At 73.0% G+C, this 51,885-nt stretch carries 44 protein-coding genes and 1 pseudogene; 18 read left to right on the plus strand and 27 right to left on the minus strand.

The features are described from left to right. Positions 1-599 precede the first annotated feature (599 nt). Positions 600-1,598, plus strand: a complete 999-nt coding sequence (gene trpS, locus ACTT8P_RS13190; RefSeq protein ID WP_442831799.1) for a tryptophan--tRNA ligase — start codon at positions 600-602, stop codon at positions 1,596-1,598. A gap of 14 nt (positions 1,599-1,612) precedes the next feature. Here the strand turns inward: trpS and proC are convergent, their stop codons facing one another. The 4 genes from proC to ACTT8P_RS13210 all read right to left on the minus strand — a co-directional run bounded on the left by proC (position 1,613) and on the right by ACTT8P_RS13210 (position 4,344). Continuing rightward, a complete protein-coding gene (gene proC, locus ACTT8P_RS13195; protein WP_442831800.1) occupies positions 1,613-2,425 on the minus strand; it encodes a pyrroline-5-carboxylate reductase in 813 nt (270 codons plus the stop codon). A 35-nt stretch (positions 2,426-2,460) separates the two neighbouring features. Continuing rightward, a complete protein-coding gene (locus ACTT8P_RS13200; RefSeq protein ID WP_442831801.1) occupies positions 2,461-3,306 on the minus strand; it encodes a class I SAM-dependent methyltransferase in 846 nt (281 codons plus the stop codon). Between the two features lie 110 nt (positions 3,307-3,416). Further along, complete coding sequence (locus ACTT8P_RS13205; protein WP_442831802.1) at positions 3,417-3,965, minus strand: EamA/RhaT family transporter; 549 nt, start codon at positions 3,963-3,965, stop codon at positions 3,417-3,419. Positions 3,966-4,020: 55 nt separating this feature from the next. Beyond that, a complete protein-coding gene (locus tag ACTT8P_RS13210; protein WP_442831803.1) occupies positions 4,021-4,344 on the minus strand; it encodes an SH3 domain-containing protein in 324 nt (107 codons plus the stop codon). A 152-nt stretch (positions 4,345-4,496) separates the two neighbouring features. Here ACTT8P_RS13210 and ACTT8P_RS13215 point away from each other — a divergent pair, with 152 nt between their 5' ends. Beyond that, positions 4,497-6,650 (plus strand): serine/threonine-protein kinase, encoded by a 2,154-nt coding sequence (locus ACTT8P_RS13215; RefSeq protein ID WP_442831804.1) that lies wholly within the window; start codon positions 4,497-4,499, stop codon positions 6,648-6,650. 97 nt (positions 6,651-6,747) lie between these two features. Here the strand turns inward: ACTT8P_RS13215 and ilvD are convergent, their stop codons facing one another. The 3 genes from ilvD to ACTT8P_RS13230 all read right to left on the minus strand — a co-directional run bounded on the left by ilvD (position 6,748) and on the right by ACTT8P_RS13230 (position 10,944). Continuing rightward, positions 6,748-8,601 (minus strand): dihydroxy-acid dehydratase, encoded by a 1,854-nt coding sequence (ilvD, locus tag ACTT8P_RS13220; RefSeq protein WP_442831805.1) that lies wholly within the window; start codon positions 8,599-8,601, stop codon positions 6,748-6,750. A gap of 430 nt (positions 8,602-9,031) precedes the next feature. After that, the gene (locus ACTT8P_RS13225; RefSeq protein ID WP_442831806.1) at positions 9,032-9,853 is read right to left on the minus strand and encodes a sugar phosphate isomerase/epimerase family protein; all 822 of its coding nucleotides are present in this window, start codon (positions 9,851-9,853) and stop codon (positions 9,032-9,034) included. Between the two features lie 158 nt (positions 9,854-10,011). Next, a complete protein-coding gene (locus ACTT8P_RS13230) occupies positions 10,012-10,944 on the minus strand; it encodes a Ppx/GppA phosphatase family protein (protein ID WP_442831807.1) in 933 nt (310 codons plus the stop codon). A gap of 71 nt (positions 10,945-11,015) precedes the next feature. Between ACTT8P_RS13230 and ACTT8P_RS13235 the strand changes: the two genes are divergently transcribed. Beyond that, positions 11,016-11,918: a hypothetical protein gene (locus tag ACTT8P_RS13235; RefSeq protein ID WP_442831808.1), complete on the plus strand. Its 903-nt coding sequence runs from the start codon at positions 11,016-11,018 to the stop codon at positions 11,916-11,918. Positions 11,919-11,962: 44 nt separating this feature from the next. On the opposite strand, the gene ACTT8P_RS13240 is transcribed toward ACTT8P_RS13235, so the two are convergent. Next, positions 11,963-13,687 (minus strand): hypothetical protein, encoded by a 1,725-nt coding sequence (locus ACTT8P_RS13240; RefSeq protein ID WP_442831809.1) that lies wholly within the window; start codon positions 13,685-13,687, stop codon positions 11,963-11,965. A gap of 218 nt (positions 13,688-13,905) precedes the next feature. On the opposite strand from ACTT8P_RS13240, the gene radA reads away from it, so the two are divergent. After that, positions 13,906-15,315 (plus strand): DNA repair protein RadA, encoded by a 1,410-nt coding sequence (gene radA, locus ACTT8P_RS13245; RefSeq protein ID WP_442831810.1) that lies wholly within the window; start codon positions 13,906-13,908, stop codon positions 15,313-15,315. A gap of 81 nt (positions 15,316-15,396) precedes the next feature. Then, positions 15,397-16,521: a DNA integrity scanning diadenylate cyclase DisA gene (gene disA / locus ACTT8P_RS13250; protein ID WP_442831811.1), complete on the plus strand. Its 1,125-nt coding sequence runs from the start codon at positions 15,397-15,399 to the stop codon at positions 16,519-16,521. Between the two features lie 222 nt (positions 16,522-16,743). On the opposite strand, the gene ACTT8P_RS13255 is transcribed toward disA, so the two are convergent. Beyond that, on the minus strand, positions 16,744-17,628 hold the full coding sequence (locus ACTT8P_RS13255) for a hypothetical protein (RefSeq protein WP_442831812.1): 885 nt from the start codon (positions 17,626-17,628) through the stop codon (positions 16,744-16,746). Positions 17,629-17,888: 260 nt separating this feature from the next. Here ACTT8P_RS13255 and ACTT8P_RS13260 point away from each other — a divergent pair, with 260 nt between their 5' ends. From ACTT8P_RS13260 to cseC, 5 genes are all read left to right on the plus strand, one after another. After that, positions 17,889-18,992 carry an A/G-specific adenine glycosylase gene (locus ACTT8P_RS13260; RefSeq protein WP_442831813.1) on the plus strand — a complete coding sequence of 368 codons (1,104 nt, stop codon included), beginning with the start codon at positions 17,889-17,891 and terminating at the stop codon, positions 18,990-18,992. A 224-nt stretch (positions 18,993-19,216) separates the two neighbouring features. Beyond that, positions 19,217-19,768 carry a SigE family RNA polymerase sigma factor gene (locus ACTT8P_RS13265; RefSeq protein ID WP_442831814.1) on the plus strand — a complete coding sequence of 184 codons (552 nt, stop codon included), beginning with the start codon at positions 19,217-19,219 and terminating at the stop codon, positions 19,766-19,768. Beyond that, on the plus strand, positions 19,756-20,415 hold the full coding sequence (locus ACTT8P_RS13270) for a hypothetical protein (RefSeq protein ID WP_442831815.1): 660 nt from the start codon (positions 19,756-19,758) through the stop codon (positions 20,413-20,415). The genes ACTT8P_RS13265 and ACTT8P_RS13270 overlap by 13 nt, the downstream gene beginning before the upstream one ends. Before the next feature lie 27 nt (positions 20,416-20,442). Further along, positions 20,443-21,141 (plus strand): two-component system response regulator CseB, encoded by a 699-nt coding sequence (gene cseB / locus ACTT8P_RS13275; protein ID WP_442831816.1) that lies wholly within the window; start codon positions 20,443-20,445, stop codon positions 21,139-21,141. A gap of 122 nt (positions 21,142-21,263) precedes the next feature. Then, a complete protein-coding gene (gene cseC, locus ACTT8P_RS13280; protein WP_442831817.1) occupies positions 21,264-22,955 on the plus strand; it encodes a two-component system sensor histidine kinase CseC in 1,692 nt (563 codons plus the stop codon). Between the two features lie 135 nt (positions 22,956-23,090). Here the strand turns inward: cseC and ACTT8P_RS13285 are convergent, their stop codons facing one another. Next, positions 23,091-24,683 (minus strand): MDR family MFS transporter, encoded by a 1,593-nt coding sequence (locus ACTT8P_RS13285; RefSeq protein ID WP_442831818.1) that lies wholly within the window; start codon positions 24,681-24,683, stop codon positions 23,091-23,093. 145 nt (positions 24,684-24,828) lie between these two features. Here ACTT8P_RS13285 and ACTT8P_RS13290 point away from each other — a divergent pair, with 145 nt between their 5' ends. Beyond that, positions 24,829-25,419 carry a TetR/AcrR family transcriptional regulator gene (locus ACTT8P_RS13290; protein ID WP_442831819.1) on the plus strand — a complete coding sequence of 197 codons (591 nt, stop codon included), beginning with the start codon at positions 24,829-24,831 and terminating at the stop codon, positions 25,417-25,419. 25 nt (positions 25,420-25,444) lie between these two features. Here the strand turns inward: ACTT8P_RS13290 and ACTT8P_RS13295 are convergent, their stop codons facing one another. Then, on the minus strand, positions 25,445-26,095 hold the full coding sequence (locus ACTT8P_RS13295) for a M23 family metallopeptidase (protein WP_442831820.1): 651 nt from the start codon (positions 26,093-26,095) through the stop codon (positions 25,445-25,447). A 400-nt stretch (positions 26,096-26,495) separates the two neighbouring features. Here ACTT8P_RS13295 and ACTT8P_RS13300 point away from each other — a divergent pair, with 400 nt between their 5' ends. Together ACTT8P_RS13300 and ACTT8P_RS13305 are read left to right on the plus strand one after the other, a co-directional pair. Further along, positions 26,496-26,909: a trypco2 family protein gene (locus ACTT8P_RS13300; protein WP_442831821.1), complete on the plus strand. Its 414-nt coding sequence runs from the start codon at positions 26,496-26,498 to the stop codon at positions 26,907-26,909. After that, on the plus strand, positions 26,906-30,136 hold the full coding sequence (locus ACTT8P_RS13305; protein ID WP_442831822.1) for an NACHT domain-containing protein: 3,231 nt from the start codon (positions 26,906-26,908) through the stop codon (positions 30,134-30,136). Before ACTT8P_RS13300 ends, ACTT8P_RS13305 begins: the two co-directional genes overlap by 4 nt. A 56-nt stretch (positions 30,137-30,192) precedes the next feature. Here the strand turns inward: ACTT8P_RS13305 and ACTT8P_RS13310 are convergent, their stop codons facing one another. After that, positions 30,193-32,718: an ATP-dependent Clp protease ATP-binding subunit gene (locus tag ACTT8P_RS13310; RefSeq protein ID WP_442831823.1), complete on the minus strand. Its 2,526-nt coding sequence runs from the start codon at positions 32,716-32,718 to the stop codon at positions 30,193-30,195. Positions 32,719-33,147: 429 nt separating this feature from the next. Between ACTT8P_RS13310 and ACTT8P_RS13315 the strand changes: the two genes are divergently transcribed. After that, positions 33,148-33,831 carry an SCO3374 family protein gene (locus tag ACTT8P_RS13315; RefSeq protein WP_442831824.1) on the plus strand — a complete coding sequence of 228 codons (684 nt, stop codon included), beginning with the start codon at positions 33,148-33,150 and terminating at the stop codon, positions 33,829-33,831. A gap of 59 nt (positions 33,832-33,890) precedes the next feature. On the opposite strand, the gene ACTT8P_RS13320 is transcribed toward ACTT8P_RS13315, so the two are convergent. The 10 genes from ACTT8P_RS13320 to ACTT8P_RS13365 form a co-directional block, all read right to left on the minus strand. Next, complete coding sequence (locus tag ACTT8P_RS13320) at positions 33,891-34,226, minus strand: histone-like nucleoid-structuring protein Lsr2 (protein WP_442831825.1); 336 nt, start codon at positions 34,224-34,226, stop codon at positions 33,891-33,893. A gap of 248 nt (positions 34,227-34,474) precedes the next feature. Continuing rightward, positions 34,475-35,008 carry an amino-acid N-acetyltransferase gene (locus ACTT8P_RS13325; protein ID WP_442831826.1) on the minus strand — a complete coding sequence of 178 codons (534 nt, stop codon included), beginning with the start codon at positions 35,006-35,008 and terminating at the stop codon, positions 34,475-34,477. Between the two features lie 9 nt (positions 35,009-35,017). Beyond that, a complete protein-coding gene (locus ACTT8P_RS13330) occupies positions 35,018-35,428 on the minus strand; it encodes a BlaI/MecI/CopY family transcriptional regulator (RefSeq protein WP_442831827.1) in 411 nt (136 codons plus the stop codon). A gap of 110 nt (positions 35,429-35,538) precedes the next feature. Then, positions 35,539-35,721: a hypothetical protein gene (locus ACTT8P_RS13335; RefSeq protein WP_442831828.1), complete on the minus strand. Its 183-nt coding sequence runs from the start codon at positions 35,719-35,721 to the stop codon at positions 35,539-35,541. Positions 35,722-35,747: 26 nt separating this feature from the next. After that, complete coding sequence (locus tag ACTT8P_RS13340; RefSeq protein ID WP_442831829.1) at positions 35,748-36,443, minus strand: hypothetical protein; 696 nt, start codon at positions 36,441-36,443, stop codon at positions 35,748-35,750. A 425-nt stretch (positions 36,444-36,868) separates the two neighbouring features. Continuing rightward, a complete protein-coding gene (locus ACTT8P_RS13345) occupies positions 36,869-37,666 on the minus strand; it encodes a type III pantothenate kinase (RefSeq protein ID WP_403541618.1) in 798 nt (265 codons plus the stop codon). Between the two features lie 7 nt (positions 37,667-37,673). After that, complete coding sequence (gene nadC, locus ACTT8P_RS13350; protein WP_442831830.1) at positions 37,674-38,657, minus strand: carboxylating nicotinate-nucleotide diphosphorylase; 984 nt, start codon at positions 38,655-38,657, stop codon at positions 37,674-37,676. 4 nt (positions 38,658-38,661) lie between these two features. Beyond that, positions 38,662-40,455, minus strand: coding sequence for an L-aspartate oxidase (locus ACTT8P_RS13355; RefSeq protein WP_442831831.1), 1,794 nt, complete (start codon positions 40,453-40,455; stop codon positions 38,662-38,664). After that, the gene (panC, locus tag ACTT8P_RS13360) at positions 40,452-41,474 is read right to left on the minus strand and encodes a pantoate--beta-alanine ligase (RefSeq protein WP_442831832.1); all 1,023 of its coding nucleotides are present in this window, start codon (positions 41,472-41,474) and stop codon (positions 40,452-40,454) included. The genes ACTT8P_RS13355 and panC overlap by 4 nt, the downstream gene beginning before the upstream one ends. After that, positions 41,471-42,670 (minus strand): DUF2520 domain-containing protein, encoded by a 1,200-nt coding sequence (locus tag ACTT8P_RS13365; protein ID WP_442831833.1) that lies wholly within the window; start codon positions 42,668-42,670, stop codon positions 41,471-41,473. The genes panC and ACTT8P_RS13365 overlap by 4 nt, the downstream gene beginning before the upstream one ends. Before the next feature lie 187 nt (positions 42,671-42,857). Here ACTT8P_RS13365 and ACTT8P_RS13370 point away from each other — a divergent pair, with 187 nt between their 5' ends. Then, the gene (locus ACTT8P_RS13370; protein WP_442831834.1) at positions 42,858-44,048 is read left to right on the plus strand and encodes a threonine aldolase family protein; all 1,191 of its coding nucleotides are present in this window, start codon (positions 42,858-42,860) and stop codon (positions 44,046-44,048) included. 10 nt (positions 44,049-44,058) lie between these two features. Here ACTT8P_RS13370 and ACTT8P_RS13375 read toward each other — a convergent pair whose 3' ends face one another. From ACTT8P_RS13375 to ACTT8P_RS13385, 3 genes are read right to left on the minus strand one after another with little or no spacing between them, the layout of a single operon-like run. Beyond that, positions 44,059-44,679 (minus strand): AAA family ATPase, encoded by a 621-nt coding sequence (locus ACTT8P_RS13375; RefSeq protein ID WP_442831835.1) that lies wholly within the window; start codon positions 44,677-44,679, stop codon positions 44,059-44,061. A gap of 10 nt (positions 44,680-44,689) precedes the next feature. After that, positions 44,690-45,364: a response regulator gene (locus ACTT8P_RS13380; RefSeq protein ID WP_442831836.1), complete on the minus strand. Its 675-nt coding sequence runs from the start codon at positions 45,362-45,364 to the stop codon at positions 44,690-44,692. Between the two features lie 45 nt (positions 45,365-45,409). Beyond that, positions 45,410-46,612, minus strand: coding sequence for a sensor histidine kinase (locus ACTT8P_RS13385; RefSeq protein ID WP_442831837.1), 1,203 nt, complete (start codon positions 46,610-46,612; stop codon positions 45,410-45,412). A gap of 127 nt (positions 46,613-46,739) precedes the next feature. Between ACTT8P_RS13385 and ACTT8P_RS13390 the strand changes: the two genes are divergently transcribed. Beyond that, positions 46,740-47,756, plus strand: coding sequence for an SAM-dependent methyltransferase (locus tag ACTT8P_RS13390; RefSeq protein ID WP_442831838.1), 1,017 nt, complete (start codon positions 46,740-46,742; stop codon positions 47,754-47,756). On the opposite strand, the gene ACTT8P_RS13395 is transcribed toward ACTT8P_RS13390, so the two are convergent. Continuing rightward, on the minus strand, positions 47,721-48,872 hold the full coding sequence (locus ACTT8P_RS13395) for an NADH-quinone oxidoreductase subunit D (RefSeq protein ID WP_442831839.1): 1,152 nt from the start codon (positions 48,870-48,872) through the stop codon (positions 47,721-47,723). The two genes, ACTT8P_RS13390 and ACTT8P_RS13395, sit on opposite strands and share 36 nt — an antisense overlap. 31 nt (positions 48,873-48,903) lie before the next feature. On the opposite strand from ACTT8P_RS13395, the gene ACTT8P_RS13400 reads away from it, so the two are divergent. Then, a complete protein-coding gene (locus ACTT8P_RS13400) occupies positions 48,904-49,410 on the plus strand; it encodes a PH domain-containing protein (RefSeq protein WP_442831840.1) in 507 nt (168 codons plus the stop codon). Next, positions 49,407-50,741, plus strand: a complete 1,335-nt coding sequence (locus ACTT8P_RS13405; protein WP_442831841.1) for a PH domain-containing protein — start codon at positions 49,407-49,409, stop codon at positions 50,739-50,741. Before ACTT8P_RS13400 ends, ACTT8P_RS13405 begins: the two co-directional genes overlap by 4 nt. Positions 50,742-51,030: 289 nt before the next feature. Here ACTT8P_RS13405 and ACTT8P_RS13410 read toward each other — a convergent pair. Then, positions 51,031-51,885: pseudogene (locus tag ACTT8P_RS13410) on the minus strand (hypothetical protein); the annotation flags it as partial.

Below are 51,885 nucleotides of genomic sequence, written 5' to 3' on the forward strand. Positions count from 1 at the left end.
GACTCTCTCAGGCTTTCCTCCGGGCGCTTCCCTTCGGTCTTGCTGTCTTGCGTTTCCGACTCTATCAGATCGTTTTCCGATCCGATTTCCTCGGTGCTTTCCAGGTTTCCGCTTCCGCGTTTCCCTTTCCGGCGGTTCCGACTCTATCAGATCCTTTCGGGCCTGATTCCCAGTCAGCGGGCTTGTCTTCCCGGCTGTTTGGGCCGTTCCGACGAGTGAGACTTTAGCGGATTCACCGCCTCCGACCTAATCGCAGGTCGCATTCCGTAAATACGCATGCCAGTGGCACCTGAGGTGACTGGAGTACGTACGGAATGGCTGTCCGGGGACCGACCGGAGTCGGCGCTCACGTCGGACAACTCGGAGAACCTTACGGAGGCAGGTGCGGTGTGTCAACTTCGGTGCCCGGGTGGCTGCCGCGGCGTACTGTGGACGGCGTGATGACGCGTACGTGCAACCAGTGCTGGTGGGCCGCCTGACGGCGGCCGCGCTCACGTACGCATACGACGGCCGCCGCCTCGGCGGCCGTTTTTCGTAGCTCCCTCCAGGAGCGGCGGTCGGCCGGTGGCGGTGGTCCTGACCAGGAGGAGAGCGAAGAGATGACGCGGGTCTTCAGTGGGGTCAAGCCGACCGGGCACCTGACCTTGGGGAACTACCTGGGCGCGCTGCGGCAGTGGGTCGCCGTCGATCAGCACCGGGGCGAGGCGTTGTTCTGTGTCGTGGATCTGCACGCGCTGACCGTGGAGCACGATCCGGCGCGGGTGCGCAGGCTGAGCCGGCAGGCGGCGTCGTTGCTGCTGGCGGTGGGGCTGGACCCGGAGCTGTGCACCGTGTTCGTGCAGAGTCATGTGGACGAGCACGCGCGGTTGTCGTACCTGATGGAGTGCGTCGCGACCGACGGGGAGATGCGGCGGATGATCCAGTACAAGGAGAAGGCCGCGCGGGAGCGGGTGCGGGGCGGGAGTGTGCGGCTGTCGCTGCTGACGTATCCGGCGCTGATGGCGGCGGACATCCTGGCGTACCAAGCCGACGAGGTGCCGGTGGGGGACGACCAGACGCAGCATGTGCAGCTGGCGCGGGATCTGGCGGTGCGGTTCAACCAGCGGTACGGGCATACCTTCGTGGTGCCGCGGGCGACCCGGCCGGCCGTGGCGGCCCGGGTGATGAACCTTCAGGATCCGGTGTCGAAGATGGGGAAGAGCGACGACACCGGGCCGGGGATCGTCTATCTGCTCGATGAGCCGGAGGTCGTGCGGAAGAAGGTCATGCGGGCCGTCACCGACAGTGCGGAGGGAGGCGTCGTGTATGACCGGGAGGGGCGGCCCGGGGTGGCCAATCTGCTGGAGATCCTCGCCGCTTGCGCGGGGGGTGAGCCGGAAGGGCTGGCCGGTGGGTACGACTCGTACGGGGCGTTGAAGAAGGACGTCGCCGAGGCGGTCGTGGAGGTGTTGCGGCCGGTGCGGGAGCGGCATCGGGAGCTGTGCGCCGACCCCGGGTATGTGGAGGGGGTGCTGCGGGAGGGGGCCGCGCGGGCGCGGGCGGTGGCGCGGCCCGTCGTGGACGGCGCCTACCGGGCGATCGGGCTGCTGCCCGCGTAGCCCCCGGCCGGGCGTCAGCCGTTGTTGCCGGAGGCCAGTTCGCGGCTGCGGTCGCGGGCGGCCTCCAGGGCGGCGATCAGGGCGGCGCGGACGCCGTGGTTCTCCAGCTCGCGGATCGCGTTGATCGTCGTACCCGCGGGGGAGGTGACGTTCTCGCGGAGCTTGACCGGGTGTTCGCCGCTGTCGCGGAGCATGGTGGCGGCGCCGATCGCGGACTGGACGATCAGGTCGTGCGCCTTGTCGCGGGGCAGGCCGAGCAGGATGCCGGCGTCCGTCATGGCTTCGACCAGGTAGAAGAAGTACGCCGGGCCGGAGCCGGAGAGGGCGGTGCAGGCGTCCTGCTGGGACTCGGGGACGCGCAGCGTCTTGCCGACGGCGCCGAAGATCTCCTCAGTGTGCGCGAGGTGGGCGGCGGTGGCGTGGGTGCCGGCGGAGATGACGGACATGGCCTCGTCGACCAGGGCGGGGGTGTTCGTCATGACGCGGACCACGGGGGTGGCGGCCGCGAGGCGGTCCTCGAAGTAGGCGGTCGGGATGCCTGCCGCGCCGCTGATGATCAGGCGGTCGGCGGGGACGTGGGGGGCCAGTTCGTCGAGGAGGGTGCCCATGTCCTGCGGTTTGACCGTGAGGATCAGGGTGTCGGCGGTCTTGGCGGCCTCGGCGTTGGTGACCGGGGTGACGCCGTGCCGGGCGTGGAGCTCGTCGGCCCGTTCCGGGCGGCGGGTGGTGACCAGCAGGTCGGCGGGGGCCCAGCCGGCCCGGATCATTCCGCTGAGCAGGGCTTCGCCGATCTTGCCGGTGCCGAGGACTGCGACTTTCTGGGTCATGGCTGCGGGTGCCTCCGAGGGTGCGTCGTCCGGCGTCATCCTCGCATCCCGGGGAGCGGGACGGGGGGCGCGTCCGGTGGGCGGGACGGCGTGGTGGCGAACAGCAGGACGACGTCGTAGACCTCTTCGACGATCGCGTCGGGGAAGACGGTCAGGAGGCGCTCGCGCTCCTCGGTGAGGAAGGCGGCGCTGTGTTCCGCGTCGTGGACGAGGAAGACGGAGTGGCTGCCGAGGTTGGCCAGGTGAGTGTCGAGGGGGACCCGGCGGCTCCAGCTGACGGTACGGCGGACGGGGGTGAGGCGGCCGGCGGGGTCGCGCAGGCGGGCGCCGGTGTCGCGTTGCTCGGCGGCGACGTCCAGGTCGAAGTGGCGGCGGAGGCGTTCGGCGGCAGCGGCGATCCAGGGGACGTCGAGGGCGTCGGTGTTCCACCACAGCGCGAGGGCGCCGCCGGGACGCAGCACGCGCAGCGCCTCCGGCACGGCGCGGGCCGGGTCGGTCCAGTGCCAGGACTGGGCGTAGGTGAGCAGGTCGGCGGAGCTGTCGGCGAGCGGGAGGGCGTCGCCGGTGCCGCGGACGAGGGGGACGTCGGGCAGGGTGCGGCGGAATTCGGCGGCCATGCCCGCGCCGGGTTCGACGGCGACCAGGTCGGCGCCGCGGGCGTGCAGCAGGGCGGTGGCTATGCCGGTGCCGGCGCCGATGTCCGCGACGCGGGCGCCGGTGAGCGGGCGGCCGGTGAGTTCCTCGAGGGTGTCGAAGAGGGTGGGCGGGTAGCCGGGGCGGTTGGCGGCGTACTGGGCGGCGGCGCGGTCGAAGGAGCGGGCGCGGGCCTGGGTGGGGGCAGGGTTGGAAGTAGGGGTGGGGGTCGGGCGGGGCTTGGTCATATGGCCATGGTGGCCGGGGGTGGTGGGGGGTGCGGGGTGTTCCGGCGATTCCAGCGGGTCGGAGGGTCCGGGGGCGCGGGGGGGGCGCGGGGGGCGCGGGGCTTCAGGACCTATCGGCGGCGCTTCTTCGGGTTGCCTGAGCGGCGGGTCGTGCGTTTTTCGTGCTGGGTGCGGGCTGCCTCGTATTCGGTGCGGTGGAGTTTTTCGCCGGGGGCCTCGACGAGGCAGCGCAGGGCGTAGGCGAGGAGGGAGCCGAGGAAGCCGATGGCGAGCAGGCCGCGCAGGGACGCCTGGCGGTCGGGGTCGGGGCGGGTGGTGAAGGCGCCCCAGGTGTGGCCGAAGGCCAGGGCGCTGCACACCGCGAACATCACGACGACCAGAACGGTGACGAAGCTGCCGATCTCCGCGATCTGGAGGCCCTGGTAGGCGATCCGCAGGACGAGGCAGGCGGCGGCCGTGAGGACCAGCGCGGCGGCGGCCAGGCCGAGGCGGCGGGCGGTGTAGCCGCCCTCGTGCCGCACCCAGGTCGTGCCGAAGAACCGGATGGGTTCCGGGCGGGGTCCGCTGCCCGGGGCGGGGTCGGCCGGGGTGCCCGCGGTGGTGCCCGGGGTGCCCGCGGTGGTGCCGGTGGTCTCGGGGCTGCCGTTCGCTGCGCTCACGCCTCGATTATGGCCGCCGGTCCCGCCGCGGGCGCCGGGTGGTGCGTCGGGTGGTTCAGGAGCAGCGCGGCCGGATGTAGCCGTCGCTGCCGGTCTTGACGTAGGCGTCCGAGACGAACTGGCCGTTGTCGATGTTGTCCCAGATGGTGGTGGTGCCGTAGGTGCCGGTGACCCGGGTGCCCGGGGACTGGCAGAAGATCGGCACCTTGGCGCCCAGCGGCAGCACCTTCACCAGTGCGTACTGGGTGCCGGGGCCGCTGCGCACGTTGAGGCGCACGCCCGGCGCCACCGAGTAGTACGTGAGGTCCGCCGCCGCCGTGCTGACGGCCGCCGCCCCCTCGTCGCCGCTGGTGGCTTCCGTGGTCTGTTCGACCGACATGAGAACTCCCCCCGCTGATACCTCGCGCCCCACGACTGCCGTGGGGTCACTTCGGTTTCGCACGCGGAGGCTAGCAAGCCCCCTCGGTCTCGCACGAGACTTCGACTAGGCTCCGTGCGTCGCGCGCGTGGACGAACAGCACGGGGGATCCGATGGCGCCGCAGCGAAGCACCGGTACGGATGCGGAAGCGGAACATCCCGAGTACGCCGGTCACTACCGGCTGGAGTCCTGTCTCGGGTCGGGCGGCATGGGCGTCGTCCATCTGGCGCGCAGCACCTCGGGGATGCGGCTCGCGGTGAAGGTGGTGCACGCCGAGTTCGCCCGGGACCCGGAGTTCAGGGGGCGGTTCCGGCAGGAGGTGGCGGCGGCGCGGCGGGTCAGCGGGGCGTTCACCGCGCCGGTCGTCGACGCCGATCCGGAGGCCGGACGGCCGTGGATGGCCACGCTGTTCATCGACGCGCCGACCCTCGCCGAGCAGGTGAAACGGAACGGGCCGCTGGACGCCGACCGGCTGCGCCGGCTGATGGCGGGGCTGGCGGAGGCGCTGCGGGACATCCACCGGGTCGGGGTCGTGCACCGGGATCTCAAGCCGAGCAATGTGCTGCTCGACGAGGACGGGCCGAAGGTCATCGACTTCGGGATCTCGCGGCCGGCCGACAGTGAACTTCGTACCGAGACGGGGAAGTTGATCGGGACGCCGCCGTTCATGGCGCCCGAGCAGTTCCGGCGGCCGCGTCAGGTGGGGCCGGCCGCCGATGTCTTCGCGCTGGGCTCGGTGATCGTGCACGCGGCGACCGGGCGGGGGCCGTTCGACTCGGACAGTCCGTATGTCGTGGCGTATCAGGTGGTGCACGACGAGCCGGATCTGACCGGGGTGCCCGAGTCGCTCGCCGCGCTGGTGCTGCGGTGTCTGGCGAAGGAGCCGGCCGAGCGGCCCACGCCGGACGAGGTGATGCGGCAGTTGCGGTCGGTGGCGGCGTCGTACGACACGCAGGCGTTCATACCGGCGCAGCGGGCGCCCGCGGCGGCCTCGGAGGGGGACGCGGCGGCCCCGGAGGCGGACGCGCCGGCCCCGGAGGGGGACGCGGTGGCCTCCGAGGGGGAGGCGGCGACCCATGTCAAGGTGCCCGTCCGCCGGTCCGCCCGCCGGCTCCGCAACCGGTTGCTGCTGGCGGCGGGCGTGCTCTGTCTCGCGGCGGTCGGCACGCTGGTCCCCGTCCATCTGCTCGGCGGTACGGAGGCGGAGTCGGCCGGGGCCGGGGCGGCGGCGCCGTTCACCGGGTGGGCGACCGCGGTGGCGACTGGGGCGGGGAGTCCGGTGTGCGCGTACGGGGCCGGGCGGCTGCTGTGCGCGCGGGACGGGGCGGTGCTCGCCCTCGATCCCGACGACGGGACGCGGGTGTGGCGGCGTACCGTCGCAGGCGGTTCCCGCAGCGGGCCGCCGGTGGTCGCGGGCGGCCTGGTGCAGCCCGCGCTGAACGAGGGTGCCGCGCTGACGGCGTTCGACCCGGGCACCGGCGCGCCCGCGTGGCGCCGGGACGTGCCCGCGTACCAGGGACTGCGTCCGGCCGGCCGCATGCTGCTGCTCACCGGCGCGGACGGCGAGGTCACCGGGGTGGACGGGGCGACCGGCGAGACCGTGTGGTCACGGCGGATACCGGGGCAGGCGATGCCGTACTTCTCGTCGTTCGCCGGGGATTCGACCGCGTACGCGGCGAGCGGGTCCGGCGACGGGACGAGCACCCGGATCACGGCGGTGGACCCGGCGACGGGCGACGTGCGGTGGGAAGCGGAGCTCGCGGGCGAACTGGAGCCGGTGGGCGCGGCGGACGGTGCCGTCGTCCTGCTCGACACCGACGCGGTCTACGGCGAGACACGCGCCGTCGTGCGCTACGAGCCGGCGACGGAGACCGTGCGCCGGGTGCCGCTGCCGGTGCCGGTGGCCCGTGCGCAGGGCGCGGTACGCGGGGACACCGTGTACCTGATGGGCGCGGGCGGCACCCTGGCGGCCGTCGATCTGGCGGCGCGCGAGCAGCGGTGGAGTTTGGAGACGGGCGTGAGCCGGGGTTCGGCGCCGGTCACCGACGGGCGGCGGGTGTACGTCGCCGCTCCGGACGGGCGTCTGCTGGGGGTGGACGCCGGTACCGGGAAGCTGCTCGGGCAGACGGCGCCGCGGCTGGGGACCGGCTCGGACCGGGTGGCCGCCGCGCTGCCGGCCCCCGTCGTCGCCGGGGGCCGGGTGTACTCCGGGGCCCCCGACGGGACGGTCTTCGCGGTGGCGGGGCGGGATCCGGGCTCGTGGTGAGGGCGGGCGGATCCTTTGGCTTGGTTCCGGGCCTTCGCCTCGGTCCGGGCCTTCGCCTCAGTGAGGACGGCGGGGCCCGGCGCCGAGGCCGGGCCGGTCAGCCCAGCTTGCTGACGTCGCGGACCGCGCCCTTGTCCGCGCTGGTCGCCATCGCGGCGTAGGCGCGCAGCGCGACCGAGACCTTGCGGTCGCGGTTCTTCGGGACGTACGCGCCGTTCAGCGCCTGCTCGCGGCGGGCCAGCTCAGCGTCGTCGACCAGCAGCTCGATGGTGCGGCCCGGGATGTCGATGCGGATGCGGTCGCCGTCCTCGACCAGCGCGATGGTGCCGCCGGAGGCCGCCTCGGGGCTGGCGTGCCCGATGGAGAGGCCGGAGGTGCCGCCGGAGAACCGGCCGTCGGTGACCAGCGCGCAGGTCTTGCCCAGGCCCCGGCCCTTCAGGAAGGAGGTCGGGTGCAGCATCTCCTGCATGCCGGGGCCGCCCTTGGGACCCTCGTAGCGGATGACCACGACGTCGCCGTGGGTGATCCGCTTGTTGAGGATCTTCTCGACGGCCTCCTCCTGCGACTCGCAGACCACCGCCGGACCCTCGAAGGTCCAGATCGACTCGTCCACGCCGGCCGTCTTGACGACCGCGCCGTCGACGGCGAGGTTGCCGCGCAGCACCGCGAGGCCGCCGTCCTTGGAGTAGGCGTGCTCGGCGGAGTGGATGCAGCCGTGCTCGGCGTCCAGGTCGAGGGTGTCCCAGCGCTCGGACTGGGAGAACGCCTCGGCGGAGCGGACGCAGCCGGGGGCCGCGTGCCACAGTTCGACGGCCTCGGGGGACGGGGAGCCGCCGCGCACGTCCCAGGTCTTCAGCCAGTCGGCCAGCGACGGGCTGTGCACGCTGTGCACGTCCTCGTTGAGCAGGCCGGCCCGGTGCAGCTCGCCGAGCAGGGCGGGGATGCCGCCCGCGCGGTGCACGTCCTCCATGTAGTACGTGCCGTTCTTGGTGACGTTCGGCGCGACCTTGGCGAGGCACGGCACCCGGCGGGAGACCGCGTCGATCTCCTCCAGGCCGAACTCGACGCCCGCCTCCTGGGCGGCGGCCAGCAGATGCAGAATCGTGTTGGTGGAGCCGCCCATGGCGATGTCCAGCGCCATCGCGTTCTCGAACGCGGCGATCGAGGCGACGTTGCGCGGCAGGACCGTGTCGTCGTCCTCGTAGTAGTAGCGGCGGGTGATGTCCATGACCGTGGTCGCCGCGTTCTCGTACAGCGCGCGGCGGGCGGTGTGGGTGGCGAGCACCGAGCCGTTGCCGGGGAGGGAGAGGCCGATCGCCTCGGTCAGGCAGTTCATCGAGTTGGCGGTGAACATGCCGGAGCAGGAGCCGCAGGTGGGACAGGCGCTCTCCTCGATACGGAGCATGTCCGCGTCGGAGATGTTGTCGTTCACCGCGTCGGAGATCGCGTCGACCAGGTCGAGGGTGCGGACCGTGCCGTCGACCAGGGTGGCGCGGCCGGACTCCATCGGGCCGCCGGAGACGAAGACCGTCGGGATGTTGAGGCGCAGGGCGGCCATCAGCATGCCCGGGGTGATCTTGTCGCAGTTGGAGATGCAGACCAGGGCGTCGGCGCAGTGCGCCTCGACCATGTACTCCACGCTGTCCGCGATCAGGTCGCGGGAGGGGAGGCTGTACAGCATGCCGCCGTGGCCCATCGCGATGCCGTCGTCGACGGCGATCGTGTTGAACTCGCGCGGGATGCCGCCGGCCGCCGTGACCGCCTCGCTGACGATCCGGCCGACGGGGGCCAGGTGGGTGTGGCCGGGCACGAACTCGGTGAAGCTGTTGGCGATCGCGATGATCGGCTTCCGGCCGATGTCCGCACCGGGTACACCGGAGGCGCGCATAAGGGCGCGGGCGCCCGCCATGTTGCGGCCGTGGGTGACTGTGCGGGACCTCAGCTCGGGCATCGTCGCTCGCTCCTTCAGAGAGTGCTGCCAGAGATTACTGACTGCCGTGAATACTGACTGCTGTGAATACTGACTGTCGTGCAGCACTGACTGACGTCATCGTCAGTACTGACTGACGTCGAGCGTACGCCGGTCATCCACGGGGCGGGACGGAGTGTCCGGATCGCGGGACGTACGTCTCGGGGGGCGGGGCCGTCAGGGGCCGGTGAGGTGGCGCTGGACGGCCGGGGTCAGGCGGGCGAGCAGCTGTTCGATGCCGGCTGGGGCGAGGGGGTCGGGGGTCTGTCCGCGGGGACAGCCTCGGTGCCGGGGTGCATCCGGGGCGGCCCCGGCGCCGGGGTGCGGCCGGGGGTGGGCGGGGTGCGGCCGAGCGGACGGGGTGCGGCCGGGAGCGGGCGGGGTGCGGCCGGGGGTGGCCCCGGGCCGTCGCTCAGCCGCGGGCGGCTCTGGTCGCGGCGGCCAGGTGGAGGCGGGTGAAGGCCAGCGCCTCGGCCAGGTCGGCCTCCCGCTCGGCGCCGGACATCGCCCGGCGGGTGTTGACCTCGATGACGACATGGCCGTCGAAGCCGGTCAGCGCGAGGCGCTCCAGCAGTTCGGCGCAGGGCTGGGTGCCGCGCCCGGGGACCAGGTGCTCGTCCTTGGCCGAGCCGCGGCCGTCGGCGAGGTGCACGTGGCCGAGCCGGTCGCCCATCCGGTCGATCATGCCGAGGGCGTCGGTGCGGGCGGTGGCGGTGTGGCTGAGGTCGATCGTGAAGTGCCGGTAGTCGTCCTTGGTGACGTCCCAGTCGGGGGCGTAGGCCAGCATCTCGCGGTCGCGGTAGCGCCAGGGGTACATGTTCTCGACGGCGAACCGGACGTCCGTCTCGTTCGCCATCCGCCACACGCCGTCGACGAAGGCGCGCGCGTACTGGCGCTGCCAGCGGAACGGGGGGTGCACCACGACCGTGCTCGCGCCGAGCTTCTCGGCGGCGGCGCGGGCCCGCTGGAGTTTGACCCAGGGGTCGGTGGACCAGACCCGCTGGGTGATGAGCAGACAGGGGGCGTGGATGGCCAGGACCGGGACCTGGTGGTAGTCGCTGAGTCGGCGCAGGGCCTCGATGTCCTGGCTGACCGGGTCGGTCCAGACCATGACCTCGACGCCGTCGTAGCCAAGACGTGCGGCGATCTCGAAGGCCGTCGCCGTCGACTCCGGGTAGACGGAGGCCGTCGACAGGGCGACCTTCGCGTCCGGAATGCGTAGGGGCTCCGCCATGCGTTCAGGTTACGGGGTGCGGTCGGGTGCCCTTGGTCGCCTGCTCGCCGTTGTGGTGAGGGCCATAGGGCGGGTGCGGCGTTCGTCGTGACTTGTCGCGCCCGCGCGGCGGAGCCGCGTATCGACACGGACCCGCGCCCCGCGCCCCTGAAGGGGCGCTAATCGTGCCCCATGTGATCAAGACGCCGCAGGATGACGCCTTCCCTCAGTGCCCACGGGCAGATTTCCAGGGTCTCCACACCGAAGAGGTCCATCGCGGCCTCGGCGACCAAGGCGCCCGCGACCAACTGGTTGGCGCGGCCCTCGGAGACGCCGGGGAGTTCGGCGCGTTCGGCGGTGGTCATGGCGGCGAGGCGGGGCACCCAGCTCTCCAGGGAGGACCGTTTCAGTTCCCGCTGGACGTAGAGGCCCTCGGCGGAGCGGGCGGCGCCGGTGAGGCGGGCCAGTTGCTTGAAGGTCTTCGACGTGGCGACGACGTGGTCGGGGGCGCCGAAGCGGCTGAACTCGCCGACCGTACGGGCGATCTCGGTACGGACATGGCGGCGCAGGGCGCGGACGTCGTCCGGGTCGGGCGGGTCGCCGGGCAGCCGGCCGGCGGTCAGCCGGCCCGCGCCGAGCGGCAGCGAGACGGCGGCGTCGGGTTCCTCGTCGATGCCGTACGCGATCTCCAGGGAGCCGCCGCCGATGTCGAGGACGAGCAGCTTGCCCACGGACCAGCCGAACCAGCGGCGGGCCGCGAGGAAGGTGAGCCGGGCCTCGTCCGCGCCGGTCAGCACGGTCAGCTCGACGCCGGTCTCGGCCCGTACCCGGGCCAGGACCTCGTCGGCGTTGCCGGCCTCGCGCACCGCGGAGGTGGCGAACGGCAGCAGGTCCTCCACGCCCTTGTCCTCGGCGGCCTGGAGCGCCTCGCGGACCACCGATATCAGGCGGTCGACGCCGTCCGCGCCGATCGCGCCGTCCGGGTCGAGGAGTTGGGCCAGGCGCAGTTCGGCCTTGTGCGAGTGCGCGGGCAGCGGGCGTGCGCCCGGGTGCGCGTCCACCACCAGCAGGTGGACCGTGTTCGAACCCACGTCGAGGACACCGAGTCTCATGTACGGAACGCTACTGCCAGGACGGCCGCCGGTGGTGGGGGTATCAGCGGCGGGCGACTTACCCTGGACGGGTGCCAAAGACGAAGCAGGCGAAGGACGCGAAACTGCCCAAGAAGGGCAAGCGGCAGAAGACCGACGCGAAGGTCGTGGACGTGTCGGCGGGTGACGAGAAGGGGCTCGACTTCGCGCGCGCGTGGGTCGAGTTCCCGGATCCGGCCGACGACGAGCAGGTCTTCCGCTGCGACCTGACCTGGCTGACCTCTCGCTGGAACTGCGTCTTCGGCAGCGGCTGCCAGGGCATTCAGGCGGGCCGGGCGGACGACGGCTGCTGTTCGCTGGGGGCCCACTTCTCCGACGAGGAGGACGAGGCCCGGGTCGCCGGTCATGTGGCCAGGCTCACACCGGACATCTGGCAGCACCACGCCGAGGGCCGGGCGAACGGCTGGGTTTCGGAGGACGAGGAGGGTTCCCGGCAGACCCGGCCCTTCCAGGGGTCGTGCATCTTCCAGAACCGGCCCGGGTTCGCCGGCGGCGCGGGCTGCTCGCTGCACATCCTGGCGCTGCGGGAGGGCCGCGAGCCGCTGGAGACCAAGCCGGACGTGTGCTGGCAGCTTCCGGTGCGGCGGACCTACGAGTGGATCGACCGGCCCGACGACACCCGGGTGCTCCAGGTGTCGATCGGTGAGTACGACCGGCGCGGCTGGGGCCCCGGCGGCCACGACCTGCACTGGTGGTGCACGTCGGCCACCTCGGCGCACGGCGCGGGCGAGCCGGTGTACGTCTCCTACCGGCCGGAGCTGATCGAGCTGATGGGCAAGGCGGGCTACGACCGGCTGGCCGAACTGTGCGAGGAGCGGCTGGCTTCCCGGCTGCCGCTGCTGGCACCGCATCCGGCGGACCCGGTGACGCCTGCGGATCCAGTGATGCCGGTGACGCCGGTGGATCCAGTGGCGCCGGTGGATCCGGCGGTGTAGGCGGTCCTACGGCACCGGCCGCCACGGCGGCTACGACCCCGCCGCTACGGCGTAGCCGGGGCAGGGCCGTCGCTGCCGCCGGGCGGGGCCGACGGGCCGCCCGTGCCGGTGGGGGCCGGGTCGCCGGGCGTGGCGGCGGGGGGCGTGGGAGTCGGCGTCGCGGTCGGGGTGGGGTCGGCCGGTGCCGGGGCCGTGAAGGTGGGGTCCGGGTCGGTGGGGGACGGGAGGTCCGGCGCGCTCGGCAGGCCGGGGCGGGCCGGGCGGCCGGGCGCGGTGCCGTAGCCCTCGATGGAGACGACGGCGCCGACCGGCCCGACGGCCACCCGGGCGCTCCAGTGCCCGGCGGGCTCGCGCAGCTGATCGACGTAGACCTTGACCGTGGTGGTGGTGCCGGGGGCGAGGGTGCCGGCGGCGCGGTTCAGGTAGAGCCAGGGGGCGCCGGTGGAGGCGGACCAGCGGACCGGGGAGCGGCCGGTGGCGGTGAGGGTGATGAGGGTGGTCCCGCCGCTGCGGGCGGCCGTCACCTCCATCCGGGCGGCGCCCTCGCGGCCGGCGCCGCCGAGGACCTTCACCGAGACGCCGAAGTCGCCGGCCGGGCCGGTGGACGTGCCGGGGGCGGTGCCGGTGCTGCTGGTGTTCTCGTAGCCGCCCGTCGCCGTGTCGTCGGAGCCGTCGCCGTCGTGGGACTCGCTGGCGCTGGTGGTGCGGCCGTCCTCGGGGCCGGCGGCCGGGGCGCCCCGGTAGGCCGCCCACAGGGCGAGGACGGGGGCCGCCACGACGGTGGCGACGACGGTGGTGGTGACGGCACGGGCGCGCAGCCGCTCGCGGCGGGCGGCGCGGTCCCCGGGGTCCATCGGGAAACCCCGCCGGTCGAAGCGGGGCGCGGCGACCCGCGCGCGCGGGAGGTGCGCCGGCGCCGGACGCAGCGCCGCGCGGGGCGCGGTCAGCACCGGGAGCGCGGCGGGCGTGACGCTGGTGCCGGGCCAGCGGCCGGGGATGGCGCGCTCGGCGGTGCGGCGGCAGCGCGGGCAGTCGTCGACGTGCCGGACCAGTTCGCGGCGGAGCGGCGCGCTCAGCGCCGGCCGGCCGTCGCCGGCGAACCGGGCAACGCCCGGGCAGCCGCCGGACTCGACGACGGCGAGCGCCGCGCGGGTGCGTTCGACCTCGCATGCGGCGCCGGCGAGGAGTTCGCGGGCGGCGGGCGGGGCCAGGCCGAGGACGGCGGCGACCTCGTGGGCGGCCAGGTGGTGGCGGACGGCGAGTTCGAGCGCCTCGCGCTGCTCCGGGGTGGTGCCGGCCGCCTCCGGCCAGGCGAGCAGGGCAAGTTCGCGGCGGCGGTGCTCCTGGACGTCCTGGGAGATGCCTGGGACGGCGGGGACGGCGGGGACGGCCGGGACGGCGGACTCGGCGGGGGCGTCCGCGCGGCCCGCGGCGTGCGCGGCCTGACGTTTCTGCTGGGTCTCGGCCAGCTTGCGCAGACAGGCCCAGCGGGCCAGCGCGTACAGCCAGGCCCGGCGGTCGCCGGCGGCCTCGGGGCGCCGGTGGTGGCGGCGCTCGGCGACCGCGAGGGCGTCGGCCAGGGCGGCGGTCGCGGCGTCGTGGTCGCACAGCACGGAGAGGCAGTAGGTGAACAGGCCGTCCAGATACGGCTCGTAGGGCGTGGGCGGTCGCTGCGCCACCGTGCGCGCCGCGGAGCGGTCACGCGCTTCCCGGTGCGCCCGGTGTGCGCCGGTCGTGCGGGTCGTGGTCCCCGGACTGCTGCTGCTCATCCGGTGACCGTAGGGGGCCATGGGTGGCGCGGAGTGGCGCGTTGGCCACTTTTAACCCGTACGGGTGAAACGATCCCTCAATAGGGGACAGGAACCCTTTGTTCCGCCCTGGCGTTTTACGGCAGATGGCCGATGCGCGCCCGCCGGCGCCGGGCCGGCCGGCGGCCGGTGCCGGGCTGTCGGTGGGGCTGTCAGTGGGTGCGGTTACGGTTTCGTGCATGGCTGCCCGTACGAAGACCACCAAGGACCGTCCGTCCTACCGCTGCACGGAGTGCGGCTGGCAGACGGCCAAGTGGCTCGGTCGCTGCCCCGAGTGCCAGGCGTGGGGGACGATCGAGGAGTACGGCACGCCCGCGGTGCGCACCACGGCGCCGGGCCGGGTCACCACCTCCGCGCTGCCCATCGGCCAGGTCGACGGCCGCCAGGCCACCGCCCGCTCCACCGGCGTGCCGGAGCTGGACCGGGTGCTCGGCGGCGGACTGGTGCCGGGCGCGGTGGTGCTGCTGGCCGGCGAGCCCGGCGTCGGCAAGTCCACGCTGCTGCTCGACGTGGCGGCCAAGGCGGCCGACGACGAGCACCGGACCCTCTATGTCACCGGCGAGGAGTCGGCCAGCCAGGTCCGGCTGCGCGCCGACCGGATCGGCGCCCTCGACGACCACCTCTACCTGGCCGCGGAGACCGACCTCGCCGCCGTCCTCGGCCACCTCGACGCGGTGAAGCCGGCGCTGCTGATCCTGGACTCGGTGCAGACGGTGGCCTCCCCGGAGATCGACGGCGCCCCCGGCGGCATGGCCCAGGTGCGGGAGGTGGCGGGGGCGCTGATCCGCGCCTCCAAGGAACGCGGCATGTCCACGCTGCTGGTCGGCCATGTCACCAAGGACGGCGCGATCGCCGGACCCCGGCTGCTGGAACACCTGGTGGACGTGGTCCTCTCCTTCGAGGGCGACCGGCACGCGCGGCTGCGCCTGGTCCGCGGCGTCAAGAACCGCTACGGCGCCACCGACGAGGTCGGCTGCTTCGAGCTGTCCGACGAGGGCATCGTGGGCCTGGCCGACCCCAGCGGGCTGTTCCTGACCCGGCGGGCCGAGCCGGTGCCCGGCACCTGTCTGACCGTCACCCTGGAGGGCCGCCGCCCGCTGGTGGCCGAGGTGCAGGCGCTCACCGTCGACTCCCAGATCCCCTCCCCCCGGCGCACCACGTCCGGTCTGGAGACGTCCCGGGTGTCGATGATGCTGGCCGTCCTGGAGCAGCGCGGCCGGATCAGCGCGCTCGGCAAACGGGACATCTACTCCGCGACGGTCGGCGGCGTGAAGCTCTCCGAGCCCGCCGCCGACCTGGCCATCGCCCTCGCCCTGGCCAGCGCGGCCAGCGACACCCCGCTGCCGAAGAACCTGGTGGCAATCGGCGAGGTGGGGCTCGCGGGCGAGGTGAGACGGGTCACGGGCGTGCAGCGCAGACTCTCCGAGGCGCACCGGCTGGGCTTCACGCACGCGCTGGTACCGGGCGATCCGGGGAAGGTGCCGGCCGGTATGAAGGTCCTGGAAGTGGCGGACATAGGGGACGCGCTGCGGGTGCTTCCGCGGTCCCGTCGCCGAGAGGCCCCACGGGAGACGGAGGACCGCCGGTAGACTTTGCCCTGGTCTCGCCCGTCCGTACGAACCGAGTGCGCGAAACGGGGGCGGCCCAGAACCAGCGACCGGAGGAGTGCAGTGGCAGCCAACGACCGGGCGGCGGCTCCCGGGAAGTCCGGTGGGAGCGCCGGTTCCGATGGCCTGATGCGCGCCTCGCTGAGTGCCGTGGCACCGGGAACGGCCTTGCGGGACGGCCTGGAGCGGGTGCTCCGCGGCAACACCGGCGGACTGATCGTGCTCGGCTCCGACAAGACCGTCGAGGTGATGTGCACCGGCGGCTTCGTGCTGGACGTGGAGTTCACCGCGACGCGGCTGCGCGAGCTGTGCAAGCTCGACGGCGGCATCGTGCTCTCCTCGGACCTGTCGAAGATCCTGCGGGCCGGCGTGCAGCTGGTCCCGGATCCGACCATCCCCACCGAGGAGACCGGCACCCGGCACCGTACGGCGGACCGGGTCAGCAAGCAGGTCGGCTTCCCCGTCGTCTCCGTCTCCCAGTCCATGCGGCTGATCGCGCTCTACGTCGACGGGCAGCGCCGGGTCCTGGAGGACTCGGCGGCGATCCTGTCCCGCGCCAACCAGGCGCTGGCCACGCTGGAGCGGTACAAGCTGCGGCTCGACGAGGTGGCGGGCACGCTGTCCGCGCTGGAGATCGAGGACCTGGTCACCGTCCGGGACGTGTCCGCGGTCGCGCAGCGCCTGGAGATGGTCCGCCGGATCGCCACCGAGATCGCCGAGTACGTGGTGGAGCTGGGCACCGACGGGCGGCTGCTCGCCCTCCAGCTCGACGAGCTGATCGCGGGCGTGGAGCCGGAACGGGAGCTGGTGGTGCGGGACTACGTGCCCGAGCCGACCGCCAAGCGGTCCCGCACGGTGGACGAGGCGCTGGCCGAGCTGGACAAGCTCAGCCATGCGGAGCTGCTCGAACTGTCCACGGTGGCGCGGGCGCTGGGGTATCCGGGGTCGCCGGAGACGCTGGACTCGGCGGTGTCGCCGCGGGGGTTCCGGCTGCTGGCCAAGGTGCCGCGGCTGCCGGGGGCGATCATCGACCGGCTGGTGGAGCACTTCGGGGGGTTGCAGAAGCTGCTCGCGGCGAGTGTGGACGACCTTCAGACCGTGGACGGGGTCGGAGAGGCTCGGGCCCGCAGTGTGCGGGAGGGGCTTTCGCGGTTGGCGGAGAGCTCTATTTTGGAGCGGTACGTGTAGCCTTCGGCGGTTTGGTGCCGGGGGTGGTTGCGGGTGCCGGTGCGGTTTTGGATGCCGGTGCGGTTTCGAGTGCCGGTGCGGTTTCGAGTGCCGGTGCGGTTTCGAGTGCCGGTGCGGTTTTGGGTGCCGGTGCGGTTTTGGGTGCCGGTGCGTTGTGGTTGCTCGCGCCTTCGCGGCGGAGCCGCACATCGATACAGCCCCGCGCCCCTTTCGGGGCGCGTTTCAGCTGGCGTCCAGTACGAAGCTGGTCTGCGCTTTTGTGAAGCCCGGGGCCTTGGCTTCCACCAAGTACGTGCCGGCCTTGGCCGAACCGGCCTTGGGGGTCGCGCACTCGGGGGCGCTGGGCTTGCGGTCCCACTTCACGGTGTAGGTGATGGCGCTGCCGGCCGGGACCCGGTACTGGAGGCTCTTGGCGCCCGTCACGCAGTCGTCGGAGGACCAGAACGCGTCGTCGCCGTCGGCCTGAGTGATCGTCACCACCGCGTTCTTCGGCCCGAGATCGACCTTGCAGTCGCTGCCCGAGGTGTTGCGCGCGGTGAGTTCGAAGGTGGGGGTCTGGCCGGGCTCGTAGGTGTTGCGGACACTGCGCAGGCTCAACTGGACCGCGCCGGCCGTGCAGTCGGGCAGCGAGGTGCCGGCCGGCAGTGCGTCCCCCGAGCCGACACCGGCCGCCGTACCGCCGCCCGCGCCGCTTCCCGAGCCGGAACCGCCGCCCGCGGCACCGGAGTCACCGCCGGACTCCCCCGCGCCGGAACCCGGTCCGTCGCCCGACCCGTCGCCCGACCCGTCGCCCGAGCCGTCCTCGTCGCCTGAGCCGGAGCCGGTGCCGGTGCCGGTGCCGCCGGACTCCTCGTCCCCCGACTCGTCCCGCCCGCCCGGCGCTTGGCTGATCGCGGGTCCGGAACCCGAGGGGCCCGGTGTGATCGAGGGAGCGGGATTCTTGCCGTCGGCACCGTCGTCGTGACCACCCCCGCCGCCTCCGCCGCCCATGGTCACGATCCACGTGACCACGAGCGCCAACAGGGCGACGACGGACAGCAGTACGGCCCTCCGACGCCAGTAGATGGAGGAGGGAAGCGGCCCGACCGGATTGCGCAGAGATCCCACGGCGGAAACTGTACGAGAGATCGGTGCGTTACCTTGCGCCACCCGCCGTTCGGGGCATCAACTTTTGCGGATCATCATTCCGGAACCGTTACTGACGGAGTGTCAGTGACTGTGCGAACACGGCACGGTCACCCGCCGTGACGGTCCGGCCCGCCGGTCTTCGCGGTCGCAGCGCTTGCAGCTCTGGCCATTGCTTGACGCACGTCACCGGGTGGCGCTGCGCCCGCCGGGCCGTCCCGCCGTGGCAGGATCGGTAGGTCATGACTGCGCCCACGAAGCCCCCGCACACCGGTCCCGTCGACTCCACCGATCTCATCGACTCCGCTGATTCCGCCGACTCCGCCGACTCCGCCGACTCCGCCGACTCCGCCGATCTCGTTGATTCCGCCGGTCACGCCGATCCCGCCGGTCTCGCCGCCGCAGCCGCCGCCCCGTCGCTCGTGGCCGGTGCCGCTCCGCGTGCCGCCGGCGAGTCCGTTCCGGCCGGTGCCGGATCGCCGTTGCACGCCCCCGTCATCGACTGGTTCGACGAACACGCCCGCGACCTCCCGTGGCGGCGCCCGGAGGCCGGTGCCTGGGGCGTCATGGTCAGCGAGTTCATGCTCCAGCAGACGCCGGTCAGCCGGGTCCTGCCGGTCTACGAGCAGTGGCTGGCCCGCTGGCCGCGGCCCGCCGACCTCGCCGCCGAGCCCCCCGGGGAGGCGGTCCGCGCCTGGGGCCGGCTCGGCTACCCGCGCCGCGCCCTGCGGCTGCACGGCGCCGCCGCCGCCATAACGGAACGGCACGGCGGCGACGTACCGTCCGAGCACGCGGCGCTGCTCGCGCTGCCCGGCATCGGCGAGTACACGGCCGCCGCCGTCGCCTCGTTCGCCTACGGCCGCCGGCACGCCGTGCTGGACACCAACGTCCGCCGGGTCTTCGCCCGCGCCGTCACCGGTGTGCAGTACCCGCCGAACGCGACCACCGCCGCCGAGCGCCGGCTCGCCCGTGAGCTGCTGCCGGACGACGAGCCGACCGCCGCGCGCTGGGCCGCCGCCTCGATGGAACTGGGCGCGCTGGTGTGCACCGCGAAGAACGAGTCCTGCCACCGCTGCCCGATCGCCGCGCGGTGCGCCTGGCGGCTGGCGGGCAAGCCCGCGCACGACGGCCCGCCGCGCCGCGGCCAGACGTACGCGGGCACCGACCGCCAGGTGCGCGGCCGACTGCTGGCCGTCCTGCGGGAGGCGCACGGTCCGGTGCCGCAGGCGGCGCTCGACCGGGTGTGGCACGAGCCGGTGCAGCGGGCCCGCGCGCTGGACGGCCTGGTCGCCGACGGCCTGGTGGAACCGCTGGCCGGCGGCCGGTATCGGCTGCCACTGAGCTGAACCGCCGCGATTGCGGCGACCGCGGCGACAAACCTCCATCAACAGGACCGATCAACCCGCCCCTTTATCTCGGCCTTACTTCCGTTACACAACCGACGGACAGCCGAGTGCCAGTCGCGGCCTTCCTCGCACAGCGTCGTGACAACGCTTCCCTAGCTTCGTTTCCGTGCCCTTCAGGCACCGCAGGACCACGGAACACAACGGGGAACGGGAGGCGGTTCACCATGGCGCAGGCGCAGGCGCAGGGCGAGGTGCTGGGCTTCGAGGAGTACGTCCGTACCCGGCAGGACGCGCTGTTGCGCAGTGCCCGCCGGCTGGTCCCGGACCCGGTCGACGCCCAGGACCTGCTCCAGACGGCGCTGGCCCGGACGTACGGCCGCTGGGAGACCATCGAGGACAAGCGGCTCGCGGACGCCTATCTGCGCCGGGTCATGATCAACACGCGGACCGAGTGGTGGCGGGCGCGCAAGCTGGAGGAGGTGCCGACCGAGCAGCTCCCGGAGCCCTGCGTGGACGACGCCGCCGAGCAGCACGCCGACCGGGCCCTGCTGATGGACGTACTGAAGGTGCTCGCCCCCAAGCAGCGCAGCGTGGTCGTCCTGCGACACTGGGAGCAGATGTCCACGGAGGAGACCGCCGCCGCGCTCGGCATGTCGGCGGGCACGGTCAAGAGCACGCTGCACCGGGCGCTCGCCCGGCTCCGCGAGGAGCTGGTCGCGCGCGAGTCGGACGCACGCGCGCTGGAGCACGAGGAGCGGGAGCGGTGCGCGGCCTGAGCGGCGGCCCACGGTCCGGACCGGACCGGGTGAGTGCCAGGGCGGCGGGTCCGGCGGTGGCCGGGACCGTCGCCGTCGCCGTGCTGCTCAGCGGCTGCGCGGCGGACGGCACCGGCGCCCGGGACGAGGGGCCGGCCCGCGCCGAGTCGGCGACCGGCCCGGCGCCCGCCTCGCCGTCCGCCTCCCCGGCCAAGGCGGCCGGCCGGGTGGACGCGGTCCGCCTGGTCAAGGACGACCCGCAGGTCTCGGCGGAGGTCAAGCGGGAGCTGAAGCCGTGCGTCGCCGACGAGTACCCCGTCGACGTCAGTTACGGGGACCTGACCGGCGGCTCCGCCGAGGACATCGTCGTCAACGTCCTGACCTGCGGTGACGCGGTGGGCGTGGGCAGCTACGTGTACCGGGAGCGGAACGGCGGGTACCAGCACGTGTTCAAGGCGGAGGCGCCGCCGGTCTACGCCGAGATCGACCGTGGCGACCTGGTGGTGAGCAAGCAGGAGTACGAGAAGGACGACCCGGTGTCGAACCCGTCCGGCGAGAGCGTGATCACGTACCGCTGGACGGCCGGCCGGTTCGTGGAGAAGTACCGCACGCACAACGACTACAGCAACGCCGCCGGGACCGGTGCGTCGCCGGTGCCGGACAGCTGATCCGACTGATCCGACGGAAAGCACTTGATGACCGAGCAGACCCATGTCCTCTTCGTCGAGGACGACGACGTCATCCGCGAGGCCACCCAGCTCACCCTGGAGCGGGACGGCTTCGCGGTCACCGCGATGCCCGACGGGCTGTCGGGCCTGGCGGCGTTCCGGGCCAGACGGCCCGACATCGCGCTGCTGGACGTCATGGTCCCGGGCCTCGACGGCGTCAGCCTGTGCCGCCGCATCCGGGACGAGTCGACGGTACCGGTGATCATGCTGTCGGCGCGGGCCGACGCCATCGACGTGGTGCTGGGCCTGGAGGCGGGCGCCGACGACTACGTGACCAAGCCGTTCGACTCGGCGGTGCTGGTCGCCCGGATCCGCGCGGTGCTGCGCCGCTTCGGCCACGCGGGCGGCGACCGGCACGACGACCGGGGCGCCGCGACCGGCGGGGTGCTGACCTTCGGGGCGCTGGAGGTCGACACCGAGGGCATGGAGGTGCGCCGGGCCGGCGAGCCGGTGGCGCTGACGCCGACCGAGATGCGGCTGCTGCTCGAGTTCTCCACCGCGCCGGGCACGGTGCTCTCCCGCGACCGGCTGCTGGAACGGGTGTGGGACTACGGCTGGGGCGGGGACACCCGGGTCGTCGACGTCCATGTGCAGCGGCTGCGGACGAAGATCGGCCAGGACCGGATCGAGACGGTCCGCGGCTTCGGCTACAAACTGAAGGCCTGAGGGGCTGAGGGCGTATGCGGCGGTTCATCCGGCGCCTGCGGGCCGCGACACCGCGCCGGCGCGCGGAGGTGCGTGGGAGTGACGTGCCCACGGGCGGGCGTGGGGACGACCTGCGCACGGAGATGCGTGACGACGCGCACACGGACGGACGGCGTGACGACACGCACGCAGACGGACGGCGTGACGACACGCACGCGGACGGACGGCGTGACGACGCGCACGCGGACGGACGGCGTGACGACGCGCACGCGGACGGACGGCGTGACGACGCGCACGCGGACGGACGGCGTGGCGACGCGCACGCGGACGGGCTTACGGGACCGAAGGCCGACGGGGCGCGGAGTGCGGACGTCCGTACCGGACCGGGGCCCGCCGTCCCGCCCCGCACCCCCCTGCGCACCGTCCTGCGCGCCGCCGTGCTGCGGCGGGCCGCCATCCGTACCGGTCTGCGGTGGAAGCTGAGCGCGGCCATCGCGCTGGTCGGCGCGCTGGTCGCGGTCGCGCTCAGTCTGGTCGTGCACAACGCCGCCCGGGTGTCGATGCTGGACAACGCGCGGGACCTCGCCGACGAACGCGTCCTGGTCGCCCAGCGCAACTACGAGCTGTCGGGGCGGCTCAACTTCCCCAACGCCCAGATCGACGACCCGGGGCTGCCCGCCGAGCTGCGCGAGAAGGCCGAGCAGGGGCGCCGGGCGACCTTCGTCTCCGACCGGGCGGGCGGCGCCGCCGACATCTGGGCCGCCGTACCGCTCAAGGACGGGCATGTGATGTCGCTGCACACCGGGTTCACCGACCGCAGCTCCGACATCCTCGAAGACCTCGACCAGGCCCTGGTCATCGGCTCGATCACGGTCGTGCTGGGCGGCAGCGCGCTCGGCGTGCTCATCGGCGGTCAGCTCTCGCGCCGGCTGCGCAAGGCCGCCGCCGCCGCGAACCAGGTCGCCGCCGGCGAGACCGACGTACGGGTGCGGGACGCCATCGGCGGGGTGGTGCGGGACGAGACCGACGACCTCGCGCGGGCGGTGGACGCGATGACGGAGACGTTGCAGCAGCGGCTGGAGGCGGAGCGCCGGGTCACCGCCGACATCGCGCACGAGCTGCGCACCCCGGTGACGGGACTGCTGACCGCCGCCGAGCTGCTGCCGCCGGGCCGGCCGACCGAGCTGGTGCTGGACCGGGCCAAGGCGATGCGCACCCTGGTCGAGGACGTACTGGAGGTGGCCCGGCTGGACAGCGCCTCGGAGCGGGCCGAGTTGCAGGACATCGTGCTGGGCGAGTTCGTGGCCCGGCGGGTGGCGGCCAAGGGCGGGGACGTACGGGTGCGGGTGCTGCACGAGTCGGCGGTCACCACCGATCCGCGCCGGCTGGAGCGGGTGCTGTTCAACCTGCTCGCCAACGCCGCCCGGCACGGCCGGCCGCCGATCGAGGTCAGTGTCGAGGGCCGGGTGGTGCGGGTGCGCGATCACGGGCCGGGCTTTCCCGAGGGGCTGCTCGCCGCGGGCCCGAGCCGTTTCCGCACCGGCAGCGCGGACCGGGCCGGCCGGGGGCACGGGCTGGGGCTGACCATCGCGGCGGGACAGGCCCGGGTACTGGGCGCACGGCTGACCTTCCGCAACGTACGGCCCCCCGGGGCCCCCGACGACGCGCCCGCCGAGGGAGCCGTCGCCGTCCTGTGGCTGCCGGAACACGCACCGACGAACACCGGCAGCTACCCGATGCTCCCGGACCGAGCGGACCGAGCGGTTCGGACGGGCCGAGCGCACCGAGCGGACCGAACGGTTCGAGCGGACCGGCCGAATCAGCCGAACCGCTGACGGACCCGGCCGAATCAGCCGAACCACTGAGGTGCGGCCGAATCAGCCGAACCGCTGAGGATGCAGGCGAGGCCCCGAGACCGCGGACCACGGTCTCGGGGCCTCGCCCACGGGGTCAACGGGGGGGCGGCTGAATCAGACCGCCTCGACCGCCGGTGTCTTCAGCGCCGCGCCCTCGGCCGGGCCCTCGCCCGGCTCCTGGTCCGTCTTCGGGCCCGTCCCCTTGAGCGGGACCTCCTTGACGAACACGGCCGCGATCAGCGCCAGCACCGCCACCCCGGCGCCGAGCAGGAACGCCCCGTGGGTGCCCGCGGACACCGCGTGCTGGTACGCCTCCCGGGCCAGCTCCGGCAGCTTGGCGAGGCTGGCCGCGTCGAGCTGGGCGGACTGCTCGGTCACCTTTGAGCCCAGGTCACCGGCGCGCTCGGCCATGACGTCCTGGACGCGGTGATTGAACAGGGCGCCCATGATCGCGACGCCGAAGGAGGAGCCGAGGGTGCGGAACAGGGTGGTGGACGAGGAGGCCACGCCCATGTCCTTCATCTCCACGCTGTTCTGCGCCACCAGCATGGTGATCTGCATCAGGCAGCCCATGCCGAGACCGACGACGGCCATGTACACCCCGGAGGTGAACCGCGAGGTGTCCGTGTCCATCAGCGACAGCAGGAACAGTCCGACCGTCATCAGCGCGCCGCCGGCGATCGGGAAGATCTTGTACCGGCCGGTGTTGGTGGTCACCCGGCCCGCCACCATCGAGGTGACCAGCATCGCGCCGAGCATCGGCAGGAGCAGCAGCCCGGAGTTGGTGGCGGACGCGCCCTGCACCGACTGCTGGTAGAGCGGCAGGAAGAGCGTCGCGCCGAACATCACGAATCCGACGATGAAGCCGATGAGGGACATCAGCGTGAAGTTGCGGCTGCGGAAGATGTGCAGCGGCATGATCGGCTCGGCGGCCTTGGTCTGCCAGAACACGAACCCGACCAGGGCCGCGACCCCGATGCCGATCAGCTCCATGATCCGCGCGGAGGTCCAGGCGTACTCCGTGCCGCCCCAGGTGGTGACCAGGACGATCGCGGTGATGCCGACGGTCAGCAGCGCGGCGCCGAGATAGTCGATGCGCGCCTGGGCCCGCTTCTTCGGCAGATGCAGTACGAGACTGATGGCGACCAGCGCGATCACGCCGAGCGGCAGGTTGATGTAGAAGGACCAGCGCCAGCCCCAGTTGTCGGTGATGGTGCCGCCGACCAGCGGTCCGCCGATCATCGCCAGCGCCATGACGCCGGCCATCATGCCCTGGTACTTGCCGCGCTCGCGGGGCGGTATCAGGTCGCCGATGATCGCCATGACGCCGACCATCAGGCCGCCGGCGCCCAGGCCCTGCACCGCGCGGAAGGCGATGAGCTGGCCCATGTCCTGGGCCATGCCGCTGAGCGCCGAGCCGATCAGGAAGAGCACGATCGACGTCATGAACGTGCCCTTGCGGCCGTACAGGTCGCCGAGCTTGCCCCACAGGGGGGTGGCGGCCGCGGTGGCCAGCGTGTACGCCGTCACCACCCACGCCAGGTGTTCCAGGCCGCCGAGCTCGCCGACGATGGTCGGCATCGCGGTGCCGATGATCATGTTGTCCAGCATCGCGAGCATCATCGCGATCATGAGCGCCAGCAGGACGACCCGCACGCTCTTCGGTTGCTTCTCGCCGGTCGCCCCGGCTGTCGCTGTCTCCGCCATAACTCCCACTCCCCCAGCACCCGGGGTCTCTCCCGGGGACTTACTTGCCGCCCGGCTAGTGACTACACTTGAAGGTAGCCGCGTAACTAGCCGGGCGTCAAGTAAGTTTCTCGGGACGTGCGCGGAACGGAGGTGACATAGGAAGATGGGCGACACGATGGACGGCACCAAGCAGCAGCGACGCCGCGGGGACACCCGCCAGCGCATCCAGGACGTGGCGCTCGAGCTCTTCGCCGAGCAGGGCTACGAGAAGACCTCCCTGCGCGAGATCGCCGAGCGCCTGGACGTCACCAAGGCGGCCCTGTACTACCACTTCAAGACCAAGGAAGAGATCCTGGTCAGCATCTTCGCGGACCTCACCCAGCCCATGGAGCAGCTGATCGAGTGGGGCCTGGAGCAGCCCCGCTCGCTGGAGACGAAGCAGGAGATGGTGCGCCGCTACAGCGCGGCCCTGGCGGGCGCCGCCCCGCTGTTCCGCTTCATGCAGGAGAACCAGGCGACGGTACGGGAACTGCGCATCGGCGAGATGCTCAAGAGCCGCACGCTGAGTCTGAAGGACATCCTGGTCGACCCGGAGGCGGAGCTGACCGACCAGGTGCGCTGCGTCAGCGCGATGTTCACGCTGCACGCCGGGATGATCGTCCTCCAGGACCTCGAAGGCGACCCCGAGGCCAAGCGCAAGGCCGCGCTCGAGGTCGCCATCGATCTGATCACCCAGGCCCATCAGGGGCGCTGAGGCTCTTGTCGGCACGTGCCGCCGGTCAGACGGTCACACCCTTGGAGCGCAGGAACGCGACCGGGTCGACCGCCGAACCGTAGTTCGCGGTGGTACGGATCTCGAAGTGCAGGTGCGGGCCGCTGGAGTTGCCGGTGGAGCCGGACAGGGCTATGTGCTGGCCGGTCTTGACGACCTGGCCGACCTTCACGTCGATCCGCGACAGGTGGGCGTACTGGGAGTACGTGCCGTTGCCGTGCTTGATGACGATGGCGTTGCCGTAGGCGGGGCCGTCACCGGCGCCGTTGCCGCCGGCCTTGACGACGGTGCCGCCGTGCGCGGCCATCACCTCGGTGCCGGTGGGGACGGCGAAGTCCTGGCCGCTGTGCTTGTGCGACCACATGCCGCCGGCCTGGTTGAAGGTGGCGCTGAGGGTGTACTTCTTCACCGGGTCGACCCAGGAGGCGGCCTTCTTGGCGGCGGCCTGCTTGGCCTCGGTCTTGGCGGTGGCGGCCTTGGCCTGAGCCTCGGCCTGCGCCTGGACGGCGCCGGCGGTGCTGGAGGCCGCCGTGGTGTCGGCGGCTGCCGCGACCCCGGCTCCCAGCGCGACCGAGGCTCCCAGGCCGGCGGCCAGGACTGCGGCGCGGGTGCGAAGGGCGGTCGTACGGGAAGAGCGGGACGTGACACGCGAAGACATGCGAACCTCATGGGGACGGGGTCAGGGAAACGCCCATCCGGCGAACGGTCGCTCACCGGGCGGGCTCCACCTTGGTAACCCACCCGGCCGTACCGGCACAAAGGTGTGACCTACGACCGTATCTAGTAATTGACCCCGAAACTACCTATCTCTTGACGGGCTTCCCATTTAGGACAAAGCAGGTCACGGGGTCGGAGCTGGAGCCCTCCCGTGTGGCGGTTTGCCCGATTTCTCACTTATCGCCTGCTCCACTATTCCCCGTAGTACCGCCCGGATCGCCTGTGCGGCATGTCACCGGGGGACGTGATCGGTGACCGGCCGAATGTGACCCGGGCTACGCCGGGCAGGCGTAGCCTTGCGGTAGCTGTGAGTACGACAGGCATGCCACGGGGGGTAATGCATGGACACGGCCGGCAGCACCACGGACACCGCCGGTATTGATCTCGCCGACGCCATCGCCTCGGTCCGCGACCAGCTCGTCGAGGCGGCCACCCGGGCCACCGGAGCGCCGGTCTCCTTCGAAGTGGGACCGGTGGAGATGGAGTTCACCCTCGAACTGCGCCGCGAGAACAAGGGCGGCGGCAAGGTCCGGGCCTGGGTGGTCGAGGCCGGCGCCGACACCGCCCGCACCAGCGGCCTCACCCATCGCGTCTGCTTCACCCTCACCCCGCGCGACGCCCGTACCCGCGCCCCCTGGCTGGTCGGCCACGACGACCACGGCAGTACGGCGGGCTTCGGCGACGGCACCGGCTCCGGCCGCCCCGCTGCCCCGGTTCCCGGCCCGGTTCCCGGCCCCGCCCGTCCCGCGCAGTGATCCCCGCCGACACACCGGCCCGCCGTGCGGTCGTCGTGGTCGGGGACCGGCAGGGCAGCGGCGTGGCCCTCAACGGGCGGCTCGTCCTGACCTGCGCCCATGTCGTCGGGACCGGCACCGCCGCGCACGTCGCCCATCCCGCGCACACCGGCCAGATCCCGGCCGAGGTCGTCTGGTCCGACCCCGCCCAGGACACCGCGCTGCTCCTGACCAGCGAGGAACTCGCCTGCTCCGCCCATGTGCGGATCGGCCGCCCGGCGACCGAACAGGCCCTCCCGGACTGCGAGATCATCGGCTACCCGGACGTCCAGCGGCACACCGGCAACCGGCTGGCCACCGACCAGTTCACCGGCCGGGTGCTGCCGGCCGCCGCCGCCCCGCGCTCCGTCCTGACGTTCTCCTTCGACCGGACTCCCGCCACCGAGGGCCCACCGGACGGCCCGAGCCCACTGGCCGGTCTCTCCGGAGCCCCCGTCTTCGCCGGCGACGTGCTCCTCGGCATCGTCACGTCCATCCCCCGCGACCGGAGCCACCTGCGCGCCGAGGGCGTCCTCATCGGCGACCTGACCGCACTGCCGTACGACCTCCCCGAGACCGAGCCGATCACCCGCCACCACCCGGTCGACGGCGGCTACGAGCGGGACTACGCCCGGGCCGTCGGCATCGCGTTCCGCCGGATGCGGATCTTCGGGCTGGACGACCTGGGCCGCCGTGAGTCGGAGTGGGACCTCGACACCGCCTATCTGAGTCTGGAGGCGGCGGCCCGCACCTCCGACACCACCGCCCGGAACCTGGACACCACGACCACCCGGCAGCCGTTCTCGGTGGCCGCCCGCATCCCGCAGCGGATCGACACCCTGCTGGCAGGCCGGCCCCGGGTGCTGCTGCGCGGCGACGCGGGCGCCGGCAAGACCACCCTCGTGTGGTGGCTGGCGGCACACGCCGCCGCGGGCACCTTCGGCCCCGCCCTGGCCGGACTCAACGGCCTGGTCCCCTTCATCGTTCCGCTGCGCAACCTGCGCTCCCAGGGCGGCGCCTTCCCCTCCCCCGGCTCGCTGCCGCACGCCGCCCGCACGGTGATCGACGAGCCGCCCGCCGGCTGGGCCGGCCGGGTGCTGGAGGCCGGGCGGGCACTGCTGCTGGTGGACGGGCTGGACGAGGTGCCGGGGGCCGACCGCGAGGAGGCCCACCGCTGGCTGTCGGCGCTGCTGGCCCGCTACCCCCGTACGTCCTGCGTCGTGACGGTACGACCGCTGGCCGTGGAACCCGACTGGCTGGCCCAGGCCCGGTTCGAGGAGCTGCGGCTGCTGCCGATGCGGGACGAGGACATCCAGACGTTCGTCTCCCTGTGGCACCGCGCGGCCCGGCTGGAGGACGACGACCACGCGCTGCTCGCGGAACTGGAGCAGGATCTGTCGCGGCAGTTCCGGCACAGCTCCGCGCTGCGCGACCTGGCCCGCACACCGCTGCTGTGCGCGGTGATCTGCGCGCTGCACCGCAGGCACCAGGGGTTCCTGCCCGAGACCCGGTTCAAGCTCTACCGGTCGGCCCTGGAGATGCTCCTCGGCCACCGCGACACCCGCCGCCGGGTCGACGCGCCCGACGGCATCACCATGACCGTCGAGGAGCACCACCAGATCCTCCAGCGCGTCGCGGTGTGGCTGCTGCGCTGCGGACAGTCGGAGTTCACCCGCGACGAGGCCCGGCCACAGCTCGCCGCGGCCCTCGCCGGGATGGAGCGGGCCCGCGCCCAGGGCAGCCCGGAATCCATCCTCACCCACCTGATCAACCGCTCCGGACTGCTCCAGGAGCGCGGCGACGGCTCCTACCAGTTCATCCACCGCACCTTCCAGGACTTCCTCGCCGCCAAGGAACTCGTCGAGAGCAACTCCTTGCGCGAACTCGTCCGCAACGCCGACGACGGACTGTGGCAGGACGTCATCCTGCTGGCCGCGGGCCACTGCCGCCGCGAGATCGGCGAGCTGCTGAGGGGGCTGCTCGTCCGCTGCGACGCCCCGGACACCCCGGCGCCGCTGCGCACCCAGCTGACCGTGCTGACCGCCCTGTGCGCCCAGCACGCGGCCTGGCTGGACAGTGCCCTCCAGGAACGGATCCGCGAGCGCGTCCTCGCCCTCATGGCCGCCCTCACCCCGACCGACGTGGTCCAGGCGGCCCGGCTCGGACCGTACGTACTCCAGTTCCTGCCCCACCCCGCGACGCTGGGACCGGCCCGGAGCCGGACGATGGCCGAGCTGGTCGGCAAGGTCGGCGGCACGGAGGCCATCCCCTACGCCCGCCTGCTCGTCGCCACCCCGGGCCGGTCCAGCTCGGTACCGGTACGGCTGCTGCACTCCTGGAACAACTTCCCCGCCGAGGAGTACGCCCGCTCGGTGCTGAGCCTGATGTCGCCGGAACTGTCGGCGCCCGTGAGCACCCGGGAACAGCTGGAGCTGCTGCACCGGCTGCCGATCGGCAGACGGCTGGTGCTGAGCGGGCCCTTCACCTCGGCCGAGCTGGCCGCGGCCCGACTGCCCGGACTGCGGGCGCTGCGGCTGTCCCGGCTGCCCGCGCTGACGGACCTCGACTTCCTGCGCGTGCACGGCCGGTCGCTGGAATCCCTGGAGGTCACCGCGACCGCCTTGGCGCTGCGGGACATCTCGGCGGTGTCCGAACTGCCCGCGCTGACCTCGCTGATCCTGCGGGTGCCGCTGGAGTCCGACGCGCTGCGGCATCTGGCGAGCGTTCCGGCGCTGACCTCGCTGACCCTGGACAACTCGCAGCTCACCCGGGTGACCGAGATCCCGGTCCACCGCACGGTCACCCGGCTCGCGCTGCCGGCCCGGCGGCTGGTGGACATCGGGGGCATCGACGCCTGGGAGGCCCTGACCTCGCTCACTCTGCCGCTGCCGCTGAACACCGCGGAGTTCTGGGGCTTCGTCCGTGGCCGGGACCGGATCACCGAGGTCGACACGACCGCGCCGCCCTTCGCCGAGCTGCGGCAGCACGGCCCCATTCCCCAGGTGGCGTCGCTGCGGCTGCGGCAGGTCGCCGGCACGGACGACGTGGAGGCACTGGCGGAGGTCTTCCCCGGGCTGGAGCGCCTCACCCTGGTGGCGGCCCACGAGCACGAGCTGTCCGCCGACGGTCCGGCCCTGGCACGGCTGCGCCGGCGGCACCCGCGGCTGCGGATCAGCGTCTGGAACGCGGGCGAGGGCGGGCCCGCCTGAGAAACAGAAGAAGGGCCGGTGCTCACGCACCGGCCCTTCTTCTCACCGCGTGAGGCTTACGCCTCCTTGCTCAGGTTCGGCCCGGCGCCGCCGGCCGCCTGCTCGATCGGCGGGGCGTCGGGCAGGGCCGACTTCTCCTCGCCGCGGAAGGTGAAGGTCTGGGACTCGCCCTCGCCCTCGGTGTCCACGACCACGATGTGACCGGGGCGCAGCTCGCCGAAGAGGATCTTCTCCGACAGCGTGTCCTCGACCTCGCGCTGGATCGTGCGGCGCAGCGGACGCGCGCCCAGCACCGGGTCGTAGCCCTTCTTGGACAGCAGTTCCTTGGCGGACTGGGAGAGCTCCAGGCCCATGTCCCGGTCCTTGAGGCGCTCGTCCACCTTGCCGATCATCAGGTCGACGATCGCGAGGATGTCGGCCTGGGTCAGCTGCGGGAAGACGACCACGTCGTCGACGCGGTTGAGGAACTCGGGCCGGAAGTGCTGCTTCAGCTCGTCCGAGACCTTGTTCTTCATGCGCTCGTAGTTGGTCTTCGTGTCACCCGCGGCGGCGAAGCCGAGGTTGAAGCCCTTGGAGATGTCCCGGGTGCCGAGGTTGGTCGTCATGATGATGACCGTGTTCTTGAAGTCCACGACCCGGCCCTGGGAGTCGGTCAGCCGACCGTCCTCCAGGATCTGGAGCAGCGAGTTGAAGATGTCCGGGTGGGCCTTCTCCACCTCGTCGAACAGGACGACGGAGAACGGCTTGCGGCGCACCTTCTCGGTGAGCTGGCCGCCCTCTTCGTAGCCCACGTAACCGGGGGGCGAACCGAAGAGCCGCGAGACCGTGTGCTTCTCGCTGAACTCCGACATGTCGAGGGAGATCAGCGCGTCCTCGTCGCCGAAGAGGAACTCGGCGAGCGCCTTGGACAGCTCGGTCTTACCGACACCGGACGGGCCGGCGAAGATGAACGAGCCACCGGGGCGCTTCGGGTCCTTCAGACCGGCCCGGGTACGGCGGATCGCCTTCGAGAGCGCCTTGACGGCGTCCTTCTGGCCGATGACCCGCTTGTGCAGCTCGTCCTCCATGCGGAGCAGACGGCTGGACTCCTCCTCGGTCAGCTTGAAGACCGGGATGCCGGTCGCCGTGGCCAGGACCTCGGCGATCAGCTCGCCGTCGACCTCGGCGACGACGTCCATGTCGCCGGCCTTCCACTCCTTCTCCCGCTTGGCCTTCGCGGCGAGGAGCTGCTTCTCCTTGTCGCGCAGGGAGGCGGCCTTCTCGAAGTCCTGCGAGTCGATCGCGGACTCCTTGTCGCGGCGGACGCCGGCGATCTTCTCGTCGAACTCGCGAAGGTCCGGCGGCGCGGTCATCCGGCGGATGCGCATCCGGGAGCCGGCCTCGTCGATCAGGTCGATCGCCTTGTCGGGGAGGAACCGGTCCGAGATGTAGCGGTCGGCCAGGGTGGCCGCCTGGACCAGGGCCTCGTCCGTGATCGAGACGCGGTGGTGGGCCTCGTAGCGGTCACGGAGACCCTTGAGGATCTCGATGGTGTGCGGGAGCGAGGGCTCGGCGACCTGGATGGGCTGGAAGCGGCGCTCCAGGGCCGCGTCCTTCTCCAGGTGCTTGCGGTACTCGTCCAGCGTGGTGGCGCCGATGGTCTGGAGCTCACCGCGGGCCAGCATCGGCTTGAGGATGCTGGCGGCGTCGATCGCGCCCTCGGCGGCGCCCGCACCCACGAGGGTGTGCAGCTCGTCGATGAACAGGATGATGTCGCCGCGGGTGCGGATCTCCTTGAGCACCTTCTTCAGGCGCTCCTCGAAGTCACCGCGGTAGCGGGAGCCGGCCACCAGCGCGCCGAGGTCCAGGGTGTAGAGGTGCTTGTCCTTGAGGGTCTCGGGCACCTCGCCCTTGACGATGGCCTGGGCGAGGCCCTCGACGACGGCGGTCTTGCCGACGCCGGGCTCGCCGATCAGCACCGGGTTGTTCTTGGTACGGCGGGACAGCACCTGCATGACCCGCTCGATCTCCTTCTCGCGCCCGATGACCGGGTCGAGCTTGGACTCACGAGCGGCCTGGGTGAGGTTCCGGCCGAACTGGTCGAGGACCAGGGACGTCGAGGGGGTGCCCTCGGCAGGGCCGCCGGCGGTGGCGGTCTCCTTGCCCTGGTAACCGGAGAGCAGCTGGATCACCTGCTGCCGCACCCGGTTGAGGTCTGCGCCCAGCTTGACCAGGACCTGGGCGGCGACGCCCTCGCCCTCACGGATCAGGCCGAGCAGGATGTGCTCCGTGCCGATGTAGTTGTGGCCCAGCTGAAGGGCCTCGCGGAGCGACAGCTCCAGGACCTTCTTGGCACGGGGGGTGAAGGGGATGTGCCCGGACGGGGCCTGCTGGCCCTGGCCGATGATCTCCTCCACCTGCTGGCGGACCGCCTCGAGCGAAATCCCGAGGCTCTCAAGGGCCTTGGCGGCGACACCCTCACCCTCGTGGATCAGGCCCAGGAGGATGTGCTCGGTGCCGATGTAGTTGTGGTTGAGCATCCGGGCTTCTTCCTGAGCCAGGACGACAACCCGCCGCGCGCGGTCGGTGAACCTCTCGAACATCGTTAATCGCTCCTCAGAGCGGTCAGGCAGTAAGGGGAACTTCCCCTCCCTGTCCTTCCGCAGCTTAGTCCCGCAAGCGGGGACCGCTCATTCCAACTGCCGACACCGTCGATGGCCTCCTGACCCGCAACGCCGACATCTGCTCCAACCCGATGGTGCGAGACGATGTTCCCGCAGGCCAGGCACTTACCCCAGTCGCCAGTACGCCGATGGCGAACGCGAGCCGGCCTTTTCTGCGTGTCGCCCCCTCTCACTAGGGATGTCTTACCCGCCCCGACTGACAGTCCATGCCGCGCACACCGATTCCCTCCGCTACGGGCGAACAACCTCGTGCCTCGCCGTGCCCCTTCACGCCCCCGCGGTGGGCACTCTGTGCGTTCGCACGCACACTCACCGTGACTTGTGAGTCCTTGGGGCGGTTGCTCCGGCATGGTCGATGCCGGTGCCGAGGGGACCTGGGAGCGACGGGTCCGGTGGTGGTACGAGAGCGGGCTGGGCTGGGAGACGGCGCCGGGGACTCCGGTACGGCTGCGCACCGGCGTCCGCTTCGACGTCCTGGACGTTCCGGCCGAGGCCGGGCGGGCGGCCCTGTGGCGGCTTGGCGGGCCCGCTCCGGTGGCGCTGCGGGGCGACCGGATGCTGCTGCTGGTGGCCGCGGGCAGCGCGGAGGAACTGCCCGGGCTGCTGGAGTGGCTGGAGTGGGGGACGCTGCCGCTGGATCTGTCGGCGCGGGGGGCGGGGGAGCTTGTGGAGGCTCCTGTGCCGTGGGGGGAGAGGGGGGTGACGGGGCCGAGAGAGTCGAGGGGGGAGGGTGGGGACGGTGGGGAGGGTGGGGAGGGTGGGCAAGGCGAGGTGGGGGTTGCCGTTCCCGTCGGGGTCCCGGTGGGTGGGTCCGGGGGGTGTTGTCGGCAGGGGGCCGCCGTGTGGCTGCGGCCCCCTGTGCCGGGGGGCGAGGTCGAGGCCTCGCTGCCGACGCTGTCGGCTCCGGGGGGCGGTGGGGGCGCCCCCGGTCTCGCACCCGATCTCGTCCGGCTGGTCGACACGGTGGCGACGCACTGCCATCGCGTCCGGCTGCGGGGCGCGGGCGGGCCGCGCTCGCAGGGATGCCGGTGAGTTCGCCGCCGATGCCGTCGCCGGGGGTCCGGCGGTGGCAGGGACGGCCGTCTCGGTGATCAGCCGTTGGCCTTCTCGTACGCCTCGCGAATGGTCGCCGGGACGCGGCCGCGGTCATTGACCTCGTAACCGTTCTCCTTGGCCCAGGCGCGGATCGCCGCGGTGTCCTGGCTGCCGCCGGCAGCGGCGCGGGCCTTGCCGCGCCCGCCGGAAGCACGGCCTCCGGTGCGCCGGCCGCCCTTCACGTACGGGTCGAGAAGGCCACGGAGCTTGTCCGCATTGGCAGTCGTGAGATCGATCTCGTACGTCTTGCCGTCCAGCGCGAACGTCACGGTCTCGTCCGCCTCGCCGCCGTCGAGGTCATCGACAAGAAGGACCTGAACCTTCTGTGCCACCGGATTTCCTTTCATCGATAACTTGAGGGCTCGTCGCCCCTTGTTATATGCAGTACTGCAGTACGTCGGAAAGCAAACCGCTTTTGCCGGAAAAACACAAACCCCCGGCGGAGAGCAGTGGCTCCGCAGCGGGCCGGAAGATGCGCGTTTCGGACAAAGGGGCACGCTTGAGGGGTGGCGTGCGGAGAATAAACCTGGCGGATGTCGTGCGGACGGCAGACGGCAGACGGCAGTACCGGCGCCGACGATCACAGATGCAGAAGCATCCGGCTGTTGCCCAAGGTGTTCGGTTTCACTCGTTCGAGACCGAGGAACTCCGCGACGCCCTCATCATAGGAACGGAGCAACTCCGCGTAGACATCGGTGTCGACCGGCGTCTCGCCGATCTCCACGAAGCCGTGCTTGCCGAAGAAGTCCACTTCGAAGGTCAGACAGAAAACCCGGCGAACGCCGAGCCAGCGTGCGGTCTCCAGCAACTTCTCCAGCAACTGATGACCGACGCCCGCGCCCTTGAGGCCGGGCTTCACCGCGAGAGTCCGTACTTCCGCGAGGTCTTCCCACATGACGTGCAGGGCGCCGCAGCCGACCACCTCGGCGTTGTCGTCCCGCTCCGCGACCCAGAACTCCTGGATGTCCTCGTAAAGCGTCACCATCGCTTTGTCGAGCAGGATGCGGCCGCGTACGTAGGCGTCGAGGAGCCGGCGGACGGAGGGGACATCGCTGGTGCGGGCCCGGCGTACGGTGATGGCTTTTGCGGTGACTTCGGGGCTCACTGCTGACATGAGCGGACGCTATCGCTCATCGGGTTCGGGGGCGGCGTCGGGGTTCCGTGCGGAGTCCGGGTTCTGGGACCGCGGGTTCTGGGGCTCCGGGGTTTCAGGGCCCTGGGCGATGCGGATGGCGTCTCTCAGGGCCTGCCGCTGTTCCTCGCTCATCATGCCGAAGAAGGCGATGAGGGCGGCGGCCGGGTTGTCGCTCTGGGACCACGCGTCGTTCATCAGGGCGGCGGCGTAGGCGGCGCGGGTGGAGACGGCCTCATATCGATAGGCCCGGCCTTCGGCCTCGCGACGGACCCAGCCCTTCTGATGAAGATTGTCCAAAACGGTCATCACCGTGGTGTAGGCGATCGACCGTTCCTGCTGGAGATCTTCAAGGACTTCTCGGACGGTCACCGGGCGGTTCCACTTCCACACCCTGGTCATGACCGCGTCTTCGAGTTCTCCCAATGGGCGAGGCACGTTCAGCACACTAGTGGGAGATTCTTCCCGAGGCGTGCTGGACGTGCGGTTTACCGGCAAATGGGATGAAGGGCTCAGACCTCGGTGTGCGGGGCGGACGGCCGGCGGGCGGCCTCCGACTGGGCGAGGGCGGCGTCGACGGCCGCGTCCTCCTTGGCCTTGTTGGCGCCGCCCTGGGTCTTCACGATCACCCTGATCACGGCGATGAAGAGCACGGCCATGACGACCGGGGGCACGAGCGCGGAGACGTAGTCCATGACCCCAGGGTAGCCACCGGGTCGGCTCAGCCTGCCGCGAGGTGCTGTCCGGGGGGCGGCGGGGGCGGGGCCGGCTTGCGGCGGGGGAAGACCTCGCCGGGGGTGGGGACGGGGCGCTTGGGGGTGGCGGGGGGCGGTGAGGTGGGGCGGGGCTGGGGCTGCGGTTGGCGCTGAGGCTGGGGCTGGGGGGTGCCGGGCTTCTCGGCGGGGCCGCCGTGCGGGACGGCGAGCAGGCGGGTGCGGGCGGCGGGGATGGCGGGGATGGCGGGGGTGGTGGGGGCGGGGGTGCCGAGGGTGGCTGTGACGGGGGTGGCTGTGACAGGGGTGGCTGTGACGGGGGTGGCTGTGACGGAGGTGGGGGTCTGGCAGCGTCCGAGGAGGGCGGCGGCGGTGGGGTTGCCGCGGAGGGCGCCGAGGGCGGCGAGGTCGTCCCGGGTCGGGCGGTGGCCGGCGCCGAGGGCCTCGTCGAGGAGGGCGAGGTAGCCGGTGGCGGTGCCGGGGAGGGCGGCGCGGTACCGGGCGAGGTCGGCCAGGAGGAAGGTGCGCAGCCGGGCGCTCTCCCGCGTCGCCTCGTCGAGCGACTCGGCCAGGCGGAGGCAGTCCTGGGCGTCCTCGGCCGAGACGGGGCTGGGGTTCAGGGCGAGGGCGAGGGCGCGGCGGAGCACACGCAGCTCCTCCACACCGAACGCCAGGCCGCCGCGGGATCCGTATGGCGTGGGCATGCGGCGACGATACGCGCTAATCAGACAAACTCGGCACAGGGTGAGAGGTGTGGCGTATCGGTCCCACTCGGGTGGGGGTGGGATGCCTGCGGCGGCCTGCGCGGGTGGGGTGGGGGTGCGCGTAGCGCCCTCGGTTTGGTGGTGGGTCGGGGCCGGGGTGGGGGGTGTCCGTCCTCGGAACGGCGCGGAATGGGTCTGTTACGGGGGTGGAACGGGTTGACGCGCCAACCGCTGCGGGCGGACACCCCCCACCCCGTCCCCTTTCCGCCGTACGCGACTGCGGGTACGTACCCGCCCAACCGCGGGCAGTCGTGCCTCCCCCCGTGCCTGAACGGCCTGGGAGGTACCCCCAGGGGCGGCACGGGTGGGCGCGGCGGCGCCCGGCCAGCGCCGGGTCGCGCCATACCCCCTGCCCAACCCCGCCGTCAGAGCCGGGACACGTTTCGCTCATAGACCAGGCGGAGGCCGATCAGGGTCAGCCACGGCTCGTGTTCGTCGATGACCGAGGACTCGCCCAGGACCATGGGGGCCAGTCCGCCGGTCGCGATGACCGTGACGTCGTCGGGGTCGTCGGCCAGCTCGCGGGCCATCCGGCCGACCACCCCGTCGACCTGGCCGGCGAAGCCGTACACGATGCCCGCCTGCATCGCCTCGACCGTGTTCTTGCCGATCACGCTGCGCGGGCGGGCCACCTCGATCTTGCGGAGTTGCGCGCCCTTGACGCCGAGCGCGTCGACCGAGATCTCGATGCCGGGCGCGATGACCCCGCCGACGTACTCGCCGCGCGCGGACACCGCGTCGAACGTCGTCGCCGTGCCGAAGTCGACGACGACGGCGGGGCCGCCGTAGAGGTCGACGGCGGCCACCGCGTTGATGATGCGGTCGGCGCCGACCTCCTTGGGGTTGTCGGTGAGGATCGGGACGCCCGTCTTGACGCCCGGTTCGACGAGGACGGCCGGGACGTCGCCGTAGTAGCGGCGGGTCACCTCGCGCAGTTCGTGCAGGACGGACGGGACGGTCGCGCAGATGGCGATGCCGTCGATGCCGTCGCCCAGTTCGTCGCCGAGCAGCGGGTGCATGCCCATCAGGCCCTGGAGCAGGACCGCCAGCTCGTCGGCGGTGCGGCGGGCGTCGGTGGAAATGCGCCAGTGTTCGACGATCTCGTCGCCGTCGAAGAGACCGAGGACGGTGTGGGTGTTTCCTACGTCGATCGTCAGCAGCATGGTCCGTCTACTCCGCCGGGCGCAGGTCGAGGCCGATGTCGAGGACGGGCGAGGAGTGCGTGAGGGCTCCTACGGCCAGGTAGTCGACGCCGGTCGCGGCGTAGGTCTTGGCGTTGTCGATGGTGAGGCGGCCGGAGGCTTCGAGGGCGGCTCGGCCGTCCACCAGGGCGACCGCCTCCTCGCATTCGCCGGGGGTGAAGTTGTCCAGGAGGATCAGGTCGGCGCCCGTCTCCAGCACCTCGCGGAGCTGGTGCAGGGTGTCGACCTCGACCTCGATGGGCAGGTCGGGGAAGCGGTCGCGGACCGCCTGGAAGGCCGCCGCGACGCCGCCGGCCGCCACCACGTGGTTGTCCTTGACCAGGGCCGCGTCCGAGAGGGACATGCGGTGGTTGACGCCGCCGCCGCAGCGGACCGCGTACTTCTCCAGGCTGCGCAGGCCGGGGGTGGTCTTGCGGGTGTCGCGGACCTTCGTCTCCGTACCCTCCAGGGCGTCCGCCCACGCGCGGGTGGCCGTCGCGATGCCGGAGAGGCGGCACAGGATGTTCAGCGCGCTGCGTTCGGCGGTGAGCAGGTCGCGGGTGAGGGAGGTGACGGAGAGGAGGGTCTGGTTCGGCTCGACGCGGTCGCCGTCCTCCACGTGGCGTTCCACTTCGAATTCGTCCGTGCAGACGACGGACAGGACCGCCTCGGCGACCCTGAGGCCGGCCACGACACCGGCCTCGCGGGCGGTGAAGTCGGCGGTGGAGACCGCGTCCTCGGGGATGGTGGCGACCGTCGTCACGTCCACGCCGCCGGCCAGGTCCTCCTGGACGGCGACGTTGGCGATGTCCTCGATCTCCACCGGGTCGAGGCCGGCCTCGGTCAGGAGCTGGGCGAGCGCGGGGTCCAGGCCGCACTCCAGGTAGTCCTCGTCTTCGGCGGTACCGGCTCCGCAGGCGCAGCCGTCGCCGCAGCCTCCGTCGGGGGCGAGGGGGAGGTCGTGGGTGGTCACGTCGTCACTGCTCCTGGGGAGGTCGGGGGTTTCGCCGCGCCGGCTGTCCGGTCGGGGGAAAGTCTGCGGTCTGTGTGGTGTGCACGGCGAGGGCACGGTCCGGGTTCAGGCGTACGACGATGTGGCGGCGCCAGCTGTCGTCGTCCCGGTCGGGGGTGTCCTCGCGCCAGTGGCAGCCCCGGGTCTCGGTGCGCAGCGCGGCGGCGGTGAGCAGGGCGCTGGCCACGCACAGGAGGTTGGTGGTCTCCCAGGTGTCGACACCCGGCTCGGTGGTCTTGCCGTGCACGTCGAGGGCCTCGCGGGCCTGGTCGTGGAGGTGCTGGAGGCGGTCGGCCGCCCGGGTGAGGGACTCGGCGGAACGCAGCACACCGGCGCCCTCGGTCATGATCCGCTGGAGGGTGAAGCGGGCCTCCGGGGGGAGCAGGGGGTGCGGGTCGCGGGCCGGTGCGGGGGTGTGCGGCGGGCGGGGGGTGAGGGTGCCGGACGCCTTGCGGGCGGCCAGGTCGGCGGCGATGCGTTCGGCGTAGACCAGGCCTTCCAGGAGGCTGTTGGAGGCCAGCCGGTTGGCGCCGTGCACGCCGGTGCAGGCGGTCTCGCCGCACGCGTAGAGGCCGGGGACGGTGGTGCGGCCAGTGGCGTCGGTGCGGACGCCGCCGGAGGCGTAGTGCGCGGCGGGGGCCACCGGGATGGGTTCGGTGACCGGGTCGATGCCGTGGGCCCGGCAGGCGGCGAGGATGGTCGGGAAGCGGGTCTCCCACATGGCCCGGCCGAAGTGGCGGGCGTCCAGGTACATGTGCTCGGCCCGCTGTTCGAGCATCCGGCGGGTGATGGCCTTGGCGACGATGTCCCGGGGGGCCAGTTCGGCCAGTTCGTGCTGCCCGAGCATGAAGCGGGTGCCGGCCGCGTCGACCAGGTGGGCGCCCTCGCCGCGGACCGCCTCCGAGACCAGCGGCTGCTGGCCCTCCGCGTCCGGGCCGAGGAAGAGCACGGTGGGGTGGAACTGGACGAATTCGAGGTCGCTGACCTCCGCGCCGGCGCGCAGGGCGAGGGCCACTCCGTCGCCGGTGGAGACGGACGGGTTGGTCGTCGCCGAGAAGACCTGGCCCATGCCGCCGGTGGCGAGGACGACGGCGGGGGCGTGCACCGCGCCCACGCCGTCGTGCTGGCCCTCGCCCATGACGTGCAGGGTGACGCCGGCGGTGTGGCCCTCGGCGTCCGTGAGGAGGTCCAGGACGAGCGCGTTCTCGACGGTCGGGATGGTGCGGGCGCGGACCGCCTCGACCAGGGCACGGGAGATCTCCGCGCCCGTGGCGTCGCCGCCCGCGTGGGCGATGCGGCGGCGGTGGTGGCCGCCCTCCCGGGTCAGCTCCAGGGCGCCGTCGGCCGCTTCGTCGAAGTGCGCGCCGGTCGCGATCAGGCGGCGTACGGCGTCGGGGCCCTCGGTGACGAGGATGCGCACCGCCTCCTCGTCGCACAGGCCGGCGCCCGCGACCAGGGTGTCGTCCAGGTGCTGGGCGGGGGTGTCGCCCTCGCCGAGGGCCGCCGCGATGCCGCCCTGCGCCCAGCGGGTGGAGCCGGCGTCCAGCCGGGCCTTGGTGACGACGACGGGACGCAGTCCGGCCGCCTCGCAGCGCAGCGCGGCCGTGAGACCGGCCACGCCGGAGCCGACCACGACCACGTCCGCGTCGAGGGACCAGCCGGGGGTGGGAGCGTGCAGTCGCGGTCGCGGTTCCGGTCGCTGATGCGGTCGCGGTTCCGGTCGCTGATGCGGTCGCGCTGGTATGCCTGTGCCGGTCATACGGCGGCTCCGGGAGTGGTGGCGAAGGTGAGGGGGAGGTTGTCGATCAGGCGGGTGGTGCCGACCCGGGCGGCGACGGCGAGGACGGCCTCGCCGGTGAAGTCCTCGTCGACCTCGGTGAAGTCGGCGGGGTCCACCAGGGCCAGGTAGTCCAGGAGCAGCGGCGGGGTGGCGCGGGCCGCGTCGTCCAGCACCGCGCGGGCGGCGGCGCGGACGGCCGCCGGGCCGCTGCCGGTGTGCGGGGCGGCCTGCGCGACGGCGTGCGTGTCGGCCGCCGCGCGGGACTCGCCGAGCCTGCCGAGCGCGTCGGCCCGCGCCTGTGTGGCGGGCACCTCGCGGGCCCGGGCGCGCAGCGCCTCCTGGGCGGCGTGCCGGTCACGGCCGGCGAACAGGGCCGCGGACAGGGCGAGGGCGGTACGCCGTTCCGCGGCCGAGAGGTAGCGGTTGCGGCTGGAGAGGGCGAGGCCGTCCGCCTCGCGGACGGTGGGGACGGCGACGATCTCGATGCCGAAGTTCAGGTCGCGGACCATGCGGCGGATCAGCGCGAGCTGCTGGGCGTCCTTCTGCCCGAACAGCGCGGCGTCCGGGCGGGTCAGGTGCAGCATCTTGGCGACGACCGTGAGCATGCCGTCGAAGTGGCCGGGGCGGGCGGCGCCCTCCAGGCGTTCGCCCATCGGGCCGGCGGAGACGCGGACCTGGGGTTCGCCGCCCGGGTAGACCTCGTCGGCGGACGGGGCGAAGACGGCGTCGGCACCGGCTTGTGCGGCCAGCGCGAGGTCGGCGTCCAGGGTGCGCGGGTAGCGGTCGAGGTCCTCGCCGGCGCCGAACTGGAGCGGGTTGACGAAGACCGTGACGACCACCTCGCCGTCCGGGCCGGCCAGCTCGCGGGCGGCGCGGATCAGGGTGGCGTGGCCCTCGTGCAGGGCGCCCATCGTCATCACCAGGGCGCGGCGGCCCCGGCGCTCGCGCGCGTGCAGTTCGGCGGCGGTGCCGAGGAGGACGGTGGCGGCGGCGGTCATCGTGCGGTCCCTTCGGGGCCTTGGGTGCCTTCGGGGTGATCGGGGCCTTGGGTGCCTTCGGGGTGTTCGTGGGCTTGGGGGGCTTCGGGGGCTTGGGGGGCTTCGGGGGCTTCGGGGGCTTGGGGGGTTTCAGGGGTTTCGGGGGTTTCGGGGGTTTCGAGGGCTCCTTCGGGGGCGCTTTCCGGGGCTTGGGGGCCTTCAGATCCCTGGGTGTCTTCGGGGTCGTTCCCGTTCCCCCCGGCGCTCCCGTTCCCCCCGGCGCTCCCGTTCCCCCCGGCGCTCCCGTTCCCCTCCGCTCCCCCGGCGAGTACGCCGAGCAGGTCCTCGGCGAGCCGTGGTTCCAGCAGGCCGTGGGCCAGGGCCCGGTCGGCGGTCGCGCGGGCCATCGCCAGGTAGCCGGCGACGGTGGCCGGGGCGTGCGCGCGCAGTTCCTCGATGTGCGCGGCCACCGTGCCCGCGTCCCCGCGCGCGACCGGGCCGGTCAGGGCCGCGTCGCCGGAGCGCAGGGCGTTGTCCAGGGCCGCGCCGAGCAGCGGGCCGAGCATCCGGTCGGGGGCGCCGACGCCGGCGGTGCGCAGCAGTTCCAGGGACTGGGCGACCAGGGTGACCAGGTGGTTGGCGCCGAGGGCGAGGGCCGCGTGGTACAGCGGGCGCTTCTCCTCGTCGATCCACTCCGGCTCGCCGCCCATCTCGATGACCAGGGCCTCGGCGGCCAGCCGCAGTTCGTCGGGCGCGGTGACGCCGAAGGAGCAGCCGGCCAGCCGCTGTACGTCGACGGGGGTGCCGGTGAAGGTCATCGCCGGGTGCAGGGCCAGCGGCAGGGCGCCGGCCCGCCGGGCGGGGTCCAGGACCCGGGTGCCGAACCGTCCGGAGGTGTGCGCGAGCAACTGGCCCGGGCGGACGGCGCCGGTCTCGGCGAGGCCGGCCACCAGGGCGGGCAGGGCGTCGTCGGGGACGGTGAGCAGTACGAGTTCGGCGCGGCGCAGGACCTCGGCGGGCTCCACCAGCGGGACGTCGGGGAGCAGGGCCGCGGCGCGGCGCCGGGAGGCGTCGGAGACGCCCGAGGCGGCGACCGGGCGGTGCCCGGCGAGCTGGAGGGACGCGGCCAGCGCGGGGCCCACCCGGCCGGCGCCGACGACGCCGACGGTGAGCCGCGCGGGGCGGTCCCTGGGATCGGGTTGTGGGGTTGTGTGCACGCGACGGTGGCCTTCCCGTTCCAGTCCGCGCTGGGTACCGGACGATTTCTCGTCATGTTAACGCGATCGGTTCCGGGGCGGCCGGTTGTCCACAGGCTGTTCCTCCACAAGCTGTGGACGGATATCCGGTGTCGCGCACAGGAGGGCACCCTGCATGATCGCCTCCATGGCTGATGACGTGGCAGACATGACAGACGTGACAGATGACGCTGGGCAGAGCGGTCCGGTGACCGAGGAAGAACGCGGGCAGCGGCTGCGGAAGCGGCGCGGTGCCGCCCACCGCGGCGCGCGGCGGGTGCTCGCCCGCCCCGGCTTCCTCGGCTCGCTCCGGGGCCGGCTGGCCGTCCTGGACGGCGCCGGGGAGCTGTACGACCTGGACGAACCGGCCGACCAGTACGGCAACGGCGTCGTCACCGCCCTGGAGGAGCGGGTCGCCGCGCTGCTCGGCAAGGAGGCCGCCGCCTTCTTCCCGACCGGCACGATGGCCCAGCAGGTGGCCCTGCGCTGCTGGGCGGGGCGCACCGGCAGCCAGGTGGTCGCCCTGCACGGACTCGCCCATCCCGAGGTGCACGAACGGGACGCCTTCAGCCAGCTGAGCGGGCTGCGTCCGGTGCGGCTGACGAGCGCGCCCCGGCAGCCGACCGCCGAGGAGGTACGGGACTTCGAGGAGCCGTTCGGGACGCTGATGCTGGAGCTGCCGCTGCGCGACGCCGGGTATCTGCTGCCCACCTGGGAGGAGCTGACCGAGGTGACCGGGGCGGCCCGGGAGCGGGACGCCGTGGTCCACTTCGACGGGGCCCGCCTGTGGGAGACCAGCACGCACTTCGGCCGGCCGCTGGACGAGATCGCGGGCCTCGCGGACAGCGTCTACGTGTCGTTCTACAAGTCGCTGGACGGCTTCGGCGGCGCCGCCCTGGCCGGTCCCCGGACCCTGGTGGAGGAGGCGCGCACCTGGCGGCACCGGTACGGCGGCATGGTCTTCCAGCAGTTCCCGACGGCGCTGGCGGCACTGGCCGGGCTGGAGCGGGAGCTGCCCCGGCTGCCGGACTACGTGCGGCACGCGCGCGTGGTGGCCGACGCGCTGCGGGAGGGCTTCGCGGCGGCGGGCGTGCCGTGGGCCCGGGTCCACCCCGAGGTGCCGCACACCCACGAGTTCCAGCTCTGGCTGCCGTACGACGCCGACACCGTCACCGAGGCGGCGATCCAGCAGGGCGAGGAGACGGGTGACCTGCTCTTCTCCCGCCCCTGGGACGCGCCGGGTCCCGGTCTCGCCATGACGGAGGTCGCGGTGGGGGCCGCCGGGCTGGAGTGGACGGCACAGGACGTACGGGCGGCGGTGGCCGACTTCGTGGGGCGGCTGGATACGGATGCCTCGTAGGCAGACCCGCTCAGTCGAACCGGATGTGCCGCAGGCCGATCCCCGCCTGCCGGATCCGCGTCCGTAGCCAACCCTCGGTGTTCGGGCGGAGGCGCAGGCCGGTCAGAGCGGCGATCCGGTCGGCGGTCTCCGGGACGGTCACGCGGTCCGTCCACAGGTGTGCGGCGAACTCAGGCTCGCGCAGCCGTTCCAGGCAGTGGTCCAGCTGCCGGACGGCCCAGCTCTCGCGGGGCTTCCCGGTAGGGCGCTGAAGGGCTTCGACCACGCCCCGTTCCCGCAGCCGGCGCAGGACGGTCGCCCGGTCGGCAAGGAGCGTGACGTGCCGTACGTCGTGACCCAGTTCGCGAAGTGCGCCGACCGTCTCGGCGAAGTGGACGGGATCGGTGACCGTCATCGGGGCGATCACCACCCCGTCGTGCCGGGTGAGGGTCAGATCGAGGACCTCGGTCACGCCCTGCCGCCAGGACCGCAACTGACGGAAGTCCGCCCGCAGTCGCGGCGGCAGCATGCGGTGCAGGCCGAAACCGGGGTGCTCGGGGTCGCAGACGACACTGCCGGGCAGACGGCGGCGCAGTTCGTACGCAGTCTGGGTCTTTCCGCCGCCGAAGGGGCCGTTGATCCAGATCAGCATGCCCACGCTCTCAGCCCCGTCCGCCCGCCCGTACCAGCCCCGTCTCGTACGCCAGTACCACCACCTGTACCCGGTCCCGGAGGCCCAGCTTGGTCAGGATGCGGCCGACGTGGGTCTTCACCGTGGCCTCGGACAGGACCAGGCGGGCGGCGATCTCACCGTTGGACAGGCCCTGGGCCACCAGCACCATGACCTCCCGTTCGCGCTCGGTGAGCCGCTGGAGGCCGGCGTGCGAGGGCTGCTGGGTGCCGCTGGGCAGCATCGGGGCGAAGCGGTCCAGCAGGCGCCGGGTGGTGGAGGGGGCGACCACCGCGTCGCCGCTGTGCACCGAGCGGATGGCGGCGAGGAGTTCGGCGGGCGGCACGTCCTTGAGCAAGAAACCGGAGGCGCCCGCCTTCAGCGCCGAGAAGGCGTACTCGTCGAGGTCGAAGGTGGTCAGGATGAGCACCTTGGGAGCGCCGGGTTCGCCACAGATGCGCCGGGTGGCCTCCACGCCGTCCAGCTTGGGCATGCGGACGTCCATCAGGACGACGTCCACGGCGGTGGCGCGCAGCACCTGGAGCGCCTCGACGCCGTCCCCCGCCTCCGCCACGACCTCCATGTCCGGCTGGGCGGCGAGCACCATCCGGAACCCGGTGCGCAGCAGCGCCTGGTCGTCGACGAGCATGACGCGGATCGTCGTCATCGGGTTCTTTTCCGTTCCTGAGGGGGCGGGCTTCGCGAGTGGTCGTCAGTGGGCCGGTTTCAGGGGCAGCAGGACGCTGATGCGGAATCCTCCGCCGGGGCGCGGGCCCGCGTCCAGTGTGCCGCCCACCATGCCGACCCGTTCCCGCATGCCGATCAGGCCGTGGCCCTGGCCGTCGAGCCCGCCCTCCTCGTACATCTCGTGCGGGGCGCCCTTGCCGTCGTCCTCGACCAGCAGGCCGAGCCCGTCGTCGAAGTAGACCAGCCGGACGCTGGCCCCGGCGTTCGGACCGCCGTGCTTGCGGGTGTTGGTGAGCGCCTCCTGCACGATCCGGTACGCGGTCAGCTCGACGCCGCTGGGCAGCGGGCGCGGGGTGCCCTCGACCTCGAAGTCGACCGGCAGCCCGGAGCCCCGGCACTCCTGGACCAGGTGCTCGATCTGCTGGACGTCGGGCTGGGGGACGTACTCCCCGGCCTCCTGGTGCTCACCGGTGCGCAGGACGCCGAGCAGCCGGCGCATCTCGGCGAGCGCCTGGCGGCCGGTGGAGGAGATCGTCTCCAGGGCCTTCCTGGCCTGGTCGGGTGCCGCGTCCAGGACGTACGCGGCGCCGTCGGCCTGCACCACCATCACGGAGACGTTGTGCGCGACCACGTCGTGCAGCTCGCGGGCGATCCGGGCCCGCTCGGCGGCCACCGCGACCTTGGCCTGCGCCTCGCGCTCCTTCTCCAGCCGGGCGGCGCGCTCCTCCAGTTGCGCGAAGTAGGCGCGGCGGGTGCGGATGGAGTCGCCGAGCACCCAGGCCAGCGCGAACGGCACCGTCATGAACACGGTCAGCGCGATGTTGCCCGACACGCCCGTGTACTCGCTGGGCCAGCGCAACTGCGCCACCGGCGCCGCGCACAGCCCCATGGCCAGCGCCAGCCGGGACGCCCAGCGGGCGCCGGTGGCGGCCACCGTGTAGACGATCACCAGCATCGAGAAGTCGGCGGGCATGGTGGAGACGTTCAGCACCAGCTGCCCCGCGCCGAGCACCGCGGACAGCAGCAGCATCTTCTCCGGCAGCCGCCTGCGCACCGCCACCACCAGGCAGAGCAGCACGGCGAACGGGACGATCAGCGCCGGGGCGTCCGTCCCCCGTCCGGCCCGGCTCGCGCCCGTGGACACCAGGGACATCCCGAGCAGGACGAGGGCCCAGAAGGCGTCCACCCCGGTCGGGTGCCTGCGGAGGAAGTCGTAGAGGCGCTGCACGTAACCCAGCGTAGGGAAGCGCGATAGGTGCAGGGGTCAACCGGAGGGCCGATCCCAAGCGGGCGCGCGTACTCCGCAAGGTGGAGGCCATGCGCACCCGCACGCCCCCGCTCCGTAGCCTGAGGCGGTGACAGGAGTGGCAGCGCACGAGTGGTGGGGCTGGCGGGACGCCTGGGAGGCCGCGCTGTACGGGCCGGACGGCTTCTACCGCAGCCCCGAGGGCCCGGCCGGGCACTTCCGTACGTCGGTGCACGCGTCGCCGCTGTTCGCCGCCGCCGTGGCACGGCTGCTGTGCCGCCTCGACGAGGCGCTGGGCCGGCCGGCGGAGCTGGACTTCGTGGACATGGCGGCCGGGCGGGGGGAGCTGGCGGGCGGAGTGCTCGCCGCGCTGCCGGCCGACGTGGCCGTCCGGACCCGGGTGCACGCCGTCGAGGTCGCGGACCGACCGGCCGGGCTGGACGCCCGGATCGAGTGGCGGAGCGAGCCGCCGCGCGGTGTCACGGGGCTGCTGTTCGCCAACGAGTGGCTGGACGACGTACCGGTGGAGGTCGTGGCGACCGACGCCGACGGGGTGGCGCGGCGGGTCCTGGTGCGGAGCGACGGGGCCGAGCGGCTCGGGGAGCCGGTCGGCGGGAGCGACGCCGGGTGGCTGGCGCGCTGGTGGCCGCTGCCGCCCGAGGAGGGCCGGCGGGCCGAGATCGGGCTGCCCCGGGACACCGCCTGGGCGGCGGCGGTGGCCACCCTGGACCGAGGGCTCGCGGTCGCCGTCGACTACGCGCACACGGCGGCCGCCCGGCCGCCCTACGGGACGCTGACCGGGTTCCGCGACGGCCGGGAGACACGGCCGGTGCCGGACGGGTCCTGCGACGTCACGGCCCATGTGGCGCTGGACGCGTGTCTGCTCCCCGGCGGCCGGCTGCTGACCCAGCGCGCCGCCCTGCACGCCCTGGGCCTCTCCGGCGCGCGCCCCCCGCTCGCACTGGCGTCCAGCGACCCCGTCGCCTACGTACGCGCCCTCGCGGACGCCGGAGCGGCCGCCGAACTCACCGCCCCGGGCGGCCTCGGCGGCTTCGGCTGGCTGCTCCAGCCGGTCGGCGTCGCGGCGCCGCTACTTGTCGATGTCCCCGACCACGAAGAACAGTGACCCCAGGATCGCCACCATGTCCGCCACCAGCGTCCCGGGCAGCAGCTCGGCCAGCGCCTGGATGTTGTTGTACGAGGCCGAGCGCAGCTTCAGCCGGTACGGGGTCTTCTCGCCCTTGCTGACCAGGTAGTAGCCGTTGATGCCGAGCGGGTTCTCGGTCCACGCGTAGGTGTGGCCCTCGGGCGCCTTCAGGACCTTCGGGAGCCGCTGGTTGACCGGCCCCGGGGGCAGCTCGGCGAACCGGTCCAGGCAGGCGTCGGCGAGGTCGAGGGCGTTGTGCGTCTGCTCCAGCAGGCACTCGAAGCGGGCCAGGCAGTCGCCCTCCGCGCGGGTGACGACCCGCAGGGTGTCCTGGAGCTCCGGATAGGCCAGGTAGGGCTCGTCGCGGCGCAGGTCGAAGTCGACGCCACAGGCGCGGGCGATCGGGCCGCTCACCCCGTACGCGTGCACGGCCTCGGGCGACAGCGCGCCCACCCCCCGGGTGCGCCCCCGGAAGATCTCGTTGCCGAGCACCAGGTCGTCGAAGACGTCCATCCGGGAGCGCACCGCGGAAACGGCCGCACGCGCGCGTGCCGTCCAGCCGGCCGGCAGGTCCTCCTTGAGGCCGCCGACCCGGTTGAACATGTAGTGCATGCGCCCGCCGGAGACCTCCTCCATGACGTTCTGGAGCTCCTCGCGCTCCCGGAACGCGTGGAACATCGGCGTGATCCCGCCCAGCTCCAGCGGATAGGAGCCGAGGAACATCAGGTGGTTGAGCACCCGGTTCAGCTCGGCCAGCAGCGTGCGCAGCCAGACCGCCCGCGCGGGCACCTCCATGCCGAGCATCCGCTCCACGGCGAGCACCACGCCCAGCTCGTTGGCGAACGCCGACAGCCAGTCGTGGCGGTTGGCCAGCATGATGATCTGCCGGTAGTCGCGCGCCTCGAACAGCTTCTCCGCGCCCCGGTGCATATAGCCGATCACGGGCTCCGCGCGCAGGATGCGCTCGCCGTCCAGGACGAGCTTCAGTCGCAGCACCCCGTGCGTGGACGGGTGCTGCGGGCCGATGTTCAGCACCATGTCGGTGCTCTCCGCGGCGCCGCCGATGCCGACCATGGTCTCCGTCGTGGGAGTCATGGACCCAGTCTCCCCTACGTACGCTGGGCCCATGGAGACGGGGAGCCCGGACGACGCGGGTACGGCGACCGCGGCGCAGCCGGTGTGGACGGGACTGCCGCCGGGACTGCTGCGGATACGGCGGCTGCTGCTGACGGTGTGGCTGGGGCTGGCGGCGGTCGCCGCCGGGGTGCTGCCGGGCCTGTTCGCGGGGCCCGCCTGGGCCGCCTTCGCGCTGCTCCCGCTCGCCGCGCTGGCCTGGGGCCGGGTGCTGGTGGAGCGCAACTGGCGCTCCTGGCGGTACGCCGAGCGCGCCGACGACCTGCTGATCACGCGGGGCGTGCTGTGGCGCAAGGAGACGGTGGTGCCGTACGGGCGGATGCAGTTGGTGGAGGTGACCTCCGGGCCGGTGGAACGGTCCTTCGGGCTGGCCAGCGTGCAACTGCACACGGCCGCCGCCGCGACCGACGCCACCATTCCCGGCCTGGACCCGGCGGAGGCGGAACGGCTGCGCGACCGGCTCACCGAGCTGGGCGAGGCCCGGTCGGCGGGGCTGTGAAGACCGTCGACGAGGCGGACGGGAAGGCCGGGCAGGTCGTCGAACGGCGGCTGCACCCCGTCACCCCGCTGCGGCGCGCCTGGGCCCCGGTCGCCGTCCTGGTCGGCTGGGCCGTGCACGACCCCGACCAGGCCCAGCGCCAGCTCACCCGGCTGACCACGGCCACCCTGCTGATCGGCCTCGCCGTCCTGATCCCGGCCGTCGCCCTCTACGGCTTCCTGACCTGGTGGTTCACCCACTACGCGGTGACTGGCACGGAACTGCGGATCCGCACCGGGCTGCTCTTCAGGCGCACCGCGCACATCCGGCTCGAACGCATCCAGGCCGTCGACATCACCCAGCCGCTGCTGGCCCGGGTGGTGGGCGTGGCCAAACTCAGACTCGACGTGGTGGGCACCGACAAGAAGGACGAACTGGCCTTCCTGGGCGCCGAGCACGCCCGCGCGCTGCGCGCCGAACTGCTCGCCCGCGCGGCCGGTTTCGCCCCCGAGGCCGCCGCCGGGGTCGGCGAGGCCCCGTCCCGGCAGCTGCTGCGCGTACCGCCCGGGGTCATCGCCGTCTCCCTGCTGCTCACCGGCGCCACCTGGGGCACGCTGCTGGCCGCCGTGATCGTACCGACGCTGCTGTGGCTGGCCACCCACAGCCTGTGGACGGTACTGGCGACCGCCGTACCGCTGCTGGGCGGCGCGGGCGCGAGCAGCGTGGGACGGTTCGTCGGCGAGTACGACTGGACGCTGGCCGAGTCACCGGACGGGCTCCGCATCGACCACGGGCTGCTGGACCGCACCCACGAGACGGTGCCGCCGGGGCGGGTGCAGACGGTACGGATCGTGGAACCGGTGCTGTGGCGGCGCCGGGGCTGGGTCCGGGTCGAACTCGACGTGGCCGGCTCCGCCAACTCCGTCCTCCTCCCGGTCGCCCCGCGCGCGATCGCCGAGTCCGTCGTCGCGCGGGTGCTGCCCGGGGTGACGGTGCCGCCGCCCGCCGCCCTCGCGCCCGCGCCGCGCCGCGCGGGGCGCCGGGTGCCGCTGTGGCGGCGTGGCTACGGGCTGGCCGTGACCGACGAGGTGTTCGCCGCGCGGTACGGGCTGCTGCGGCGGGTCCTGGCCCTGGTCCCGCACGCCAAGGCGCAGAGCGTCCGGCTCACCCAGGGCCCCTGGCAGCGGGCGCTGCGGCTGGCGAACGTACGGGTGGACACGGGGGCCAACAAGACGGTGACGGCGTGGCAGCGGGACGCCGGAGAGGCGGCGGAACTGCTGCGCACCCAGGCGGAACGCTCCCGCACGGGGAGGCGGGACGCGGGGCCGGATCGGTGGATGGCGGGGGGTTGATCCGGAGGGCTGGTGCGGGCCCCCCGGGGGGCACGATCCGGGGGCTGGTCCGGGGGAGGGCTGGTCCGGGGGAGGGCTGGTCCGGGGGAGGGCTGGTCCGGGCGTGCCTATGCGGGCGGGACCGCTGCGAGCGGGGCTAACGCGGACCGGGCTGCTGCTGGCGCGAGCACGACTGGCGCGAGCCCGACTGACGCGAGCCCGACTGACGCGGGCACGGCTGACGCGAGCAGCCGTCCGACGGGCCGCCGCAGGGCACCCGTCCCACAGGACCCCGCGACACGACCGTCCGTCAGGACACCGCGCTGCGCAGCCCTTCCATGTCGATCTGCTCGGTCTCGTCGTGCGCCGTCAGGTCGATGACCTGGCCCACGCCCCGGGACTCCGCGCCGGCCGGCTTGAACCCGGCCTCCTCCTCGGCCTTGTGCAGGGCGAGGGCCTCCTGGCCCACCACGTCGGCCAGATCCTCGTTCTGGACGGACTCCAGGGCGCCGGCGGCGCCGTCCGCCCCCGCGCCGGGCTGCTGCGGCTTCTTGTTGCCGAAGAAGTCGAAGCCGCCCTCGGCCACCGGGCGCCGCGCGGGTGCCGCGGCCGGCACGACGGCCACCGCGGTCGGCACGGTGAAGTGCCCAAGGGCCCGCCGCGTGGGCTGGGCGGGCTGCTCCGGCCCGTTCGTGTCCTCCGGGTCCGCCACCGCGCGCTGGTGCCCGTCGGCCGCCTCGGGGCCCTGCGGCGCCCGGGGGCCTTCCGGCGCCCGGGAACCCTCCGGCGCCTCGGCTCCGTCCGACGTCCCGTCCCGCGAGGCGCCGGGCTCGGCCGCCGCGTCGGTCTCCCGGCCGCCGCCACCGCCGCCGTCCCCGTCGTCACCGCCGTCCCCGTCGGCGTCGGTCCGGATGCCGCCGTCGCCGTCACCGTCGCCGTCCGCGCGCACCTCCGTGTCGGCGTCCAGCCGGGCCAGCGCCGACCGGGCCCGCAGGAACAGCCGGGAACCCTCCGGCGAGAAGACCGCGGGCGCCGCCACATCCCCGGCCCCGGACTCCGGCTCCGGCTTCCTCTCCGCCTTCGGACCTTCCGCCTTCGGACCTTCCGCCTTCGGACCTTCCGCCTTCGGACCTTCCGCCTTCGGACCTTCCGCCTTCGGACCTTC

This window comes from Streptomyces sp. JW3 (genome assembly GCF_052216785.1).
In the GTDB taxonomy this organism is placed as follows: domain Bacteria; phylum Actinomycetota; class Actinomycetes; order Streptomycetales; family Streptomycetaceae; genus Streptomyces.

Bases quoted from the DNA above. Each gene is read 5' to 3' on its own strand.
- trpS (WP_442831799.1), top strand. From the start codon at position 600: ATGACGCGGGTCTTCAGTGGGGTCAAGCCGACCGGGCACCTGACCTTG.
- proC (WP_442831800.1), bottom strand. From the start codon at position 2,425: ATGACCCAGAAAGTCGCAGTCCTCGGCACCGGCAAGATCGGCGAAGCC.
- ACTT8P_RS13200 (WP_442831801.1), bottom strand. From the start codon at position 3,306: ATGACCAAGCCCCGCCCGACCCCCACCCCTACTTCCAACCCTGCCCCC.
- ACTT8P_RS13210 (WP_442831803.1), bottom strand. From the start codon at position 4,344: ATGTCGGTCGAACAGACCACGGAAGCCACCAGCGGCGACGAGGGGGCG.
- ACTT8P_RS13215 (WP_442831804.1), top strand. From the start codon at position 4,497: ATGGCGCCGCAGCGAAGCACCGGTACGGATGCGGAAGCGGAACATCCC.
- ilvD (WP_442831805.1), bottom strand. From the start codon at position 8,601: ATGCCCGAGCTGAGGTCCCGCACAGTCACCCACGGCCGCAACATGGCG.
- ACTT8P_RS13225 (WP_442831806.1), bottom strand. From the start codon at position 9,853: ATGGCGGAGCCCCTACGCATTCCGGACGCGAAGGTCGCCCTGTCGACG.
- ACTT8P_RS13230 (WP_442831807.1), bottom strand. From the start codon at position 10,944: ATGAGACTCGGTGTCCTCGACGTGGGTTCGAACACGGTCCACCTGCTG.
- ACTT8P_RS13240 (WP_442831809.1), bottom strand. From the start codon at position 13,687: ATGAGCAGCAGCAGTCCGGGGACCACGACCCGCACGACCGGCGCACAC.
- radA (WP_442831810.1), top strand. From the start codon at position 13,906: ATGGCTGCCCGTACGAAGACCACCAAGGACCGTCCGTCCTACCGCTGC.
- ACTT8P_RS13260 (WP_442831813.1), top strand. From the start codon at position 17,889: ATGACTGCGCCCACGAAGCCCCCGCACACCGGTCCCGTCGACTCCACC.
- ACTT8P_RS13265 (WP_442831814.1), top strand. From the start codon at position 19,217: ATGGCGCAGGCGCAGGCGCAGGGCGAGGTGCTGGGCTTCGAGGAGTAC.
- cseB (WP_442831816.1), top strand. From the start codon at position 20,443: ATGACCGAGCAGACCCATGTCCTCTTCGTCGAGGACGACGACGTCATC.
- cseC (WP_442831817.1), top strand. From the start codon at position 21,264: ATGCGTGACGACGCGCACACGGACGGACGGCGTGACGACACGCACGCA.
- ACTT8P_RS13285 (WP_442831818.1), bottom strand. From the start codon at position 24,683: ATGGCGGAGACAGCGACAGCCGGGGCGACCGGCGAGAAGCAACCGAAG.
- ACTT8P_RS13290 (WP_442831819.1), top strand. From the start codon at position 24,829: ATGGGCGACACGATGGACGGCACCAAGCAGCAGCGACGCCGCGGGGAC.
- ACTT8P_RS13295 (WP_442831820.1), bottom strand. From the start codon at position 26,095: ATGTCTTCGCGTGTCACGTCCCGCTCTTCCCGTACGACCGCCCTTCGC.
- ACTT8P_RS13300 (WP_442831821.1), top strand. From the start codon at position 26,496: ATGGACACGGCCGGCAGCACCACGGACACCGCCGGTATTGATCTCGCC.
- ACTT8P_RS13310 (WP_442831823.1), bottom strand. From the start codon at position 32,718: ATGTTCGAGAGGTTCACCGACCGCGCGCGGCGGGTTGTCGTCCTGGCT.
- ACTT8P_RS13315 (WP_442831824.1), top strand. From the start codon at position 33,148: ATGGTCGATGCCGGTGCCGAGGGGACCTGGGAGCGACGGGTCCGGTGG.
- ACTT8P_RS13325 (WP_442831826.1), bottom strand. From the start codon at position 35,008: ATGTCAGCAGTGAGCCCCGAAGTCACCGCAAAAGCCATCACCGTACGC.
- ACTT8P_RS13330 (WP_442831827.1), bottom strand. From the start codon at position 35,428: ATGACCAGGGTGTGGAAGTGGAACCGCCCGGTGACCGTCCGAGAAGTC.
- ACTT8P_RS13335 (WP_442831828.1), bottom strand. From the start codon at position 35,721: ATGGACTACGTCTCCGCGCTCGTGCCCCCGGTCGTCATGGCCGTGCTC.
- ACTT8P_RS13340 (WP_442831829.1), bottom strand. From the start codon at position 36,443: ATGCCCACGCCATACGGATCCCGCGGCGGCCTGGCGTTCGGTGTGGAG.
- ACTT8P_RS13345 (WP_403541618.1), bottom strand. From the start codon at position 37,666: ATGCTGCTGACGATCGACGTAGGAAACACCCACACCGTCCTCGGTCTC.
- ACTT8P_RS13355 (WP_442831831.1), bottom strand. From the start codon at position 40,455: ATGACCGGCACAGGCATACCAGCGCGACCGCATCAGCGACCGGAACCG.
- panC (WP_442831832.1), bottom strand. From the start codon at position 41,474: ATGACCGCCGCCGCCACCGTCCTCCTCGGCACCGCCGCCGAACTGCAC.
- ACTT8P_RS13370 (WP_442831834.1), top strand. From the start codon at position 42,858: ATGACAGACGTGACAGATGACGCTGGGCAGAGCGGTCCGGTGACCGAG.
- ACTT8P_RS13375 (WP_442831835.1), bottom strand. From the start codon at position 44,679: ATGCTGATCTGGATCAACGGCCCCTTCGGCGGCGGAAAGACCCAGACT.
- ACTT8P_RS13380 (WP_442831836.1), bottom strand. From the start codon at position 45,364: ATGACGACGATCCGCGTCATGCTCGTCGACGACCAGGCGCTGCTGCGC.
- ACTT8P_RS13395 (WP_442831839.1), bottom strand. From the start codon at position 48,872: ATGACTCCCACGACGGAGACCATGGTCGGCATCGGCGGCGCCGCGGAG.
- ACTT8P_RS13400 (WP_442831840.1), top strand. From the start codon at position 48,904: ATGGAGACGGGGAGCCCGGACGACGCGGGTACGGCGACCGCGGCGCAG.